The organism is Pseudomonas sp. NBRC 111139 (genome assembly GCF_001753955.1).
GTDB lineage: Bacteria > Pseudomonadota > Gammaproteobacteria > Pseudomonadales > Pseudomonadaceae > Aquipseudomonas > Aquipseudomonas alloputida.
This window is the reverse complement of the sequence record NZ_BCBP01000051.1, coordinates 1-56,541: the sequence shown is the minus strand read 5'-3', so window position 1 is coordinate 56,541 and position 56,541 is coordinate 1. Positions and strand designations below refer to the sequence as shown.

At 61.8% G+C, this 56,541-nt stretch carries 50 protein-coding genes (1 of these 50 only partly in view); 23 read left to right on the top strand and 27 right to left on the bottom strand.

Annotation, left to right across the window (positions count from 1 at the left end):
- The 4 genes from BJQ17_RS20480 to rpsU all read right to left on the bottom strand — a co-directional run.
- Positions 1-2,957, bottom strand: partial view of a bifunctional diguanylate cyclase/phosphodiesterase gene (locus BJQ17_RS20480; RefSeq protein ID WP_054888487.1) — the 5' portion only. The gene continues 787 nt to the left of window position 1, outside the view; 2,957 of the gene's 3,744 nt are visible here — the first part of the coding sequence; the start codon lies at positions 2,955-2,957; the stop codon falls past the left edge of the window.
- 127 nt (positions 2,958-3,084) lie between these two features.
- Positions 3,085-4,935: an RNA polymerase sigma factor RpoD gene (rpoD, locus tag BJQ17_RS20475; protein ID WP_003255578.1), complete on the bottom strand. Its 1,851-nt coding sequence runs from the start codon at positions 4,933-4,935 to the stop codon at positions 3,085-3,087.
- Between the two features lie 67 nt (positions 4,936-5,002).
- On the bottom strand, positions 5,003-6,985 hold the full coding sequence (gene dnaG, locus BJQ17_RS20470; protein ID WP_003255577.1) for a DNA primase: 1,983 nt from the start codon (positions 6,983-6,985) through the stop codon (positions 5,003-5,005).
- A 304-nt stretch (positions 6,986-7,289) separates the two neighbouring features.
- Positions 7,290-7,505, bottom strand: coding sequence for a 30S ribosomal protein S21 (gene rpsU, locus BJQ17_RS20465; protein WP_003255575.1), 216 nt, complete (start codon positions 7,503-7,505; stop codon positions 7,290-7,292).
- 204 nt (positions 7,506-7,709) lie between these two features.
- Here rpsU and tsaD point away from each other — a divergent pair, with 204 nt between their 5' ends.
- On the top strand, positions 7,710-8,735 hold the full coding sequence (gene tsaD / locus BJQ17_RS20460; protein WP_011953302.1) for a tRNA (adenosine(37)-N6)-threonylcarbamoyltransferase complex transferase subunit TsaD: 1,026 nt from the start codon (positions 7,710-7,712) through the stop codon (positions 8,733-8,735).
- 17 nt (positions 8,736-8,752) lie between these two features.
- Here tsaD and plsY read toward each other — a convergent pair whose 3' ends face one another.
- Positions 8,753-9,322, bottom strand: a complete 570-nt coding sequence (plsY, locus tag BJQ17_RS20455) for a glycerol-3-phosphate 1-O-acyltransferase PlsY (RefSeq protein ID WP_004576187.1) — start codon at positions 9,320-9,322, stop codon at positions 8,753-8,755.
- Between the two features lie 74 nt (positions 9,323-9,396).
- Between plsY and folB the strand changes: the two genes are divergently transcribed.
- On the top strand, positions 9,397-9,753 hold the full coding sequence (gene folB / locus BJQ17_RS20450) for a dihydroneopterin aldolase (protein ID WP_003255570.1): 357 nt from the start codon (positions 9,397-9,399) through the stop codon (positions 9,751-9,753).
- Entirely contained in the window at positions 9,744-10,253 is a 510-nt protein-coding gene (folK, locus tag BJQ17_RS20445; protein ID WP_003255569.1) for a 2-amino-4-hydroxy-6-hydroxymethyldihydropteridine diphosphokinase, read from the top strand. The genes folB and folK overlap by 10 nt, the downstream gene beginning before the upstream one ends.
- A 186-nt stretch (positions 10,254-10,439) precedes the next feature.
- Here the strand turns inward: folK and BJQ17_RS20440 are convergent, their stop codons facing one another.
- From BJQ17_RS20440 to BJQ17_RS20390, 11 genes are all read right to left on the bottom strand, one after another.
- Positions 10,440-11,546 carry a multifunctional CCA addition/repair protein gene (locus tag BJQ17_RS20440; RefSeq protein ID WP_070096563.1) on the bottom strand — a complete coding sequence of 369 codons (1,107 nt, stop codon included), beginning with the start codon at positions 11,544-11,546 and terminating at the stop codon, positions 10,440-10,442.
- A 55-nt stretch (positions 11,547-11,601) separates the two neighbouring features.
- Positions 11,602-13,170: a SpoVR family protein gene (locus tag BJQ17_RS20435; RefSeq protein ID WP_070096562.1), complete on the bottom strand. Its 1,569-nt coding sequence runs from the start codon at positions 13,168-13,170 to the stop codon at positions 11,602-11,604.
- Positions 13,167-14,438 (bottom strand): YeaH/YhbH family protein, encoded by a 1,272-nt coding sequence (locus BJQ17_RS20430; RefSeq protein WP_003255564.1) that lies wholly within the window; start codon positions 14,436-14,438, stop codon positions 13,167-13,169. The genes BJQ17_RS20435 and BJQ17_RS20430 overlap by 4 nt, the downstream gene beginning before the upstream one ends.
- Before the next feature lie 155 nt (positions 14,439-14,593).
- On the bottom strand, positions 14,594-16,516 hold the full coding sequence (locus BJQ17_RS20425) for a PrkA family serine protein kinase (RefSeq protein ID WP_003255563.1): 1,923 nt from the start codon (positions 16,514-16,516) through the stop codon (positions 14,594-14,596).
- Between the two features lie 284 nt (positions 16,517-16,800).
- The gene (gene glpE, locus BJQ17_RS20420; RefSeq protein ID WP_003255562.1) at positions 16,801-17,133 is read right to left on the bottom strand and encodes a thiosulfate sulfurtransferase GlpE; all 333 of its coding nucleotides are present in this window, start codon (positions 17,131-17,133) and stop codon (positions 16,801-16,803) included.
- Between the two features lie 14 nt (positions 17,134-17,147).
- A complete protein-coding gene (locus tag BJQ17_RS20415) occupies positions 17,148-18,014 on the bottom strand; it encodes a symmetrical bis(5'-nucleosyl)-tetraphosphatase (protein WP_004576191.1) in 867 nt (288 codons plus the stop codon).
- Entirely contained in the window at positions 18,014-18,394 is a 381-nt protein-coding gene (gene apaG, locus BJQ17_RS20410) for a Co2+/Mg2+ efflux protein ApaG (RefSeq protein ID WP_003255559.1), read from the bottom strand. The genes BJQ17_RS20415 and apaG overlap by 1 nt, the downstream gene beginning before the upstream one ends.
- Before the next feature lie 197 nt (positions 18,395-18,591).
- Positions 18,592-19,395: a 16S rRNA (adenine(1518)-N(6)/adenine(1519)-N(6))-dimethyltransferase RsmA gene (gene rsmA / locus BJQ17_RS20405; RefSeq protein WP_003255558.1), complete on the bottom strand. Its 804-nt coding sequence runs from the start codon at positions 19,393-19,395 to the stop codon at positions 18,592-18,594.
- On the bottom strand, positions 19,392-20,381 hold the full coding sequence (pdxA, locus tag BJQ17_RS20400) for a 4-hydroxythreonine-4-phosphate dehydrogenase PdxA (protein ID WP_003255557.1): 990 nt from the start codon (positions 20,379-20,381) through the stop codon (positions 19,392-19,394). Before pdxA ends, rsmA begins: the two co-directional genes overlap by 4 nt.
- The gene (gene surA, locus BJQ17_RS20395) at positions 20,378-21,703 is read right to left on the bottom strand and encodes a peptidylprolyl isomerase SurA (protein ID WP_019750284.1); all 1,326 of its coding nucleotides are present in this window, start codon (positions 21,701-21,703) and stop codon (positions 20,378-20,380) included. The genes pdxA and surA overlap by 4 nt, the downstream gene beginning before the upstream one ends.
- The gene (locus BJQ17_RS20390; RefSeq protein ID WP_054888492.1) at positions 21,678-24,485 is read right to left on the bottom strand and encodes an LPS-assembly protein LptD; all 2,808 of its coding nucleotides are present in this window, start codon (positions 24,483-24,485) and stop codon (positions 21,678-21,680) included. The genes surA and BJQ17_RS20390 overlap by 26 nt, the downstream gene beginning before the upstream one ends.
- A gap of 130 nt (positions 24,486-24,615) precedes the next feature.
- Between BJQ17_RS20390 and BJQ17_RS20385 the strand changes: the two genes are divergently transcribed.
- The 3 genes from BJQ17_RS20385 to BJQ17_RS20375 are packed head-to-tail and all read left to right on the top strand — an operon-like array spanning position 24,616 to position 27,072.
- Positions 24,616-25,635, top strand: coding sequence for an aminoglycoside phosphotransferase family protein (locus tag BJQ17_RS20385; RefSeq protein WP_011953308.1), 1,020 nt, complete (start codon positions 24,616-24,618; stop codon positions 25,633-25,635).
- Positions 25,632-26,303, top strand: a complete 672-nt coding sequence (gene murU / locus BJQ17_RS20380; RefSeq protein ID WP_003255553.1) for an N-acetylmuramate alpha-1-phosphate uridylyltransferase MurU — start codon at positions 25,632-25,634, stop codon at positions 26,301-26,303. The genes BJQ17_RS20385 and murU overlap by 4 nt, the downstream gene beginning before the upstream one ends.
- 1 nt (position 26,304) lies before the next feature.
- The gene (locus tag BJQ17_RS20375) at positions 26,305-27,072 is read left to right on the top strand and encodes a TerB family tellurite resistance protein (RefSeq protein ID WP_003255552.1); all 768 of its coding nucleotides are present in this window, start codon (positions 26,305-26,307) and stop codon (positions 27,070-27,072) included.
- Positions 27,073-27,099: 27 nt separating this feature from the next.
- On the opposite strand, the gene BJQ17_RS20370 is transcribed toward BJQ17_RS20375, so the two are convergent.
- Complete coding sequence (locus BJQ17_RS20370; RefSeq protein WP_070096561.1) at positions 27,100-28,098, bottom strand: alpha/beta hydrolase family protein; 999 nt, start codon at positions 28,096-28,098, stop codon at positions 27,100-27,102.
- A gap of 95 nt (positions 28,099-28,193) precedes the next feature.
- Here BJQ17_RS20370 and BJQ17_RS20365 point away from each other — a divergent pair, with 95 nt between their 5' ends.
- From BJQ17_RS20365 to trpE, 9 genes are all read left to right on the top strand, one after another.
- Positions 28,194-30,581: a PAS domain S-box protein gene (locus tag BJQ17_RS20365; protein WP_004576194.1), complete on the top strand. Its 2,388-nt coding sequence runs from the start codon at positions 28,194-28,196 to the stop codon at positions 30,579-30,581.
- Between the two features lie 7 nt (positions 30,582-30,588).
- Positions 30,589-31,221 carry a response regulator transcription factor gene (locus BJQ17_RS20360; protein WP_173401663.1) on the top strand — a complete coding sequence of 211 codons (633 nt, stop codon included), beginning with the start codon at positions 30,589-30,591 and terminating at the stop codon, positions 31,219-31,221.
- Between the two features lie 298 nt (positions 31,222-31,519).
- The gene (locus BJQ17_RS20355; RefSeq protein ID WP_003255547.1) at positions 31,520-32,644 is read left to right on the top strand and encodes an ABC transporter ATP-binding protein; all 1,125 of its coding nucleotides are present in this window, start codon (positions 31,520-31,522) and stop codon (positions 32,642-32,644) included.
- Between the two features lie 40 nt (positions 32,645-32,684).
- Positions 32,685-33,719, top strand: coding sequence for an ABC transporter substrate-binding protein (locus BJQ17_RS20350; RefSeq protein WP_070096560.1), 1,035 nt, complete (start codon positions 32,685-32,687; stop codon positions 33,717-33,719).
- Between the two features lie 60 nt (positions 33,720-33,779).
- A complete protein-coding gene (locus BJQ17_RS20345; protein WP_003255544.1) occupies positions 33,780-35,027 on the top strand; it encodes an ABC transporter permease in 1,248 nt (415 codons plus the stop codon).
- A gap of 10 nt (positions 35,028-35,037) precedes the next feature.
- A complete protein-coding gene (locus BJQ17_RS20340) occupies positions 35,038-35,865 on the top strand; it encodes an ABC transporter permease (protein WP_003255542.1) in 828 nt (275 codons plus the stop codon).
- Positions 35,866-36,014: 149 nt separating this feature from the next.
- A complete protein-coding gene (gene rpe, locus BJQ17_RS20335) occupies positions 36,015-36,689 on the top strand; it encodes a ribulose-phosphate 3-epimerase (RefSeq protein WP_003255539.1) in 675 nt (224 codons plus the stop codon).
- Entirely contained in the window at positions 36,686-37,504 is an 819-nt protein-coding gene (locus BJQ17_RS20330) for a phosphoglycolate phosphatase (protein ID WP_003255538.1), read from the top strand. The genes rpe and BJQ17_RS20330 overlap by 4 nt, the downstream gene beginning before the upstream one ends.
- Positions 37,505-37,573: 69 nt before the next feature.
- The gene (gene trpE, locus BJQ17_RS20325; RefSeq protein WP_003255536.1) at positions 37,574-39,055 is read left to right on the top strand and encodes an anthranilate synthase component I; all 1,482 of its coding nucleotides are present in this window, start codon (positions 37,574-37,576) and stop codon (positions 39,053-39,055) included.
- A 385-nt stretch (positions 39,056-39,440) separates the two neighbouring features.
- Here trpE and estP read toward each other — a convergent pair whose 3' ends face one another.
- A complete protein-coding gene (estP, locus tag BJQ17_RS20320; RefSeq protein ID WP_070096559.1) occupies positions 39,441-41,330 on the bottom strand; it encodes an esterase EstP in 1,890 nt (629 codons plus the stop codon).
- Between the two features lie 367 nt (positions 41,331-41,697).
- Here estP and BJQ17_RS20315 point away from each other — a divergent pair, with 367 nt between their 5' ends.
- From BJQ17_RS20315 to BJQ17_RS20300, 4 genes are all read left to right on the top strand, one after another.
- Positions 41,698-42,291, top strand: a complete 594-nt coding sequence (locus tag BJQ17_RS20315; RefSeq protein ID WP_003255531.1) for an aminodeoxychorismate/anthranilate synthase component II — start codon at positions 41,698-41,700, stop codon at positions 42,289-42,291.
- A 9-nt stretch (positions 42,292-42,300) separates the two neighbouring features.
- Positions 42,301-43,350, top strand: coding sequence for an anthranilate phosphoribosyltransferase (gene trpD, locus BJQ17_RS20310; RefSeq protein WP_003255529.1), 1,050 nt, complete (start codon positions 42,301-42,303; stop codon positions 43,348-43,350).
- Positions 43,347-44,180, top strand: coding sequence for an indole-3-glycerol phosphate synthase TrpC (trpC, locus tag BJQ17_RS20305; RefSeq protein WP_054888497.1), 834 nt, complete (start codon positions 43,347-43,349; stop codon positions 44,178-44,180). Before trpD ends, trpC begins: the two co-directional genes overlap by 4 nt.
- Before the next feature lie 147 nt (positions 44,181-44,327).
- Entirely contained in the window at positions 44,328-45,032 is a 705-nt protein-coding gene (locus BJQ17_RS20300; RefSeq protein WP_003255526.1) for a lipoate--protein ligase family protein, read from the top strand.
- On the opposite strand, the gene crp is transcribed toward BJQ17_RS20300, so the two are convergent.
- Positions 45,029-45,673 (bottom strand): cAMP-activated global transcriptional regulator CRP, encoded by a 645-nt coding sequence (gene crp, locus BJQ17_RS20295; protein WP_003255524.1) that lies wholly within the window; start codon positions 45,671-45,673, stop codon positions 45,029-45,031. The genes BJQ17_RS20300 and crp overlap by 4 nt on opposite strands.
- Before the next feature lie 191 nt (positions 45,674-45,864).
- On the opposite strand from crp, the gene BJQ17_RS20290 reads away from it, so the two are divergent.
- Positions 45,865-46,287 (top strand): OsmC family protein, encoded by a 423-nt coding sequence (locus BJQ17_RS20290; protein WP_004376171.1) that lies wholly within the window; start codon positions 45,865-45,867, stop codon positions 46,285-46,287.
- A 76-nt stretch (positions 46,288-46,363) separates the two neighbouring features.
- Here the strand turns inward: BJQ17_RS20290 and BJQ17_RS20285 are convergent, their stop codons facing one another.
- The 6 genes from BJQ17_RS20285 to hemJ all read right to left on the bottom strand — a co-directional run bounded on the left by BJQ17_RS20285 (position 46,364) and on the right by hemJ (position 50,790).
- The gene (locus BJQ17_RS20285) at positions 46,364-47,404 is read right to left on the bottom strand and encodes a DUF2157 domain-containing protein (RefSeq protein ID WP_070096558.1); all 1,041 of its coding nucleotides are present in this window, start codon (positions 47,402-47,404) and stop codon (positions 46,364-46,366) included.
- A gap of 10 nt (positions 47,405-47,414) precedes the next feature.
- A complete protein-coding gene (coq7, locus tag BJQ17_RS20280) occupies positions 47,415-48,062 on the bottom strand; it encodes a 2-polyprenyl-3-methyl-6-methoxy-1,4-benzoquinone monooxygenase (protein WP_003255520.1) in 648 nt (215 codons plus the stop codon).
- A 65-nt stretch (positions 48,063-48,127) separates the two neighbouring features.
- Positions 48,128-48,466 carry a histidine triad nucleotide-binding protein gene (locus tag BJQ17_RS20275; protein WP_003255518.1) on the bottom strand — a complete coding sequence of 113 codons (339 nt, stop codon included), beginning with the start codon at positions 48,464-48,466 and terminating at the stop codon, positions 48,128-48,130.
- Positions 48,467-48,529: 63 nt separating this feature from the next.
- Positions 48,530-49,312 carry an SDR family oxidoreductase gene (locus BJQ17_RS20270; RefSeq protein ID WP_003255516.1) on the bottom strand — a complete coding sequence of 261 codons (783 nt, stop codon included), beginning with the start codon at positions 49,310-49,312 and terminating at the stop codon, positions 48,530-48,532.
- Positions 49,313-49,379: 67 nt separating this feature from the next.
- The gene (locus tag BJQ17_RS20265; protein ID WP_070096557.1) at positions 49,380-50,336 is read right to left on the bottom strand and encodes a nitronate monooxygenase family protein; all 957 of its coding nucleotides are present in this window, start codon (positions 50,334-50,336) and stop codon (positions 49,380-49,382) included.
- Positions 50,337-50,364: 28 nt separating this feature from the next.
- Positions 50,365-50,790, bottom strand: a complete 426-nt coding sequence (gene hemJ, locus BJQ17_RS20260; RefSeq protein ID WP_003255513.1) for a protoporphyrinogen oxidase HemJ — start codon at positions 50,788-50,790, stop codon at positions 50,365-50,367.
- 142 nt (positions 50,791-50,932) lie between these two features.
- Between hemJ and argC the strand changes: the two genes are divergently transcribed.
- Positions 50,933-51,967 (top strand): N-acetyl-gamma-glutamyl-phosphate reductase, encoded by a 1,035-nt coding sequence (gene argC, locus BJQ17_RS20255; protein WP_003255512.1) that lies wholly within the window; start codon positions 50,933-50,935, stop codon positions 51,965-51,967.
- Between the two features lie 147 nt (positions 51,968-52,114).
- Complete coding sequence (gene erpA / locus BJQ17_RS20250; protein WP_003255511.1) at positions 52,115-52,465, top strand: iron-sulfur cluster insertion protein ErpA; 351 nt, start codon at positions 52,115-52,117, stop codon at positions 52,463-52,465.
- A gap of 59 nt (positions 52,466-52,524) precedes the next feature.
- On the opposite strand, the gene BJQ17_RS20245 is transcribed toward erpA, so the two are convergent.
- Positions 52,525-53,616, bottom strand: coding sequence for an anhydro-N-acetylmuramic acid kinase (locus BJQ17_RS20245; RefSeq protein ID WP_070096556.1), 1,092 nt, complete (start codon positions 53,614-53,616; stop codon positions 52,525-52,527).
- A 3-nt stretch (positions 53,617-53,619) separates the two neighbouring features.
- A complete protein-coding gene (locus tag BJQ17_RS20240) occupies positions 53,620-55,041 on the bottom strand; it encodes a peptidoglycan DD-metalloendopeptidase family protein (RefSeq protein WP_003255509.1) in 1,422 nt (473 codons plus the stop codon).
- Between the two features lie 213 nt (positions 55,042-55,254).
- Here BJQ17_RS20240 and tyrS point away from each other — a divergent pair, with 213 nt between their 5' ends.
- Positions 55,255-56,454 carry a tyrosine--tRNA ligase gene (gene tyrS, locus BJQ17_RS20235; RefSeq protein WP_003255507.1) on the top strand — a complete coding sequence of 400 codons (1,200 nt, stop codon included), beginning with the start codon at positions 55,255-55,257 and terminating at the stop codon, positions 56,452-56,454.
- Positions 56,455-56,541: the final 87 nt, after the last annotated feature.

Sequence of the window (56,541 nt, the reverse complement as noted above, 5' to 3'; positions counted from 1 at the left end):
AGCTCATGCTCCAGGGCGATGCGCTCGCTGGCCTGGGCGGTGAGGTCGCGGGTGTAGGCTTCGACGCGGTTGCGGCCTTTGGCCTTGGAGCGGTACATGGCGGCGTCGGCGTTGCGGATCAGTGTGGAGACGTCAGTGCCATCCTGTGGGTAAAGACTGATGCCGATGCTGGCGCTGGTGAAAAACTCATGCTCGCCGGCCTGGAACGGGGCGTTGAAGCAGGCCAGTAGTTTGTTGGCGATAGTGCTGGCGTCACTGGGCCTGTGCAAGCCGGGCAGCAAAATGATGAATTCGTCGCCACCCAGGCGGGCTACGGTGTCAACATCGCGTACCTGCTCTTTCAGGCGCTGGGCGATGCCCTTGAGCAACAGGTCGCCGACCGGGTGGCCAAGGCTGTCGTTGATGTGCTTGAAGCGGTCGAGGTCCAGGAACAGCACTGCGCCTTGGCGGTTGGACACCTGCGCGCAGGTAAGTACGCCCTGCAGCCGGTTTTCGAACAAGGTGCGATTGGGCAGGCCGGTCAGCGGGTCGTGGTGGGCCTGATAGTCGAGTTTGGCCTGGGCGTGCTTGATGCTGGAGATGTCTGCAAAAACCGCCACGAAGTGGGTGATCTCGCGGTCGCTGTTGCGCACGGCGCTGATGGTCAGCCAGCTTGGGTAAAGTTCGCCGTTCTTGCGCTTGTTGTAGATTTCGCCCTGCCAGTGGCCCTCGGCGGTAAGCTGGTGCCACATGGCCAGATAGAAAGCGCTGTCGTGCTGGCCAGAGGCGAGCAGGCGCGGGGTCTGGCCGAGGGCCTCGATCTCGCTGTAGCCGGTGATCTCGCTGAAGGCGCGGTTGACGGCACTGATGCGCTGGTCAATGTCGGTAATCAGCACCCCTTCGGCAGTGTTCTCGAACACAGTGGCGGCCAGCTGCAGTTTTTCTTGCATCAGGTGACGCTCGGTGATGTCGCGGGCGATGGTCAGCATGCAGTCGACGCCGGTAATCGGCAGGGGCCGGGCGGACAGCTCGCACAGTCGGATCTGCCCGTCGCTGCGGCGGATATGACAGGTGAAGTCGCGCACGAAGCCGTCACGGTTGAGCTGGTCGACCAGGCGTTTGCGCTCGTTGAGGTCGACCCAGATACCCAGGTCCAGCGAGGTCTGGTCGATGGTTGGGTTGAGGTCGTAGCCGGTGAGGCGGCAGAAGCCTTCGTTCACCTCCAGCAGCAAACCGTCGCTCTGGCGCGACAGCAGCAGGCCGTCGGGCGAAGCGTGGAAGGCCTTTGCGAACTTTTCTTCAGAAGTTTGAAGCTGCTGCTGGGTCTCCTTGAGCTGGCTGATGTCGCGTACCGCCACTACCAGCGCGGGTGTGCCGTCCAGTTCGAAGGTTTCAGCCGAAGTCAGGCCGGTGAACAGTTGGCCGTTGCTGCGGCGGAAGCTCATTTCCAGGTTACGGATACCCCCTTGGTGCAACCTTTGAAGCAGGAGCGGGCCACTGCCCTCTACGCCCCACAGGTCAAGGTCGGTGGCAGTGCGGCCTATGACCTGGTCTGGGGGCAGTCCGATCTGCTCTTCGAAAGCCTCGTTCACCTCCAGCAGGCAGCCATCGCTGTGGCGAGCGATCAGCAAGATATCGGGGCACTGCTGGAATACCGAGGCGAACTTCTGTTCGGACAGACGCAGGGCATCCTCCGTGCGCTTGGTTTCGCTGATGTCGATCATCAGCCCGCGCATCACTGGCTGGTGGCCGTGCTCGATCATACTGACGATGTTGCGTATCCAGAGGGGCTGACCGTCAGCCCGGATCACCCGGTAGTCCAGGCTGTGGTCGCGCCCCGCTGCGGTCTCGCTGTCGCAGTAGGCCTGGGCCCAGAGCGCGTCCTCCGGGTGCAGGATACTGCGCCAGAAACCGGGCCTGAGCCAGTCACTCAATGGGTAGCCGAGCAGATCTTCGGCATGGGGTGAAACGTAGCTGTAGGTGAAGTCGTTGGCATCGGCTTCCCAGGCGATGGCTGACAGGCTCTCGACCAGGCCGCGGTAGTGGTACTCGCTGCTGCGCAGTTCTTGCTCAAGGGCGATGCGCCGGGAAATTTCCGAGCTGAGCCGGCGGTTGATGCGAATGACCACTGCCAGCACAGCCATCAGCAACAGCACCGTTGGCAGGCCATACACCAGCAGGTCGGACCAGAACATCCGCTGGTCGACCACATTACCCACCCAGTGCTGCTGGATCTGGCTGATTTCGCTGCTGCTCATGTCGGCCATCACTTTGTCGAGGATGCCGACCAGCACGCTCTTGTCGCGGGGAACGGCCATCGCCAACTGGTAGCGGTAGGGTGTTTCGCCGCTGACGTAGAGGCCGTCGAGCTTGAGTTGGCGCAGGCTCCAGATACTGGAAGCGAGGTCGCCGACCACGGCATCCACTTGGTCGGTGGCCAGGGCTTGCAGCGTGGAGCTGACGTTTGGCAGGGCAACCAGGTTGAGGTCCGGGTGGTGGGTACGCAGCAACTCGTGCGGGGCGTAGTTCTCGACCACGGCAATTTTCAGGCCGTACAGGTCAGCCAGCTTGCGCGGTTGTGCGCCGCCTTTGTGCGCGAGGATGACAATGGGGAAGTCGAGGTACGGGCGAGTGAAAGCCAGGAAGCCCTGGCGTTCGGGGGTGGACATGATGCCGGGCAGCAGGTCGATACGGCTTTCCCGCGCTTGCGCCAGCACCTCGGTCCAGCTGCTGGGTTCGACCGGTTTGAACGTCACGCCCAGGCGCTGCTGGATCATGGCGATGTAGTCGGCGGCCAATCCCTGGTACCGGCCCTCCTGGTCGCGAAACTCGAACGGTGGCCAAGAGGCGTCTACACCCAGTTTCAGCTGCGGGTGGGCAGCCAGCCAGGCGTTCTCCTCATCTGTCAGGGTCAGGGCGCCGGCCGTTGTGTTCCACAAAATCAGGATCAGCAACAGAATGGCCGGCTTCAAGGACATGGCAGCCTCGCACTCAGGTGGTCTGCAGTCGAGTGTAGACGGGCATTGCTGCAGGTGTGCAACGGAAGGCGGGCTTTATGTCTCGGGCCACTAAAGAAAAACCCCGGCCTGGGCCGGGGTTTTGTCATCACTCGTCGAGGAAGGAGCGCAGGTGCTCGCTGCGAGTCGGGTGGCGCAGCTTGCGCAACGCCTTCGCTTCGATCTGACGGATCCGCTCACGCGTTACGTCAAACTGCTTGCCCACCTCTTCGAGGGTGTGGTCGGTGTTCATGTCGATACCGAAACGCATGCGCAGCACCTTGGCTTCACGTGCGGTCAGGCCCGAGAGCACGTCACGGGTGGCTTCCTTGAGGCTTTCGACCGTGGCTACGTCGATCGGGGACTGCATGGTCGAGTCCTCGATGAAGTCGCCCAGGTGCGAATCTTCGTCGTCACCGATCGGGGTTTCCATGGAGATCGGCTCTTTGGCGATCTTCAGTACCTTGCGGATTTTGTCCTCAGGCATTTCCATGCGCTCGCCCAGCTCTTCCGGAGTCGGTTCGCGACCCATTTCCTGCAGCATTTGGCGGGAAATACGGTTGAGCTTGTTGATCGTCTCGATCATGTGCACCGGAATCCGGATGGTGCGTGCCTGGTCGGCGATCGAACGGGTGATCGCCTGACGGATCCACCAGGTGGCATAGGTCGAGAACTTGTAGCCGCGACGGTATTCGAACTTGTCCACCGCTTTCATCAGACCGATGTTGCCTTCCTGGATCAGGTCGAGGAACTGCAGGCCACGGTTGGTGTACTTCTTGGCGATGGAAATCACCAGACGCAGGTTCGCCTCGACCATTTCTTTCTTGGCGCGGCGGGCCTTGGCTTCACCGATCGACATGCGACGGTTGATTTCCTTGATCTCGGCAACGGTCAGGCCGGTTTCGGTCTCAAGGTCGATCAGCTTCTGTTGGCAAGCGACGATGGCAGCGTTCTTTTCACCCAGGGCGGCAGCCCACTTGGTGTTGCGCTTGGCCAGGTCACCGCTCCAGGTCTGGTCGGTTTCGTTGCTTGGGAACATGCGCAGGAAGTCGGCTCGCGGCATGCGGGCGTCACGTACGCAGAGCTGCATGATGGCGCGTTCTTGCTGCCGCAGACGGTTCAGGGCATCACGTACACGCTCGACCAGTACCTCGAACTGCTTCGGTACCAGCTTGATCGGCATGAACAGGTCAGCCAGGGCCTGCAGGGCCTCGATGCTTTCCTTGTGGTTACGACCATTTTTCTTCAGGACCTTGGAGGTCGCCTGAAGCTGATCGGATACCGCACCGAAGCGTTGGGCTGCGACTACCGGGTCCGGGCCGCTCTCGGCCTCTTCCTCGTCGTCACCGCTTTCGGATTCTTCTTCGTCGTCGTCGGACTCTTCCTTCGCCGCAGCGGCCTTGGCGCCTGGGATCGGCACTTCTTCGGTTGGCGCGGCAATGTTGTCGTCAGGGTCGATGTAACCGCTGAGAACGTCCGACAGGCGGCCACCCTCGGTGGTGACGCGATCATATTCGCCGAGAATGTAGTCGACAGTGCCCGGGAAGTGGGCGATGGCGCCCATGACTTCACGAATGCCTTCCTCGATACGCTTGGCGATTTCGATCTCGCCTTCGCGGGTCAGCAGCTCGACAGTACCCATTTCGCGCATGTACATGCGCACCGGGTCGGTCGTGCGGCCGATATCGGTTTCAACTGCCGCCAATGCAGCAGCGGCTTCTTCGGCCGCGGCTTCATCGGTGTCGGCTTCCGCCAACAGAAGGGCATCCGCATCCGGAGCACTCTCGAATACGTTGATCCCCATGTCGTTGATCATGCGGATGATGTCTTCCACCTGTTCCGGATCTGAAATATCCTCAGGCAGGTGGTCGTTGACCTCCGCGTAAGTCAGGTAGCCCTGCTCACGACCGCGGGTGATCAACTCTTTGATACGAGACTGCTGTTGCGCTTTTCCGGACATAACACCCTATCCACTGAAGGTCTTGGCGGGCAAAAAACAAGCCGAGGATTATACCCGAGCATGGGCCTCACGCGCCAGATGAGGTCGGCGTTTGTGCGGGAACATTTCGGCTCAGCAGGGCAAGGAGCTGGGTTTTTTCCTCGCTGGTCAATTCGCTTTGACGTGATTTCCTGAGCAGTTGTTCCAGGCTGCGCTCGCGTTGGCGGGCGGACAAGCTAGTTATAGTGTCGAAAAACTGTTGTTCAAGGTTGTCGGCCACGATAAGCCATTCCTTTTCCGCCAGGGCCCGCAGCAGGCGGCCCTGTTCGGTGCCATGCCAACGTGCGATCAACTGCATTGAGCTTAGCCCAGGATTTTTCTGCGCGGCTTCGATCAACGCCACCAGCAGCTGGCTGTACAGGTGTTCTTCGTCGGCGAAGTGGCTGGCATCTTCCACCTTGCCTGCCAGCAGTGGGTGGTGCAGCAGGGTGCGCAGGGCGGCCAGGGTGGGCGGCTCGACCGGTGCTGGCACGCGGGGAGGTGCTTCGTCGCGTTGCTGCCAGGGCTTGCCGCCCTTGCGGTTCTTGTCCCAGGGTTTGTCACTCCACGGCTTCTTGCTACCACCCTTGTTGGGTTTCCATGCCTGCTCCTGATGAACGGGGGCATAGTCGTGCTGCGGCATGTCGCCGTAGTCGGGGGTGTAGCTGGCCATGGCGTCGTAGTCGTAGCCAGGGTCGTAGTCCGGCATGCTGCTGGTCGCCGGCGCTTGTTGCGCCAGCTGCTCGACCTGCTGCGGGTCGAGGCCGGTGATTTCCTTCAGGCGGTTGCGCATCAGCTGACGCAGGTTGGCGCCGGGGATCTTTTCGATCAACGGTGCGGCCAAGGTCGCCATATGCGCCTTGCCTTCCAGTGAGCGCGGGTCGGCTTCGACGCCAAGTTGCTCGAAGAAGTAGTCGGCCAGCGGTTGGGCGTGCTGGTTGATACGGGCCATGAAGGCGTCGGTACCTTCGGCACGCACCAGGCTGTCCGGGTCTTCGCCTTCGGGCAGGAACAGGAAGCGCGCGCGACGGCCGTCCTGCAGGTTCGACAATGTCGATTCCAGTGCGCGCCAGGCCGCCTTGCGCCCAGCCTGGTCACCGTCAAAACAGAACAGCACGCTGGGCACCACGCGGAACAGGCGCTTGAGGTGCTCTTCGCTGGTGGCGGTGCCAAGGGTGGCCACGGCATTGCGCAGGCCTTGCTGGGCCAGGGCGATGACGTCCATGTAGCCCTCGACGACGATGATCTCGTCGAGGTTGCGGTTGTGCTTGCGCGCCTCGTACAGCCCGTACAGCTCCTGCCCCTTGTGGAAAACCGGGGTTTCCGGGGAGTTCAGGTACTTGGGCTTGTCGTCGCCGAGCACCCGGCCACCGAAGGCGATGATGCGCCCGCGGCTGTCACGTATCGGGAACATCACCCGGTCGCGGAAGCGGTCGTAGCGCTTGCCGCTCTCGGCGTTCTCGATCAGCAGGCCGGCATCGATCATCACCTTCTGCTGCAGGGTGTCGGCACCCAGGTGCTTGAGCAGGTTGTCCCAGCCGGGCGGGGCAAAGCCCAGGCCGAAGTCGCGGGCAATTTCCCCGGACAGGCCGCGGCCCTTGAGGTAGTCCACCGCTGCCTTGCGTGACGGGTGGCTGCGCAGGGCCTGGCGGTAAAACTCCGAGGCGGCGTCCAGTAGCGGGTACAGTGGCGAGTCAGTGGGCTGGCGCGGCTTCTGGTCGCGGCGGCCTTGCTCGCGGGGGACTTCCATGCCAGCGGCGCGTGCCAGTTCCTCGACGGCCTGGGGGAAGTCCAGGTTGTCGTGGTCCATGACAAAGCCCAAGGCGTTGCCACCGGCGCCACAGCCGAAGCAGTAGTAGAACTGCTTGTCGGGGCTGACCGTGAAGGACGGGGTTTTTTCTTTGTGGAACGGGCAGCAGGCCGAGTAGTTCTTGCCGGTTTTTTTCAGCTGGACGCGCGAACTCACCACGTCGACGATGTCGAGGCGGTTGATCAGGTCGTCAATGAAACTCTGGGGAATCAGCCCGGCCATGGCAGTCTCGTTATCTGGCAACTGGCAAGTCTAATCGCTCACGCGCCGAAGGGGGCGAGTGCTGCTTGAGGAAGTGCGAGGGAATGTGTGCTCGTCGCCAGCCCCTAAGGGCTCGTCAGTCGGACGTGCACGCCTGGTCATACAGCAAGGAGGACCAGCTCTGACGTTTCAGGCAGGTTGCCCATGATGCAGTTCGCATGAAGCTTGTGCAGGGCCTTGAGCTAGCTGCTCAAGTTTGAAACGACCACTGCCATCGCCCGGGGGTTAGCCGGGCAGGGCAGAAGCTTTGCGTTGAACGTCTGTATTAGTACAGACGAACGGCGCGGCGCTGTTCGCGCTGAACTTTCTTGGCGTGACGCTTAACAGCAGCAGCTGCTTTGCGCTTACGCTCTGCGGTCGGCTTCTCGTAAAACTCGCGGCTACGAACTTCAGCCAGTACACCGGCTTTTTCGCAGGAGCGCTTGAAACGACGCAGAGCTACGTCGAAGGGTTCGTTCTCTTTAACTTTGACGGCTGGCATCCAGGGCTACCTTAATTCATTACCGGGGTAGACGTGCTCCTGGCAAAACAAAGGTGTGCTGGAGAACGTCGGTTTTCAAGGGTTGCGGATGTTAACCCTTAGCAAGCCGGAATGCAAAGCCTCTGATCGAAAACCGCTGGTCGGCACCCGACACGGGGACTATCATGCGCGGCTTCGAATTCAGCCCCCACAAGGGACGAGCCCATGCTAGTACTGGGATTGGAAACATCCTGCGACGAAACCGGCGTCGCATTATACGACAGTGAACGCGGTTTGTTGGCCGACGCACTGTTCAGCCAGATCGACCTGCACCGCGTCTTCGGCGGCGTGGTGCCCGAGCTTGCCTCGCGTGATCACGTCAAGCGAATGCTGCCGCTCATCCGCCAGGTGCTGGACGAGGCAGGCTGCGTTGCCACCGAAATCGACGCCATCGCCTACACCGCGGGTCCCGGCCTGGTCGGTGCCCTGCTGGTGGGCGCTTCCTGCGCCCAGGCGCTGGCCTTTGCCTGGGACATCCCGGCGATCGGTGTGCACCACATGGAGGGTCACCTGCTGGCACCCATGCTGGAAGAAAACCCGCCAGCGTTTCCGTTCGTCGCTTTGTTGGTTTCCGGTGGCCATACCCAGCTGGTTCGGGTCGATGGCATCGGTCAGTACGAACTGTTGGGCGAGAGCCTGGACGATGCTGCCGGTGAAGCGTTCGACAAGACCGCCAAGCTGATCGGCCTCAATTACCCAGGCGGTCCGGAAATTGCGCGTCTGGCCGAACAAGGTGTGGCCGGGCGCTTCGTCTTCCCGCGGCCAATGACCGATCGGCCAGGCCTGGAATTCAGCTTCAGTGGCCTCAAGACCTTCGCCCTGAACACTTGGCAGCAATGCAAGAATGCTGGCGACGACAGTGAGCAAACCCGTTGCGACCTGTCCCTGGCATTCCAGCAGGCGGTGGTGGAGACTTTGACCATCAAGTGCAAGCGGGCGCTCAAGCAGACCGGCCTCAAGCGGCTGGTCATCGCGGGTGGCGTGAGTGCCAACAAGGCCCTGCGCGCGTCCCTGGAGGACATGCTCGGTAGCATCAAGGGCAACGTGTACTACGCGCGCCCGCAATTCTGTACCGACAATGGTGCGATGATCGCCTACGCCGGTTGCCAGCGCCTGCTGGCCGGGCAGCAGCAAGACCTGGCGATCAGCGTGCAGGCACGCTGGCCGATGGAACAGTTGCCGCCGCTGTAAGGCAGCGCGTCGAAGGTTCAGAAGTGCCGTTCGCGCCCTGCAAACAAGTCGCGCAGGTTGTTGCGGTGGCGCCACACGATCATCACAGTCAGTACGCTGATCGGCAGCAGGGCTTCGGGCTCGCGCCAGGCCAGCAATGGCAAGGTGAGTGGCGTGGCAATCAGTGCGGCCAGTGAGCTGGTACGCGTGAGGTAGAAGGTCAGCAGCCAGGCGCCGATGGCCAGCAGCGCGGCCGGGAAATACAGGCCCATGAGCATGCCGGCAGCCGTCGCCACGCCCTTGCCGCCCTTGAAACGGAAGTACAGGGGGAACAGATGGCCCAGCACCGCGCATATGCCCACCCAGGCCTGCGCGTGCAGGTCCAGCCCGGCAACGCGGGCGAGCAATACCGGCAAAAGGCCCTTGCACAGGTCGCCAAGCAGGGTCAGGATCGCCAGTTTACGGCCTGCCAGGCGTAGCATGTTGGTGGCGCCGGCATTGCCTGAGCCGCTGGAACGTGGGTCCGGGCTGCCCGAGAGGCGGCTGAGAACAATGGCGAAGGACAGCGAGCCGAGCAGGTAGGCGAGCAACGCCAGTAACCAAAACATGCTAACTATTCCGGGCGAGGACGCCTTGATTCTAACGGCGCCAGTCGCCCTTGTCGTGCTGTGGAGAGAAGTGCTTGGACAGAGTGTTCATCGAAGGCCTGGAAGTCGATACCGTTATCGGTGCCTATGACTGGGAGCGGGATATTCGCCAGTGCTTGCGCCTGGACCTGAGCTTTGCCTGGGACAACCGCCCGGCCGCCGCCGGAGACGACCTGAGCCTGGCGCTGGATTACGCCAGTGTGTCGGCGCGCATCCAGGCGTTTGCCGAACAGGCCCGTTTCGAGCTGGTTGAAACATTTGCCGAGCGCCTGGTGGCCACCCTGATGGACGAGTTCCACATCCCTTGGGTGCGCTTGAAGCTGACCAAGCCGGGCGCGGTGCCGGCGGCCCGTGGTGGTGTAGGCGTGGAGATCGAGCGCGGATGTCTTTGAGCACGGTTTACCTGGGCTTGGGCAGCAATATCGACCGTGAGGCGCATTTGTGCGCCGGGCTCGATGCGTTGGCTGGCATCCTGACCGACATGCGCTGTTCGCCGGCATTCGAAAGCCAGGCGGTGGGCATCAAGAGCGGGCCGTTCATCAACTTCGTGGTGACCGGGCAAACCGCGTTGCCGTTGATCGAGCTGGACCGCCGGCTGAAGTTCATCGAGGCCGACAATGGCCGCTATGCCCCGGACCGCAAAGGGTTGCCGCTGGATATCGACGTGCTGATGTATGACGATTTGCACGGTACCTTCGATGGGCTGGTATTGCCCCGGGCCGAGATCCTGAAGAACGCTTTTGTGCTGTGGCCGCTGTCGTTGCTGGCACCCGACCTGGTGCATCCAGGGGTGGGCAAGCGCATGGCGCAGCTGTGGCAGGAAGCGCAGATCGATCAGGTACTGGCCCCGGTCGCCTTTGAGTGGCGCGGGTTGCAGTTGACGCCCGCTTAAGCCTGTATCGGCCTCTTCGCGGGTTTACCCGCGAATACGGTGGCGGCTGCGACGGTGAACCGCGGGTGGAAATTGGCCAGCAGGTCCGGCCCTTTCGCGGGTAAACCCGCTCCTACAACGGGCTGTGCCCAACCCTCGATGTGTGCCCCTGTAGGAGCGGGTTTACCCGCGAAGAGGCCGGTAGGTCTAACCGCGCTGGTAAGCTTCGAGCGCTTTCAGCCGTTCACCTTTGAGTGCTTCGCCCAGTGCCTGCCCCGTGAGCCCGGCTTGCACCAACGGCTTCACATCCACCGCTCGCGCCGCCGCTGCTGCGCGTCGCAGGTAATCGGCCTGTGGGTAACCCTGCTCGCCATCGCCCCGCGCTGCCATCTCGCAAACGACCAAAAAATCCTCAAATCGCTGCGGCCGTCGGTAAACATCGAACTTCTGCAACAGCTCCAGCAGTGCCGTGGCAGGCAGTTCGAGCGCCTGATTACCCTGCGCCAGGCATTCCCCGGTCAGCATGGCCAGTTCCTGGCACTCACGCGGTGCCTTCAGGCGCTGGTTGACGGCTTTGATTGATGTCGGTGACAACCCCCGCAACAGGCAGGCCCAGCGCACGTGCAGCGGTTGTTCGTGCACCGCTGCCTGCTCCAGCGCCGCCAATGTCCGGGAGCTGTCATCGAGCTCTGGCAGCAGCTCCTGCAGGGCCCCGCACGCGCTCAGCACCTTGAAGAACACCTGCGGTTGCACTTCCATCAGCGCGCGCTCGATTTCCTTCCAGCTGCGCTCGGCAGTGAGTGCCTGCAGTTCGCCCGAGGCACTGATCTGGCGCATCAGCGCCAAGGTTTCATCGGCAACCCGGAACCCCAGTGGTGCGTAACGGGCAGCAAAGCGTGCAACACGCAGCACGCGCAAAGGATCTTCGGCGAATGCCGGGGAAACATGGCGTAGCAGGCGTTGATCCAGATCGTTCCTGCCTTGGTAGGGGTCGTAGACCGTGCCCGCCTCATCCTCGGCCATCGCATTGATGGTGAGGTCGCGACGGATCAGGTCCTCTTCCAGGGTTACGTCGGGGCTGGCGTGAAAAGTGAACCCGCCGTAGCCTCGCCCACTCTTGCGCTCGGTGCGCGCCAGGGCGTATTCCTCACCGGTTTTCGGGTGCAGGAACACCGGAAAATCGGCACCCACCGGCCGATAGCCCTTGGCGAGCATTTCTTCGACGGTGGCGCCCACCACCAGCCAGTCGATATCGCTGACAGGGCGGCCGAGCAGGCGGTCGCGCACGGCGCCGCCAACTTTGTAGATGTGCATGTGCAGCTCTCCATAACTGCCGACAGGATAACCCGTCGGCGGTCATGGGGTTGCATCAGAGGTGGTGGATAACAGCCAGGTCCATGCGGCCGTAGTCGGCGCTTTCGCTATGCTCGCCGCGCGGCGGCATGTGGTGAGTACTCATCACTTGCTCGCCTTGCACGGTCTCCAGGTGGATATCGAAGCCCCACAGGCGATGCAGGTGCTTGAGCACTTCGTCGGTCGAGTCGCCCAGCGGTTTGCGGTTGTGTTGCTGGTGTCGCAGGGTCAGTGAGCGGTCTCCGCGGCGGTCGACGCTCCAGATCTGTACGTTTGGTTCGCGGTTGCCCAGGTTGTACTGCGCTGCCAGCTGCTCCCGAATCACCCGGTAGCCGGCCTCATCATGGATGGCGGGCACCAGCAGGTCGTCGCGCTGGTCGTCATCGAGGATGCTGAACAACTTGAGGTCGCGCATCACCTTGGGCGACAGATACTGCAGGATGAAGCTCTCGTCCTTGAAGCTGCTCATGGCGAACTTGATGGTAGAAAGCCAGTCACTGCCGGCAATGTCGGGGAACCAGTGGCGATCTTCTTCGGTGGGGTTTTCGCACATGCGGCGGATGTCGGTGTACATCGCAAAGCCCAGCGCGTAGGGGTTGATGCCGCTGTAGTACGGGCTGTCGAAGCCGGGCTGGAACACCACGCTGGTGTGCGACTGCAAGAACTCCATCATGAAGCCTTCGGTAATCAGCCCCTCGTCGTACAGGTCGTTCATCAGGGTGTAGTGCCAGAAGGTTGCCCAGCCTTCGTTCATCACCTGGGTCTGGCGCTGCGGGTAGAAGTACTGGGCGATCTTGCGCACGATGCGCACTACTTCACGCTGCCAGGGTTCAAGCAGCGGGGCGTTCTTCTCGATGAAATACAGGATGTTTTCCTGCGGTTCGGCGGGGAAGCGCCCCTCATCGCGGTCGTTACCCTTTTCGGCGTTTTTCGGAATTGTCCGCCAAAGGTCGTTGATCTGACGCTGAAGGTGCTCTTCGCGCTCCTGTTGCCGGCGCCGCTCTTCTTCGGCAGAAATAGGGTAAGGCCGCTTGTAGCGGTCGACACCGTAGTTCATCAGGGCATGGCAGGAGTCGATCAAGTCCTCCACAGCATCGATACCGTGGCGCTCTTCGCACTGGGCAATGTACTGCTTGGCGAACACCAGATAGTCGATGATCGAACTGGCGTCAGTCCAGGTACGGAATAGGTAATTGCCTTTGAAAAAACTGTTATGGCCGTAGCACGCGTGCGCAACCACCAGTGCCTGCATGCACATGGTGTTTTCTTCCATCAGGTAGGCGATACAAGGGTCGGAGTTGATCACGATCTCGTAGGCCAGGCCCATCTGGCCGCGGCTGTAGGACTTTTCCGTACTGAGGAACTGCTTGCCGTAGGACCAGTGGTGGTAGCCCAGCGGCATGCCGACCGAGGCGTAGGCGTCCATCATCTGTTCGGCAGTGATGACCTCGATCTGGTTGGGGTAGGTGTCCAGGGCGTAACGCTCGGCCAAGCGGCTGATTTCCCGGTCGTAGGTCTGGATCAGCTCGAACGTCCACTCGGACCCAGTGGAAATGGGTTGGCGTCTCTGTGCTCTGGCGGTCATGTGGCTAACCTGCGCTGGAAGAGTTCACGGAAGACCGGGTAGATATCGCCGGCCGATACCAACTGCTGCTGGGCGAACGTGTCGGGGAAAGCATCTCCGATACGCTCGTATTCATACCACAGCGCCTGGTGTTCACGGGGGGTGATCTCAACGTAAGTGTAGTACTGCACATGCGGCATGATCTGTTTGGAGAGGATGTCGCGGCAGATGGGCGAGTCGTCGTTCCAGTTGTCGCCATCAGAAGCCTGCGCGGCATAGATGTTCCAGTCGCTGGCCGGGTAGCGCTCGGCCATGATCTCCTGCATCAGCTTGAGGGCACTGGAGACGATGGTGCCGCCGGTTTCCCGCGAGTAGAAGAACTCTTCTTCATCGACTTCCCGGGCACTGGTGTGGTGGCGAATGAACACGACTTCGATGCGCTCGTAGTTACGCTTGAGGAACAGGTACAGCAGGATGAAGAAGCGCTTTGCGATGTCCTTGGTGGCCTGGGTCATCGAGCCGGATACGTCCATCAGGCAGAACATCACTGCCTTCGAGCTGGGGTTGGGTTGCTTGACCAGCAGGTTGTACTTGAGGTCGAAGGTGTCGAGGAAGGGCAGGCGGTTGATACGTGCCTTCAGGCGCTCGATTTCCTGTTCGACTTCCTGGATATCGGTGAAATTGTCTGGCTCTTCGACCCGCAGGCGATCGAGTTCCTTTTGTGCTTCGCGCAGCAGGGCGCGGCTGCTGCCGGTCAGGGCGATACGCCGGGCATGGGCCGAGCGCAGGGTGCGCACGATGTTGATGCGTGACGGGTTGCCTTCGTTGGCGATGCCGGCGCGAACAGTCTTGAAGGTATCGGCGCCAGTCAGGTGACGTTTGACCAGGTTGGGTAGCTCAAGGTCTTCGAACATGAATTCGAGAAATTCTTCCTGGGTGATCTGGAAGACGAACTCGTCCATGCCCTCGCCGGAATTGCCGGCCTTGCCGCGACCGCCACCGCCTCCACCGCCTTGCGGCCGTGGAATGTGTTCACCGGCAGTGAACTCTTTGTTGCCAGGATGCACGATCGTCTGTTTGCCCCCGCGACCATGATGCAAGACGGGTTCGTCGATGTCGCGCCCGGGAATACTGATCTGCTCGCCGTGTTCCATATCCATGATGGAACGGCGGCTCACCGCCTCTTCGACGGCCTTCTTGATATGTTCGCGGTACCGCCGCAGGAAGCGCTGGCGGTTGACCGTGCTCTTGTTCTTGCCGTTCAGGCGTCGGTCTATAACGTAGCTCATGGTCCCTCCGGTGACTGGATGCAGCTGCAACCCACAAGCTGCAAGCCACAAGCTTCAAGCTGCAAGAAAGAACAGCCACCGCCGCTGCAAGCTGTGACGCGGGCAGCAATGCCAACGCCAGGCAGCTTGCAGCTTGCGGCTCGTAGCTTGCCGCTTTATTGCGATTTCCTGACCCGCAGGTACCATTCCGACAGCAGGCGCACCTGTTTGTCGGTATAGCCACGCTCCACCATCCGGGTGACGAAGTCGTTGTGTTTCTTCTGGTCCTCTTTGCTGGCCTTGGCGTTGAAGCTGATGACCGGCAGCAGGTCTTCGGTGTTGGAGAACATTTTCTTCTCGATCACGACCCGCAGCTTTTCATAACTCAGCCAGCTTGGATTCTTGCCATTGTTGTTAGCGCGTGCGCGCAGTACGAAGTTGACGATCTCGTTGCGGAAGTCTTTCGGGTTGCTGATGCCAGCCGGTTTCTCGATCTTTTCCAGTTCCTCGTTGAGCGCAATGCGGTTGAGAATTTCGCCGGTTTCCGGGTCGCGGTATTCCTGATCCTGGATCCAGAAGTCTGCATACAACACGTAGCGGTCGAAGATGTTCTGGCCGTATTCGCTGTAGGACTCCAGGTAGGCGGTCTGGATTTCCTTGCCGATAAACTCGATGTAGCGCGGTGCCAGGTATTCCTTCAGGTAGCGCAGATAGCGTTCGCGCACTTCAGCCGGGAATTGCTCCTGTTCGATCTGCTGTTCGAGGACATACAGCAGGTGCACCGGGTTGGCGGCAATTTCGTGTGGGTCGAAGTTGAACACCTTGGACAGGATCTTGAAGGCGAAGCGCGTCGACAGGCCGTTCATGCCTTCGTCGACACCCGCAGAGTCCCTGTACTCCTGGATCGACTTGGCCTTTGGATCGGTGTCCTTGAGGTTTTCCCCGTCGTAAACGCGCATCTTGGAATAGATATTGGAGTTCTCTGGCTCTTTCAGGCGCGAAAGCACCGTGAACTGAGCCAGCATCTTGAGCGTATCTGGCGCACAGTGGGCCTTGGACAGCGAGCTGTTGACCAGCAGTTTGTCGTAGATCTTGATTTCATCGCTGACCCGCAGGCAGTACGGCACCTTGACGATATAGATCCTGTCGATGAACGCTTCGTTGTTCTTGTTGTTACGGAAGGTGTGCCACTCCGATTCGTTGGAGTGCGCCAGCAGAATCCCGGTATAGGGAATCGCCCCAAGGCCTTCAGTACTGTTGTAGTTGCCTTCCTGGGTGGCGGTGAGCAAGGGGTGCAGGACCTTGATCGGCGCCTTGAACATTTCGACGAATTCCATCAGGCCCTGGTTGGCCCGGCACAGCGCGCCCGAGTAGCTATAAGCATCGGCGTCGTTCTGTGGGTATTCCTCAAGTTTGCGGATATCGACCTTGCCGACCAGGGCCGAGATGTCCTGGTTGTTTTCATCGCCGGGTTCGGTCTTGGCAATGGCGATCTGGTTAAGAATCGACGGGTACAGCTTCACCACCTTGAACTTGGAGATGTCCCCGCCAAACTCCTGCAGGCGCTTGGTGGCCCAAGGCGACATGATGGTGTTGAGGTAGCGCCGTGGGATGCCGAACTCTTCCTCGAGAATGGCCCCATCTTCGGTGGCATTGAACAAGCCCAGAGGTGACTCGAATACCGGCGAGCCCTTGATCGCGTAGAACGGCACCTTTTCCATCAGCTGCTTGAGTTTTTCCGCCAGCGAGGACTTGCCGCCGCCTACCGGGCCCAGCAGATAAAGGATCTGTTTCTTCTCTTCCAGGCCTTGGGCGGCGTGGCGGAAGTACGACACGATCTGGTCGATGCACTCTTCCATGCCATGGAAGTCGGCAAAGGCCGGATAGCGGCGGATAACCTTGTTGGAGAAGATGCGCGACAGCCTGGAGTTGGTAGAGGTGTCGATCAGTTCTGGCTCACCGATGGCCAGCAACAGCCGTTCGGCCGCCGATGCGTAGGCACTGCGATCCTCTTTGCACAGCTCGAGGTACTCCTGCAGCGAGAGTTCTTCCTGGCGCGTAGACTCGAAACGTTGTTGGAAGTGGCTAAAAATACTCATGACGTCACCTCGCTCGATACGTGGAGACGACGCCGGATCAGTCAGCTGATGCTGGCATGCAACCGGGTTGGCCGATTGCTGTATACCCCCCAGAACACCCTGTAACGCTACCGATGACCCGCACGCCGGTGTACCGGCTCTCCCCTTTTTTGGATGGCCTGAGCTTAAGCGTAGTTGGTTATCTGCAAGGTCAAGGGGCGAGGAGGGCAGAAGTTACGAATGACCGTTCGTCAGATAAGCCGCAAGCCCGCACGGGGCGCGGGCTGCAGGAAAAATTAAAAAAATTATTCAGTGCTGCCTTGGGCGGTCTCGGCCGGGTAGGTCGCACGCCACAGTTCGAAGCCGCCGTCCACGCTGTACACGTCGGAGAAACCCTGGCCTACCAGGTAGGCGGCAGCGCTTTGGCTGGAATTGCCGTGATAGCAGACCACCAGGGTTGGCGCGTCGAGGTCGGCGTTGCGGATGAAATCGGCGACCGAGTGGTTATCCAGGTGCCGGGCGCCGGTGATGTGGCCGGCGGCGAAGGCCTGTGGGTCGCGAATGTCGACGACGACCGCACCTTCTTTCTTGCGAAGCTCCAAGGCCTGCTCAGGAGGGATGCGCTTGAATTCGCTCATGGGTACTACTTCCTTCAGGTGTGGTCGTTGAGTGTAGTGGGTTGTGCCGGCTGGCGCAGGGTGCCGTCGTCGGCGCAGTCGCAGCGGTGGTATTCGCCGCTGTCGACGTTGTACAGGGTCATGGCGCCGCCCCATACGCAGCCAGTGTCCAGGGCGATGACGTCGGGCTCGGTGACCTCACCCTGCAGAGCGGCCCAATGGCCAAAGATGATCTTCACATGGCGTGAGCGGCGGTCCTTGTGCGCGTACCAGGCTTTGTAGCCTTTGGGCGCGCTACCCAGGCCTTCCTTGCTCTTGAGGTCGAGTTTGCCATCGGCCGTGCAGAAGCGCATGCGGGTGAAGTAGTTGGTGATGACCCGCAGGCGTTCGACGCCGGCGAGGTTCTTGCTCCACTTGTTCGGCTCGTTGCCATACATGCCGTCGAGGTACAGCTGCAGGCGGGTGTCGTCACGCAGCACTTCCTCGACCTCGGCAGCGAGCTCCAGGGCTTTGCCAAGGGTCCATTGTGGCGGTATGCCGGCATGAACCAGGGCGATGCCGCGGGGCTCGTCGTAATGCAGCAGCTTTTGCTGGCGCAGCCAGTCGAACAGCTGGTCAGCGTCCGGCGCTTCGATGATCTCGCGCAGTGTGTCGCTTTTCTTGAGGCGCTCGACGTTGTGCCAGGCGGCCAGCAGGTGCAGGTCATGGTTGCCCAGCACGCAGACCAGTGAATGACGGATCGAGTACAGGAAGCGCAGGGTTTCCAGTGACTCGGGGCCGCGGTTGACCAGGTCGCCGACCAGCCACAGGCGGTCGACGGCGGGGTTGAAACTGACGCGATCGAGCAGGCATTTGAGTGGCTGCAGGCAGCCCTGCAGGTCACCGACGGCGTAGGTGGCCATCAGTGCAGCGCTCCGGGCACTGCCAGCCGAAAGGGGGCAATCTCGGCGTCGAAGCGCTTACCGTCTTCGGCGAACATCTGGTAGCTGCCCTGCATGGTGCCAACGCGGGTGCTGATGACGGCACCACTGCTGTAAGTGTGGCTCTGGCCTGGGTCGATGTTGGGTTGCTGGCCGACCACACCGGCGCCGCGGACTTCCTCTACCTCGCCGTCACCGTTGGTGATCAGCCAGTGGCGCGACAGCAACTTGGCGCTGAGCGAGCCGTTGTTCTGCACGGTAATGGTGTAGGCGAAAGCGAAGCGACTGTTTTCGGGGTCGGATTGTTCTTTCAGGTAGCGGGTCACGACGCTGACGTCGATTTGATAGCGGGGGTCGGACATGCAAGGGCCTTGGGCGAACTGACGCAATAATGCAGTCTAGGCCATTGGGAGGGGGGAGGGCCAGCGGTGATCGGGCTTGGGGGGTGTGTTGTCTGTGCCGGCCTCTTCGCGGGTAAACCCGCTCCTACAAGGGGTCGCACAGGATTTGAGGGTTGTGCGATCCCTTGTGGCCCGCGAAGCGGCCGGTACGGGCTAAATCAGGCTTGTTGCTGATCCGCCAGCTGGTCAGCCAGGCGCACGAAGGCTGCCAGGTCGAGCTGTTCAGGGCGCAGGCTGCCATCAACGCCGGCAGCCTCGATGGCGGCGCTGTCCAGCAGGCCTTTCATGGTGTTGCGCAGCGTCTTGCGGCGCTGGTTGAACGCTTCGCGAACGACACGCTCCAGCAGCAGGTGGTCCTTGGCCGGGAACGGCAGCACTTCGTGCGGCACCAGGCGGACGATTGCCGAATCCACTTTCGGGGGTGGGTTGAAGGCACCAGGGCCGACATTGAACAGGTGCTCCACGCGGCAGTGGTACTGCACCATGATCGACAAGCGCCCCCAGTCACCGCCGCCAGGACCGGCGGCCATGCGCTCGACCACTTCCTTCTGCAGCATGAAATGCATGTCGCGGATCAGCCCGGCGTGGCTGAGCAGGTGGAAGATCAGCGGGGTGGAGATGTTGTAGGGCAGGTTGCCAACCACCTTGAGGCTGCGCGGCGGCACGCCCAGCTGGTTGAAGTCGAACTTCAGGGCGTCACCCTGGTGCAGGCGGAAGTTGCTGCGATCAGCGAACTTGTGCTGCAGGATCGGCACCAGGTCTTTGTCCAGCTCCACCACGTCCAGCTGTGCGCCACTGCCCAGCAGGCCTTCGGTCAGGGCGCCTTGGCCCGGGCCGATTTCCAGCAGGTGTTCGCCGGCCTTGGCGTTGATGGCACGCAGGATGCGGTCGATGATACCGGCGTCGTGCAGGAAGTTCTGGCCGAAGCGCTTGCGCGCCCGGTGTTGGTATTGCTCGTTCATGGTCGGTTCTCGGCCATCTGGTAGGCGGTTTCCAGTGCGACGCGCAGGCTGCCGGTGTCGACTTTGCCAGTGCCGGCCAGGTCGAGGGCGGTGCCGTGGTCAACCGACGTGCGGATGATTGGCAGGCCCAAGGTCACGTTCACTGCTGCGCCGAAGCCTTTGTACTTGAGTACGGGAAGGCCCTGGTCGTGGTACATCGCCAGCACCGCATCGCAGTGCTCCAGATATTTGGGGGTAAACAGGGTATCGGCCGGCAGCGGCCCGCGCAGGTCCATGCCTTCGGTGCGCAGGCGGGCCAGGGTCGGCTCGATGATGTCGATTTCTTCGCGGCCCAGGTGGCCGCCCTCGCCCGCGTGCGGGTTGAGGCCACACACCAGGATACGCGGGTTGGCAATGCCGAACTTGTCGCGCATGTCGGCATGCAGGATACGGGTTACACGTTCGACGCGCTCTGCAGTGATAGCGTCGGCAACATCACGCAGTGGCAGGTGCGTGGTCACCAGGGCCACGCGCAGGCCGCGGGTGGCCAGCATCATTACCACTTGTGCGGTGCGGGTCAGTTCGGCAAGGAATTCGGTATGCCCGGAAAAGGCGATACCGCTTTCGTTGATCACTCCCTTGTGAACCGGGGCCGTGATCATCCCGGCGAAGTGCCCGTCCAGGCAGCCTTGCCCCGCGCGGGTCAGGGTTTCCAGCACGAACGCTGCGTTGGCCTTGTCCAGCTGGCCTGGCACCACCGGAGCCGCCAAGGGGGTATCCCAGACGTACAGGCTACCTGCGGGTGCCGGGAGGTCAGGCCATTGGCCCGGGGCTACCGGCAGCAGGCTGACGGCCAGCCCCAGCTGCGTGGCCCGCTCGGCGAGCAGGTCACGGCTGGTGATGGCGATCAGGGGGTGGGGCTGGGCGTCTGCGGCGAGCAGCAGGCACAGGTCGGGGCCTATGCCGGCCGGCTCGCCGGGGGTGACGGCGAAGCGCAGGGGCTTCACTGGGCGGCCTGGTCAGCGCCAGGCAGCTTGATTTCAACGTAGGCTTCGTCGCGGATCTGGCGCAGCCAGGTTTGCAGCTCTTCGTCGTACTTGCGGTTGCGCAGTACGCTCAGGGCCTGCTGTTCGCGAGCCTGCTCGGTGCTGTCGGTGGCGCGGCGGCCCAGCACTTCCAGAACGTGCCAGCCGTACTGGGTCTTGAACGGTTTGGTCACCACGCCTTGCTGGGCATTGGCCATCTGTTCACGGAACTCCGGTACCAGGCTGTTCGGATCGACCCAGTTGAGGTCGCCGCCGTTGAGTGCCGAACCCGGGTCTTCCGAGAAGCTCTTGGCCAGTTCGCCGAAGTCTTCGCCGTTCTTGATCCGATCGTACAGGCGCTCGGCCAGCTGCTGGGTGGCCGCCTCGCTGCGGATCTCGCTTGGCTTGATCAGGATGTGGCGTACATGCACTTCGTCACGCAGTACGTTCTCGCTGCCGCCGCGCTTCTCCTCAAGCTTGAGGATGATGAAGCCGTTGGGGATGCGAATAGGCTGGGTAATTTCGCCCACTGGCATGCTGCTGAGCATCTTGGCGAAGTCAGGTGGCAGCTGACCGGCTTTACGCCAGCCCATCTCGCCGCCTTCCAGGGCGTTTTCGCTGGCCGAGTTGGCAATCGCCATCTGGCCGAAGTCAGCACCCTGGCGCAGTTGCTGGTAAACGTCACCGACCTTGCGCGCAGCCTTCTGGATATCGTCCGAGTTGGCGGCTTCCGGGGTCGGGATGAGGATGTTGGCCAGGCGGTACTCTTCCGACATCTGCATCTTGCCCAGGTCCGAGGCCAGGAAGTTCTTCACTTCCTGCTCGGACACCTGGATGCGTTCGGCAACGCGGCGTTGGCGCACGCGGCTGATGATCATCTCGCGCTTGACCTGCTCGCGAGCGTCGTCGAACGACAGGCCGTCATGGGCCAGCGCCGCGCGGAACTGGTCCAGCGACATGCCATTGCGCTGGGCAATGGTGCCAATGGCCTGGTTCAGCTCTTCGTCGGTGATGCGGATGCCAGAGCGCTCGCCGATCTGCAGCTGCAGGTTCTCGACGATCAGGCGTTCCAGGACCTGCTGTTCCAGGGCGCTGGTCGGCGGCACGCCGCCGCCGCGCTTGGCGATGGTTTGCTGGACCTCATGGACACGCTGGTCCAGCTGGCTTTGCATGACCACGTCGTTGTCGACGATAGCCACCACGCGATCAAGAGGTTGCACCGCGGCATGCACCGCGCCACTCAGTAAAGCGACGCCCAGCAACACTGGGCGCAGACGATCAATAAGCTTGGTCTTCACGTTCACGGTAACCTTGAATGCCTTGGTCGAGGAAAGACTCGACCTTGTTGCCAACTACGCCGCCGAGGCCTTTCAGGACGATCTGAAGGAAGACACCGTGGTCGCCTTTTTCGTTCTGTGGAAGGGCCTGGCTGAAATCGTCGTAGTCGATCCAGTAACGGTTGATCAGGCGCAGCTTCCAGCAGCAGTTGTCGTATTCGAAACCACCCATGGCTTCCAGGGTACGGTTGCGGTTGTAGTCATGCTGCCAGCGAGCGATTACGTTCCACTGCGGCACGATCGGCCAGATGACCGAGAAGTCGTGCTGCTGGATCTTGTAGTAATCCTTGATGTAGTTCGGATCGCCCGGGGTGCCATAGTCACCGCCGCCCACTTTCCAGGTACCCGTGGTCGAGTCGTAGGCAATGGTGTCGTTACGGTAGCGATAACCGAGGTTGACGATCTTGTTCGGGTTGTCTTCAGGCTGGTAGTGGAACATCGCGCTGCCCGAGCGGGTGCTGCGGCTGTCCGGGTCCCAGTTGAAGTCCGAATTGAGGCGCCAGTCGCGGTTGAAGTAGTAGTTGTACACCAGGGCGTATGGCGATACATCGGACTGCGCGTCCTTGCGGGTGCGGTAGTCGATGCCTGGCAGCTGGACCTTGCGGTCTTTGAAGTAGTAGGCCTGGCCGATGCTGAAGTTCTGGCGCTCGAAGCCGTTGTCTTCGATCCAGCGTGTGGTCACGCCCAGCGACAGTTTGTTTTCGTCGCCGATACGGTCAGTGCCGCTGAAGCGGTTGTCGCGGAACAGCGAATCGTAGCTGAACAGGGTTTCGCCGGTATCGAACAGCGGGATGTCCTTCTGGTCCTTGTACGGAACATAGAGGTAGAACATGCGCGGTTCGAGGGTTTGACGGTAATTGTTGCCAAACAGCGAGGTGTTGCGGTCGAAGTACAGGCCGCTGTCGACGCTGAAGATTGGCACGTCGCGGCTAACAGAGCTGTCGTAGCTTCCGTACGCGCCTGGATCGGCGGCTTGCAAGGCGATTGCATCGGCTTTGCCTTTGCTGTCCAGATCAAGATCGTACTGGGTGTAGGCGTATTTCAGTTTGGGTGTGAGGAACCCATAGCTGGCTGTCATTGGATAGCTGACTGACGGCGCGACATTCAGGCGCGTGCCGTTGGCCCGCTCGATACCTCGAATATTTTCGTCAAGCCGACGACCATCGGGCCCCGCTGTGAGGTCCAGGTTGCCGTCCTTATCGAACACAGTGTCGTTCTTCAAGTCACGTTCGAAGCGCGCGGCCTCGGTTTCGTAAGCGAAGTTCAACCCCCCTGGCTGAGAAGGCAGTACGCCATTGAGGGTAATCTGCGGCAGTCGATCATAAGGCGTGATCTGCGAAATGGTCGCCGCCTCATAGGCATGTACGTTCAGCCGCGCGGTGTAGCTATCGCCCCGGTAGGTCAATGCACCCTGCTGATTCAGGAAGTCGCGGCTTTCCACGCCAATCTGGTCAGATTCCAGGTCCTGGAAGTAGAACGGGTCGCTGATGTCGGTGTAGTCCACCTCGGTCATCAGGCGTTCGTCCAGGCCACCCTTGTGCTGCCAGTTGACCATCCAGCGCTGATCTTTGTAATCCGTCTGATCTTTGCGGTCGTCGTTCTTGTCGTTCAGGTAGGCGCCGCCGAACTGGCCTTCGCTGGAAGGTGTCAGGTAGCGGAACTCGCCTTCCATCAGCAGGCCGCGCTTGGCCATGTAACGCGGGTACAACGTGGCGTCGTAGTTAGGCGCCAGGTTGAAGTAGTACGGCGTGACCAGCATGAAGCCGGTGTCGCTGCTGGTGCTGAACGAGGGTGGCAGGAAGCCGGACTGGCGACGGTCGTCAATCGGGAAGTAGATGTACGGTGTATAGAACACCGGGAAATCCTTGACCCGTAGCGTAACGTTGGTCGCAGTACCGAAACCGGTGGCCGGGTTCAGGGTGATGTTGTTGCCCTTCAGCTGCCAGGCGTTGCTGCCCGGTTCGCAGGTGGTGTACGTACCGTCTTTGAGGCGAATGATGGCGTTTTCGCCACGCTTGGCGTACAGGGCACTGCCGCGGATGTGCGACTTGTGCATCACGTATTCGGCGTTGTCGACCTGGGCTTCGCCAGTGTCGAGCTGGATCTGGGCCTCGTCACCGACCACCAGCGAACCGTTGTCACGGATCTTGACGTTGCCCTTGAGCTCGCCACGGTTTTCGGCCTGGTAGAGGTTGGCCTCGTCGGCTTCGGCCTGCATGCTGCCTTGGCGCATTACCACGTCACCGGCGAGGGTAGCGACCTGCTGCTCCTGCTGGTACTTGGATACCTTGGCATTGATGTAGGTTGGCGACTCGTCCTTCGGCGTGGTGTCGGCCATGCCCGGGCGGGTTGGCTCGATATACGCGCCACCGCAGTACGGGCCGGTTTCAGCCAGCTGCGCGGCGGTGAGCTTTTCACGCGGAACCCAGTCCAGGTGGCTGTAGTCTTCGCTGCGCGACTTCAGACCACGGCCCTTGGCCTCGGTAACCAGCACGGGCCGGTCCGCAGTTTCGGCTTCGCCCGCCGCTTCGGTACCGGAGCTGACGGCTGCACCTTCGTGCACCGGGCGCGGTGGCAAGTTGTTGACTGGGGTTTTGGGCTTGCAGTCCCAACCACCGGCGGCGGACACTTGGCAGTCGAACTGTTCGGCTGCCACTACGTATGAGGTGGCCAGAGGTTGCAGGGCCAGCAGACCGCCGGTTACCAGCAACGGAAACTTTCTACGAAACGCGGGGGATTTCAATGCCATCTTATTAGTCCGGGCTTCCTGCGTGCCATCTGCCCGCGTGTGGGGCCGCACGCCTCTCGATGGTCTGAAAAAGATGCTGGATAATAAAGCATGACCCGCTTGACGGCTAGGGCCGTCGGAGACCCTTGCAATGCCTGAACACGATGTACGCCTGCAACAACTGACGGTCTGGCTCGATGAACAGCTCAATGATCTTTTCCGTGACAACGCCTGGGGCGAGGTGCCTGCAGGCAGCTTGACCGCTGCCAGCAGCGACGCCAGCTTCCGCCGCTATTTCCGCTGGCAGGGCGCTGGCCACAGTTTCGTGATCATGGATGCGCCCCCCCCGCAGGAGAACTGCCGACCGTTCGTCGCCATCGACCACCTGCTGGCCAGCGCTGACGTCCATGTGCCGCTGATCCACGCCCAGGACCTGGAACGCGGCTTTTTGTTGCTTGGGGATCTGGGCACTCAGACATACCTTGACATCATCAATGCCGACAACGCCGATGGCCTGTTCGCCGACGCCATCGATGCCCTTCTGAAGTTCCAGCGTTTGCCGATGGACGCGCCGCTGCCCAGCTACGACGACGCCCTGCTGCGCCGTGAAGTGGAACTGTTCCCCGAATGGTACGTGGGGCGTGAGCTGGGCCTGACCTTCACCGATGCACAGAAGGCCACCTGGCAGCGCGTCAGCCAGTTGCTGATCGACAGCGCCCTGGCGCAACCCAAGGTGCTGGTACACCGTGACTACATGCCGCGCAACCTGATGCAGAGCACCCCCAACCCTGGTGTGCTGGACTTTCAGGATGCGGTATACGGCCCGGTCACCTACGACATTACCTGCCTGTTCAAGGACGCCTTTGTCAGCTGGCCGCAGGCGCGGGTCGAAGGCTGGCTGAGCGACTACTGGCAGCGGGCACAGGCGGCTGGCATCCCGGTGCACGCCGAGTTCGAAGCCTTCCACCGCGCCAGTGACCTGATGGGCGTGCAGCGGCACCTGAAGGTGATCGGCATCTTCGCCCGTATCTGCCACCGCGACGGTAAGCCGCGTTACCTGGGCGACGTGCCGCGTTTCTTCGCCTATATAAATGAAGTGATCGGTCGCCGGCCCGAATTGGCGGAGCTGGGTGAGCTGATTGCCGAGTTGCAGGCCGGAGCGCGTGCATGAAGGCCATGATCCTGGCTGCGGGGAAGGGCGAGCGCATGCGCCCGCTGACCCTGCACACCCCAAAACCGTTGGTCCCGGTCGCCGGCCAGCCGCTGATCGAGTACCACCTGCGCGCCCTGGCGGCAGCGGGCGTGACCGAAGTGGTGATCAACCATGCCTGGCTTGGCCAGCAGATCGAGGACCATCTGGGCGACGGTAGCCGCTTCGGCCTGAGCATCCGCTATTCACCTGAAGGTGAACCGCTGGAAACCGGCGGCGGCATCTTCAAGGCCCTGCCTTTGTTGGGTGAGGCGCCGTTCCTGCTGGTGAATGGCGATGTGTGGACCGACTACGACTTCGCGCGTCTGCAGGCTCCCCTGCAAGGCCTGGCTCACCTGGTGCTGGTCGACAACCCTGGCCATCACGGCCGCGGTGACTTCCGCCTGATGGGCGAGCAGGTCGTTGACGGCGATGACGCGCCAGGCACGCTGACCTTCAGCGGCATTTCGGTGCTGCACCCGGCGCTGTTCGAAGGTTGCCAGGCGGGAGCCTTCAAGCTGGCACCGTTGCTGCGCCAGGCGATGGCGGCCGGCAAGGTATCTGGCGAACACTACCGTGGGCACTGGGTGGATGTTGGCACGCTTGAACGCCTGGCCGAGGCTGAGTCTCTGATTGGCGAGCGCGCCTGACATGTGGTGGCCAGGCACGGTGATTGGTGTGAGTGCCGGTTTTGCCGTTGCGAGCATACCGGGTGCCTTGCTCGGTGCGTTGCTTGGGCAGGCCATTGACCGCCGGCTGCGCTTGCAAGGCTGGGAAGACATGCGCGAACGCCTGGGTGGGCGCCCCGCATTACGCGATGACGAGTTGTTGTTCGTGATGCTCGGGCGCCTGGCCAAGTGCGATGGCCGGGTAGCCGAGCAGCATATCCAGCAGGCGCGTCAGGAGATGGTGCGCCTGGACCTGGCCGAGGCAGCCAGGCTGCGCGCCATCAATGCGTTCAACCGTGGCAAGGCGGGCAAGGACCGGCTTGGCGGGCACCTGCGGCGCATCAGTCAGCAGCCCCACGCGGCGGAAGGTACCTTGCGGGCCTGTTGGCGCATGGTCTGGGCTGACGGCAAGATGGGCAACAAGGAGCGTGAGCTGCTGCTCGACTGGGGGCAGAAGCTGGGCATGAGCCGACGCCAGGTGCAGGCTATGTCGCTGGAGTACGAGCCGCGCAAGGCCACGGGCGCAGAAAGCGTGCCCATGACCTACGCGGCAGCGTTGCGCTTGCTGGCGGTGGACGCAGACACCGACACCGATAAGGTCAAGCAGGCGTATCGTCGGCTTGTCAGTCGGCATCACCCGGACAAGCTGGCGGGTACTGGTGCCAGCGAGGCGCAGGTGCGTGAAGCGACCGCACGCACCCGTGAGTTGCACCAGGCCTATGCCATGATCCGCAAGCGGCGCGGCCTTTGACGCCCCGCCACAAGGATCAAGCCGAACTCAGCCCTGAGGGCTCATCCACCCCCGCACCCGGCGGAACAATTGCTCTTGTTCCGCCGCTTTGTTTCCTGGCATGGCAATCAATGACAATTGTCGGTACTGGCTATCCTTCTGCCGCTTGCTGGCCTGCAGCCGTTGCTGGGCTGCGTTGCGGTCAGCGCTGCGGGTGGCGTAGTAGATATCGGCCGTGGGTACCTTCAAGGTTGGGGCCAGGCTTTCCAGGTCCTGCTCCACCCGTGCAGGGGTCTGTGCAGCGACCATCACCAGTTTTTGTACCTGCGGTGGCTGCTTCTCGCTCAGGTAGCGCGCCGCCCAATATGCACCGCTACCATGGCCGATCAGTACGATGCTGCGGGCATTGTGTTGTTGGGCGAACGCCACGGCGGCATCCAGGCGGGCGAAGATGCGTTCGGCATCTGCCGGGTCGGCCTGCTCGCTGGCTTGTTCGGCATCGGTGCTTTCTGCTGTGTCGGCATCGGCCGCGGTGGCTTGGGCCACGTTGGCGTTGGCGTCGGCCGGTACGTCCTTGACCGGTGCGCTTTCGCCGTTGTCTGGCGCAGGTGCTGCCGGTGGTGTGGCTTCGACCCGTGCTTGCGGGCTGTCTGCGAGCAGGTCGGGCAGGCTTACGCTGAGGCTGTGCCAGCCGATATCAGGGAATTTTTGCCGCAGTGGGCCGACTGCATTTGGCCAGTCGGCCGTTTCGCCTGCACCGGGGACAATGATCACCGCCCCTTGCGGATCGTTGTCGTTGGCCGGCTTCCACAGGGCCAGGAAGCTGTCGGCACCGGCCTGCAGGGTCTGCTGCTCAGCCTTGGGCAGCAGCCGCTCCAGCGCCAGTGCATCCTCCTGGCTGCGTTCCAGCAAGGGTGGGCGTGGGGCCTCGGCAGCCGGTGCCATGGTATTTGCAGGTGGTTTTTCGGCATCGGCGGCCAGGGCGCCGAGTGGAAGGACCGAGGCCAGGCAGCACATTGCCAGCGTCGTGCGATAAAGTGTGGACATGAGTCAACCCAAGGCCAGAATGAAACCGGCAGCCTAATAGTATTTGCCCGTGACGGCCATGCTGCATGGCCGTCTTTGCCAAGTCGAGCGTATAGATGAAGCGAGTGCGTCGCCTGTTGGTTATCGGCTGCTTGTGGCTGCCCTTGATTGCCTGGGCCAAGCCCGAGGCGCTGCCCTCTGTGGTGCTGGAGCCTGACCAGCAGCAGTGGCTGGACACCCACCGCAGCCTGCGTGTCGGCCTGGTGTTGCAGGCGCCCTACGCCCAGTTCGACCGGCGTCTGCAGCAACTGTATGGGGCCAATGTGGAGCTGGTGAACAGCTTGGCGCAGGCGCTGCGGCTGGACCTCACCTGGCGTAACTTCAGTGACCAGGCCAGTTTGGAACATGCCCTGCAAAGCGGCGAAATCGACTTCGCCCCTGGCCTTACCCAGACGCCAGCCAGCCTGCGCCTGTGGCTATTTAGCGACCCGTACATGCGCGTGCCACAGCTGGTGGTGGGGCCGCGCACCGGGGCCATGGCCGTGGAGCTGGAAAAGCTTGAAGCCGAGCAACGCGTCGCGGTGCGCATGCCCAGCCCGCTGGCGGATTACCTGCGCGGCAACTACGGCAACCTCAACCTGCAGGGGGTGCCCGACGATCGTGAGGCCTTGCAACTGGTGGTAGGTGGCCAGGCCAGTTTCGCCGTGCTGGATGAAGCGCAGCTCAGCCGCCTGTCGCGCGAGAGCGAGTTCGGTGAGCTGGCGGTGGTCGGCGATATTGGCCTGCCGCAGCTGTTGCGTATCGGTTCGCGGCGCGACTGGCCGCTGCTGGCCGATGTACTTGAACGTGGCTTGCAGGCAGTGCCGGCCAAGGAGCTGGAACAACTGCATCAGCGCTGGTTGCAGCCGAAGTACCCGCGCCTGAGCGAGTCGCCGGGCTTCTGGCAGAACATGGCCTTGCTGTTCGGTCTGTTGCTGTTGTGTGCCTTGGCCACGCTGGTGTGGCAACGCCGTCAGCAGCGCCAGCTGGAGCGCAGCCTGTTGGCCGCGCGGGAGAGCCTTGTTGAACGCCAGGTGCGCGAAGAGGCGTTGCGCCTGAGCCAGTTCGCCATCGATCAGAGCACCGTGGGTATCCTCTGGGTCAACTGGGACAGCCATGTGCGTTACGCCAACCATGCCGCCGAGCGCATGTTGGGCTACAGCGAAGGGGCGTTGCTGGAGCGGCCGCTGAGCGACTTCGAGCCGAGCCTGAACATGGACCGTTGGCTGGAGCTGTGGAAAGGGGCGCGGACAGGGGCGGGGGGTGTCGGTCAGTTTGAGACGCAATGCCGGCGGGCTGATCAAAGCTTGCTACCCGTGGAGCTGTCACTGAGCTTTCTGCGCTTTCGTGATTCCGAATATCTGGTGGTCTACCTCGCCGATGTCACTGAGCGCCACCGTGCCTTGGCGGCCCTTCGCGAAAGTGAGGCGCGGCTCAAGGGCATTGCTGGCAACGTACCAGGGTTGGTGTTTCGCCTGGAACGTGACCCAGCCGAGGGCGATCTGGAGTTCCCCTATATCAGTGAGGGTAGCGAGGCATTGGTGGGTTATGCACCTAGCGAGATCCAGCACCCGCAGATGGGCCTGCGCAACCTGGTGCACCCCGAGGACCGTGCTGATTATCACAGGGTGCAGGACCTGGCCCTGGCCAGCGACCAGGACTGGTCCTGGCAGGGGCGCATCCTCACCCGGCAGGGCGAACAGCGCTGGGCCGATATCAAGGCCAGCGCCCGGCATCTGGGCAACGGCCAGGTGGTGTGGGACGGTGTAGTCTGGGACATCACACAGGGCAAGCGGGCCGAGCTGGCGCTGGCAAAGTCCCAGGAGCAGCTGCGCGAACTCTCGGCCCACCTGGAGAGCGTGCGTGAAGAAGAAAAAGCCCGTATCGCCCGGGAAGTGCATGATGAGCTGGGGCAGATGCTGACTGTGCTCAAGCTGGAAGTGTCGATGTGCGAGCTGGCCTATGCCGAGCTGGACCCTGGCCTGAATGATCGCCTGGCGAGCATGAAACGCCTGATTGCCCAGTTGTTCCAGTTGGTCCGCGATGTCGCCACTGCCTTGCGTCCGCCGATCCTCGATGCCGGCATTGCCTCGGCCATCGAATGGCAGGCGCGGCGTTTCGAGGCTCGCACGCAAATCCCCTGTCTGGTGCAAGTGCCCGATAATCTGCCAGCATTGAGTGATGCCAAGGCCACCGGGCTGTTTCGTATCCTCCAGGAGGCGCTGACCAATGTGATGCGTCACGCCCAGGCGCACAGCGTAGAGATTGAGCTGGTACGTGAGGGCGGACAGTTGCGCATGACGGTCAGTGATGATGGCCAAGGCTTTTGCCGCGAGCAGACCCGGCCTACCTCGTTTGGCCTGGTGGGTGTGCGCGAGCGGGTGCTGATGCTGGGGGGGAGCATGACGCTGGAAAGCGAGCCGGGCGAAGGCACCAGCCTGAGCGTGGCCATTCCGTTGGAGTAGGAGAGCAATCGTGATTCGAGTACTGGTGGCCGAAGACCACACCATTGTCCGTGAAGGCATCAAGCAGTTGATTGGCCTGGCCAAGGACATGCAAGTGGCGGGGGAGGCCGGTAATGGCGAGCAGTTGCTCGAAACCCTGCGCCACACACCGTGCGAGGTGGTACTGCTGGATATCTCGATGCCGGGTGTGAACGGCCTGGAGGCGATCCCGCGTATCCGTGCGCTGCACGATGCTCCAGCGATCCTGATGTTGTCGATGCACGATGAGGCACAGATGGCGGCGCGGGCGCTGAAGGCCGGTGCGGCGGGCTATGCCACCAAAGACAGTGATCCGGCGTTGTTGTTGACAGCGATTCGTCGGGTGGCCGGTGGCGGGCGTTATATTGACCCGTCGCTGGCCGACCGCATGGTGTTCGAAGTAGGCCTCACCGAATCCCGGCCGTTGCACACATTGCTCTCGGAGCGGGAGTTTTCGGTGTTCGAGCGCCTGGCCCAAGGCGCCAACGTCAACGACATCGCCCAGCAGTTGGCGCTGTCGAGCAAGACCATCAGCACCCACAAGGCACGCCTGATGCAGAAGTTGAAAGTGAACTCGCTGGCGGAGCTGGTGAAGTACGCCATGGAGCACAAGCTGGTCTGATTGCGACATGCCGTTTTGATGACTACGCCGCTCTTTATTGTAGGGTCGGGTTTACCCGCGAGGAAGTCTGGCCTGCCATCTGCGGTGCCTGAACCGGCCTATTCGAGGGTGAACCCGCTCCTGCAAGGGGGCGATGCAGCGCTGAGGTGAGTGTTCAAAACCCGCCATCCTTGTAGGGCGATCCCTACAACAAATCTTCCATCCGGATGATGGCATTCTCTCAGTACCCCCGATTTTCGGGCGCTTGCGTCTCTTCTACTCTTTTGCCTACGCAGTCATCCAACAAGAAGGTGCAGGCATGAGCGAGGCGAAGTCGAACGCTGCAACCGGCGAAACGCTGGTCAGCTTCCGTGGTGTGCAGAAGAGCTACGACGGCGAGTCGCTGATCGTCAAAGACCTCAACCTGGATATCCGCAAGGGCGAGTTCCTCACCCTGCTTGGCCCGTCCGGCTCGGGCAAGACCACCAGCCTGATGATGCTGGCGGGCTTCGAAACGCCCACCGCCGGTGAAATCCAGCTTGGCGGCCGCTCGATCAACAACGTGCCGCCGCACAAGCGTGATATCGGCATGGTGTTCCAGAACTACGCGCTGTTTCCGCACATGACCGTGGCCGAGAACCTGGCCTTTCCGCTGACCGTGCGCAACCTGAGCAAGACCGACATCAGCGAGCGGGTCAAACGAGTGCTGAACATGGTCCAGCTCGACGCTTTCGCCAAACGCTACCCCGGCCAGCTGTCTGGCGGCCAGCAGCAGCGTGTGGCGCTGGCCCGGGCATTGGTGTTCGAGCCGCAACTGGTGCTGATGGATGAGCCTCTTGGCGCGCTGGACAAGCAGCTACGCGAACACATGCAGATGGAGATCAAGCACATTCACCAGCGCCTGGGTGTAACCGTGGTGTACGTGACCCACGACCAGGGCGAAGCGCTGACCATGTCCGACCGCGTGGCGGTGTTCCACCAGGGCGAAATCCAGCAGATCGCCGACCCGCGCACGCTGTACGAAGAGCCCTGCAACACCTTCGTCGCCAACTTCATCGGCGAGAACAACCGCATCAGCGGCACCCTGCTGGCCAGTGATGGCAAACGTTGCCAGGTGCAGTTGCCTCGCGGCGAGCGGGTCGAGGCGCTGGCGGTGAATGTCGGCCAGGCCGGCGAGCCGGTGACCCTGTCGATACGCCCGGAGCGCGTGCGCCTGAACGGCCACAGTGAAAGCTGCGTGAACCGGTTCTCTGGCCGGGTGGCCGAATTCATTTACCTGGGCGACCACGTGCGGGTGCGTCTGGAGGTTTGCGGCAAAGGCGACTTCTTCGTGAAGCAGCCGATTGCCGAGCTCGACCCGGCGTTGGCCGTGGGCGATGTGGTACCGCTGGGCTGGGAGGTGGAGCACGCCCGCGCGCTCGATCCGATTGCCGAAGCCCATTGATGGATTGCTTCACCAACCCTGTACTGTGGAGAGAATAATAATGCGCAAGCAGTTGAAACTGACCGCCCTGGCTTTGGGGCTGTTCACCGCTGGCCAGGCCATGGCCGCAGACCTCACCGTGATCTCGTTCGGGGGCGCCAACAAGGCTGCCCAGGTCAAAGCGTTCTACGAACCCTGGGAAAAAGCGGGTAATGGCAAGATTGTCGCGGGTGAGTACAACGGCGAAATGGCCAAGGTCAAGGCGATGGTCGACACCAAGAGTGTGTCGTGGAACCTGGTAGAGGTTGAGTCGCCAGAGCTGGCGCGCGGCTGCGACGAGGGCATGTTCGAAGAGCTCGATCCAGCCCTGTTCGGCGATGAGGCCGACTACGTGCCTGGTGCCATTCAGCCTTGCGGCGTGGGCTTCTTCGTCTGGTCCACGGTCATGGCCTACAACGCTGACAAACTGAAGACCGCACCCACCAGCTGGGCGGATTTCTGGGACACCAAGAAATTCCCTGGCAAGCGCGGCCTGCGCAAGGGCGCCAAGTACACCCTGGAGTTCGCCCTGATGGCCGACGGTGTGGCACCGAAGGACGTGTATCAGGTACTGGGCACCAAAGAGGGTGTGGACCGCGCCTTCAAGAAACTCGATGAACTCAAGCCCAGTATCCAGTGGTGGGAAGCGGGTGCACAGCCGCCACAGTTCCTGGCCTCTGGCGACGTGGTCATGAGTTCTGCCTACAACGGGCGTATTGCCGCTGTGCAGAAAGAGAGCAACCTCAAAGTGGTGTGGAACGGCGGCATCTACGACTTTGATGCATGGGCGATCCCTAAGGGTGCCAAGAACGTCGAAGAGGCGAAGAAGTTCATCGCCTACAGCGTCAAGCCCGAGCAGCAGAAGATCTACTCCGAAAACATCGCCTATGGCCCGGCCAACTCCAAGGCCGTGAGCCTGCTGTCGGACGACGTGAAGAAAGACATGCCGACCACGCCTGAGAACATTGCCAACCAGGTGCAGATCGACGTGGCGTTCTGGGCCGACAACAGCGAGCAGCTGGAGCAACGCTTCAACGCCTGGGCGGCGAAGAAGTAAACGTCCAGTGTGTGGGGCCGCAACGCGGCCCCCAATTCAGCCTGTATTGCGGAGTTCGCCATGGCCATTGCAGTGCCCCTCAACGAAGGCGCAGGTTCAAGTCTCAAGCAGCGCCTCAAACACGCCGAGCGGGTCAACCGCTGGAAGGCGCAGGCGTTGATCGCGCCGCTGGCGCTGTTTCTTCTGCTGGTGTTCCTGGTGCCGATTGCGGCGCTGCTGTACAAGAGCGTCGGCAACCCTGAAGTGGTCGGCGGCCTGCCGCGCACGGTGGAAGTCATCAGCCAGTGGGATGGCAAAAGCCTGCCAGGCGAGGACGTCTACAAGGCGCTGAGCCAGGATTTGGCCGAGTCGCGCAAGAACCAGACCCTTGGTGACCTTTCCAAACGCTTGAACATGGAACTGGCCGGTTACCGCAGCTTGTTGACCAAGACTGCCCGTGCACTGCCCTTTAAGGCTGAGCCTGCCTCTTATAAGGATGCGTTGCAGGCTGTCGACGAGCGTTGGGGTGACCCGGCTTATTGGCAGGCGATCCGCCGCAATACCAGTTCGGTGACTTCTTTCTACCTGTTGGCCTCGGTGGACCATCGCATCGATGACCTTGGTGAGCTGGCCAAGGCCACCCCGGACCAGGCCATTTACCTGGACATTTTTATCCGTACCCTGTGGATGGGGGTGGTGATTACCACTATCTGCCTGGTACTGGCCTACCCACTGGCCTACTTGTTGGCCAACCTGCCGACCCGGCAGAGCAACCTGCTGATGATTCTGGTGCTGTTGCCTTTCTGGACATCGATCCTGGTGCGGGTGGCGGCCTGGATCGTGCTGCTGCAGTCGGGCGGGCTGATCAACAGCGCGCTGATGGCCATGGGCATCATCGACCAGCCGCTGGAGCTGGTGTTCAACCGCACAGGTGTCTACATCTCGATGGTGCACATCCTGCTGCCGTTCATGATCCTGCCGCTGTACAGCGTGATGAAGGGTATTTCCCCGAGCTACATGCGTGCGGCGATCTCGCTGGGCTGCCACCCGTTCGCCAGTTTCTGGCGGGTGTACTTCCCGCAGACTTACGCCGGTGTTGGCGCCGGTTGCCTGCTGGTGTTCATCCTTGCCATCGGTTACTACATCACCCCGGCGCTGCTAGGTAGCCCCAACGATCAGATGGTCAGCTACTTCGTCGCCTTCTACACCAACACCAGCATCAACTGGGGCATGGCCACCGCACTGGGCGGGCTGTTGCTGCTGGCGACCGTGCTGTTGTACCTGATCTATAGCTGGCTGGTCGGCGCCAGCCGTCTGCGCCTGAGCTGAGGAGCCTGTCATGCTGAGCCCATACATGTCGCCCGTGGAGCGGGTCTGGTTCTACAGCCTGCGTATTCTCTGCGGCTTGATCCTGCTGTTCCTGATCTTGCCAGTGCTGGTGATCGTGCCGCTGTCGTTCAACAGTGGCAGCTTCCTGGTGTACCCGCTGCAGGGCTTCTCGCTGCAGTGGTATCAGGACTTCTTCGGCTCGGCCGAATGGATGCGGGCGTTGAAAAACAGCATCATCGTTGCCCCAGCGGCCACGGTGCTGGCCATGGTGTTCGGCACGTTGGCGGCCATCGGCCTGACCCGTGGCGATTTCCCCGGCAAGTCGCTGGTGATGGCGCTGGTGATCTCGCCCATGGTGGTGCCGGTAGTGATCATCGGGGTGGCCAGTTACCTGTTCTTCGCCCCTCTGGGCATGGGCAACAGTTTCACCTCGCTGATTCTGGTGCATGCGGTACTGGGTGTGCCGTTCGTCATCATTACCGTGTCGGCGACGCTACAGGGGTTCAACTACAATCTGGTGCGTGCGGCGGCCAGCCTGGGAGCCTCGCCTCTGCTGGCTTTCCGTCGGGTGACCCTGCCGCTGATCGCGCCCGGTGTCATCTCGGGCGCCCTGTTTGCCTTTGCCACCTCGTTTGACGAGGTGGTGGTGACGCTGTTCCTCGCCGGGCCGGAACAGGCAACTCTGCCGCGGCAGATGTTCAGTGGTATTCGCGAGAACCTGAGCCCGACCATTGCCGCGGCGGCGACCTTGCTGATTGCGTTCTCGGTGTTGTTGCTGCTGACCCTGGAATGGTTGCGTGGGCGTAGTGAGAAGCTGAGGACTCAACAGCCAGCTTGATGATGGGTTGCCTGTGCCGGCCTCTTCGCGGCTAAAGTCGCGGAGGCCGGCACAGGTTGCGCTGGTCGACACCAATTGATACCAATCAGCCTTCATCGCTTTCCCTGAGTTACAATGCGCGCCACCGTGACTCTGCCAACAGGTGCGCCATGCAGCCCTACGCTATTGCCCCCTCCATTCTCTCTGCCGATTTTGCCCGCCTGGGTGAGGACGTCGACAAGGTATTGGCTGCGGGTGCAGACATCGTCCACTTCGATGTCATGGACAATCACTATGTCCCCAACCTGACCATCGGTCCGATGGTTTGCACCGCTCTGCGCAAGTACGGCGTTACTGCGCCGATCGACGTGCACCTGATGGTCAGCCCGGTTGACCGCATCATTGGCGACTTTATCGAAGCGGGTGCCACCTACATCACCTTCCACCCTGAAGCCACGCAGCACATCGACCGTTCGCTTCAGCTGATCAAGGATGGTGGTTGCAAGGCCGGCCTGGTGTTCAACCCGGCCACCAGCCTGGACGCCCTGAAGTATGTGATGGACAAGATCGACATGGTGCTGCTGATGAGCGTCAACCCAGGCTTCGGCGGGCAGAAGTTCATCCCCGGCACCCTCGACAAGCTGCGCGAAGCGCGTGCGCTGATCGACGCCAGTGGCCGTGATATCCGTCTGGAGATCGATGGTGGCGTGAACGTCAACAACATCCGCGAGATCGCTGCCGCTGGCGCCGATACCTTCGTGGCCGGCTCGGCGATCTTCAACGCCCCGGACTACCAGGAAGTGATCGCCAAGATGCGCGCCGAACTGGCCCTGGCCCGCCCATGAGTGGCTTCGAGCAGCTGTTCCCGGGGGAGCTGCCAAGGCTGGTAATGTTCGATCTGGACGGTACCCTGATCGATTCCGTGCCTGACCTGGCCGCCGCCGTGGACCGCATGCTGCTCGAACTGGGGCGCCCGCCTGCTGGCCTTGAGGCAGTGCGCCACTGGGTTGGCAATGGCGCCCAGGTGCTGGTGCGCCGCGCGTTGGCGGGCGGCATCGACCATGCCGACGTGGACGATGCGCTGGCAGAACAGGCGCTGGCGCTGTTCATGGACGCTTATGCCGAAAGCCATGAACTTACCGTGGTCTATCCTGGCGTGCGCGACACCCTGCGCTGGCTGCGCAAGCAGGGCGTGGAGATGGCGCTGATCACCAACAAGCCTGAGCGCTTTGTTGGCCCGCTGCTGGACCAGATGAAGATCGGTAATTTCTTCCGCTGGATCATTGGTGGCGACACCCTGCCGCAGAAAAAGCCCGACCCGGCGGCGTTGCTGTTCGTCATGCAGATGGCCGGTGTCACCCCGCAGCAGTCCCTGTTTGTCGGTGATTCGCGCAGTGACGTGCAGGCGGCCAAGGCGGCTGGCGTGCAATGCGTGGGCCTGACCTACGGCTATAACCATGGCCGGCCGATCGACGACGAATCCCCCAGCCTGGTAATCGACGACCTGCGCGCATTGCTGCCCGGTTGCGCAGACCCGGCCACTGGGATAACGTTGGCGGACCTTCAAGCCTCACAAGACAGAGAGTCCACCGTGGCGGTTACTGGCAAATTCTGGATGAAAGTCATCAAGGCCTTGGCCCGTTGGCGTTGGCGCGCCTGACTTCAGCCTGCCGGCGTGTGCCGGCCCGTCCGTTTGCCTGACCTATTGCTGCTTGCCACGAGACCACTCATGAACCGCGAAGAATTCCTGCGCCTGGCTGCTGCCGGCTACAACCGTATTCCCTTGGCCTGTGAAACCTTGGCCGACTTCGACACGCCGCTGTCGATCTACCTGAAACTGGCTGACCAGCCCAACTCGTACCTGCTCGAATCGGTGCAGGGCGGCGAGAAGTGGGGCCGTTACTCGATGATCGGCTTGCCATCGCGCACCGTGATGCGTGTGCATGGCTACCATGTCAGCATCCTGCACGATGGCGTCGAGGTGGAAAGCTGTGAGGTCGAAGACCCGCTGGCATTCGTTGAAACCTTCAAGGACCGCTACAAAGTTGCCGATATCCCAGGCCTGCCGCGTTTCAATGGCGGCCTGGTTGGCTACTTTGGCTACGACTGCGTTCGTTATGTAGAAAAGCGTCTGGGCGCCAGCCCCAACCCGGACCCGCTGGGCGTACCGGATATCCTGCTGATGGTGTCCGATGCGGTGGTGGTATTCGACAACCTGGCGGGCAAGATGCACGCTATCGTGTTGGTCGACCCCGCTGAAGATCAGGCCTTCGAACAGGGCCAGGCACGTCTGCAAGGTTTGCTGGAAACCTTGCGCCAGCCAATCACCCCACGCCGCGGCCTGGACCTGAGCGGCCCGCCGGCGGCCGAGCCGGCGTTCCGCTCCAGCTACACCCGCGAGGATTACGAAAACGCCGTCGGTCGTATCAAGGAATACATCCTGGCCGGGGACTGTATGCAGGTGGTGCCGTCGCAGCGCATGTCGATCGACTTCAAGGCTGCGCCTATCGACCTGTATCGCGCGCTACGCTGCTTCAACCCGACGCCATACATGTACTTCTTCAACTTCGGTGACTTCCATGTGGTCGGCAGCTCGCCCGAAGTGCTGGTACGTGTCGAGGACAACCTGGTCACCGTGCGCCCGATTGCCGGTACCCGCCCGCGTGGTGCGACCGAAGAGGCCGATCGTGCGCTGGAAGACGACCTGCTGTCGGACGACAAGGAAATTGCCGAGCACCTGATGCTGATCGATCTGGGCCGCAACGATGTCGGCCGTGTGTCTTCGACCGGCAGTGTGCGCCTGACCGAGAAGATGGTGATCGAGCGTTACTCCAACGTGATGCACATTGTTTCCAACGTTACCGGCCAGCTGCGTGAAGGCCTGACGGCGATGGATGCACTGCGGGCGATTCTGCCGGCTGGCACCTTGTCGGGTGCGCCCAAGATCCGCGCGATGGAGATTATCGACGAGCTGGAACCGGTCAAGCGTGGGGTTTACGGCGGTGCTGTCGGCTATTTTGCCTGGAACGGCAACATGGATACCGCAATTGCCATTCGTACTGCGGTGATCAAGGATGGCGAGCTGCATGTGCAGGCCGGTGGCGGCATCGTTGCCGACTCGGTGCCGGCGCTGGAATGGGAAGAAACCATCAACAAGCGCCGGGCGATGTTCCGTGCAGTGGCGTTGGCAGAGCAGACTTCCGCCAGATAAATTGATTGGGGCTGCTGCGCAGCCCATTCGCGGGTAAACCACGCTCCTACAAGGTTGTGTAGGAGCGGGTTCACCCGCGAAAGGGCCGGGCCTGCTGGCCAATTTCTACCTGCCGTTCACCGTTGCCGCCGCCACCGTATTCGCGGGTAAACCCGCTCCTACAAGGGATGCGCAAGCCTCAGGTATACGGGGCCGTCGTGGGAGCGGGTTCACCCGCGAATGGGTCGGGCCTGCTGGCCAATCTCCACCCGCGGATCACCGTTGCCGCCGCCACCGTATTCGCGGGTAAACCCGCTCCTACAAGGGTTGCGCAAGCCTCAGGTATACGGGGCCGTCGTAGGAGCGGGTTTACCCGCGAATGGGCCGCAAAGCGGCCCCCAGCAATTCAGAAGTCCACGCTAACCCCCACGCTAACGCCCTGCTGCGTCAACTCATCACTCTTGCGCCAATTGTAGTTCCCGCGCAAATGCACCCCTGCCACCAGTTCATGGCTCACACCCAGGCTCGCCCGGGTCAGGTCGCTGTGCGGTGTATACCCGGTCAGGGTGAAATCATTCGCCGGCAAGCTGGTCAGGTGCATCGTCACATCCTGCTCGTCGTCCTCAAACTCATGCTCCTGCGCCACCTCGGCAAAAAGCCGGGTATTTGGCTGTACCTGCACACTGCCCAACAACCCCACGCCCAGGCGACGTGACGTGCGCTCCTGGTCATCGAAGCCAAGCGCCGTCGAGCGCCCGCTCTTCTCTTCGTAGCCATCCACCTTCACCCGCGCATAGTCGGCACTGATGAAAGGTGCCAACTGCCAGTTGCTGGTGTCGGCCGCCAGGTTGTAGCCCAGCCGCCCGGACATTGCCCAGGCCTCGCCGTCGGTGTCGCCTTTTTCACTGCGGTCATTCACGCCCAGGGCGAAGGTACGCTTGAGGTCGCTGTAGTCCAGGTGCCCGGCGGTCAGCGCCGCGTCGGCCCACCAGCGGTCCTGACGGTATTGGGCAAAGGCGCTGGCCATATAGCTGTTCAGCTTGTAGTCAGAATCCTGTTCGCCAGCTTCCAGCTTCTGCCGGTACGCACCGCCGGCCAGGCCCAGGCGCCAGGCGTCGTTCAGGCGATAGCTGCCGCCCACGGTCAGGTTGTAGCCGCGGCCGTCACCGCTGGCCGCGCTGCGCTGGCCGTCGAAGTCCAGGTCCTGAGCGCCACTGGCGACAAAGGCTTGCCATTGGCCAACGGCTTGCCAAGGCGTCTGCCACTGATTGCGCAACTCATCCTGATGAGCCCGCAGGCTGGCGTGGGCCATTTCCGGTAGCAGGGTCAGTTCCCAGGGGGCTGCGAGGATCGAGTAGGCGTAATCGGCAATCAGCTGCTGACCCGCGATGGTCGGGTGGACCGAGTCGTTGAACAGCAGTTTGGTCGGGTCTGGCGTTGTGCCGTTGATACCGTACACCGGGTTTTCCACGCAGCTATCGCCGCTGTAGCAGGTACCGACCAGGTTCTGGTCGCTGGCCAGGCCGAACTGACTGGGGCTGGACAGCGCCTCGCTCAACAGCACAGGGATGTTCAGTGGAATGATCTGGGCATCGATCTGCCCTAGCTGGCTGATCAGTGACTGGTTGAACGCAGCGGAGAGCAGTGACAGTGGGTTTTGCTGTGGCGTGCCGCTGAAATTGGGCGTTTGGCCGAGGTCAGGTAGCAGCCAGACCATGATGTAGCGCGCGCCTCCTTGCTGAAGGGCTTGGGCGCTGGCAGCCAGGCGGGCGCCGGCGGCTACGGCGTCGGCCGGGCTATTCACCAGGCCCTGCAGGAAGTCGTTACCGCCACCTGTCAGGTAATACAAGGCATTTGGGTCGGCGCGCAGGCCGTTGGCCAGGTAGCCGGGGCGCTCGCGCAGCACCAACCCGGCATTGGGGTTTCCTGGTGGGATGACGGTCTCGGACGTTGTCGTGATCGAGTCCAGGATCTGTTGGGTGGTGTACCCGCCAACTGCCCAGTTATTACCATCGGGCTGGATGCCTACGGATGTCGACGGGTTCAGGTCGCCAGGCGCGACGCCCAGGCGGCCACCGAGGATCATCGGTGACACCGGAGCGAAGTTGCCGTCGGCATCGCGGTTGGTGAAACGCGCGCCTGGGGTACCGCCGCTCAGGTCGGGAAACTGCCCGGCATCGGCGAGGCTGTCGCCAAACACGATGAGGGTTGAATAGGGCGAAGGGCCGGCCAACGCCTGGCTACAGGCCAAGGCCAGTGAAGCGAGGGTAAAGCGCAATAACGGGGCTTTTCGCATCAGGGAACATCCTTTTCTTTGTTTTTATCAGGACAACCCCATCGACCTTAGCAAATCGTAGTGCTTCGCTCCCAAGTCCATTCGTTTCCCCGTGTTTACAGGCATATTGCGCCCGTCGCCCCGGTAGGCTACTGTGCCGGGACGTATGAGCGAGACCTATCCTGTGTTGATCGTCAGCAAACTCTTGATGCGCGTAATCAAGGCCCACGCCCGTTGGCGTTGGCGCGCCTGACTTTATCTCCTGCCGGCCCGCCCGGCCCGCCCCCGTTTGCCTTCTCGTTTACCGCCTGTTGTGGCAAAGCCGCGCCTGTGGCTGGTGCAGGAAGGTTCGAATCATGAAGTCAGTAGATTCAAGAGGTTTAACACCATGTTACTGATGATCGACAATTACGACTCATTCACTTACAACGTCGTTCAGTACCTTGGCGAGCTGGGTGCCGAGGTCAAGGTCATTCGCAATGACGAAATGACCATCGCTCAGATCGAGGCCCTCAACCCTGAGCGCATCGTCGTATCTCCGGGCCCGTGCACCCCAAGCGAGGCGGGCGTGTCCATAGAGGCCATCCTGCATTTCGCCGGGAAGTTGCCAATCCTCGGTGTATGCCTGGGCCACCAGTCAATCGGGCAGGCCTTTGGCGGCGACGTTGTACGTGCACGCCAGGTCATGCACGGCAAGACCAGCCCGGTATATCACCGCGACCTGGGCGTGTTCGCCAGCCTTAACAACCCGCTGACCGTGACCCGTTACCACTCGCTGGTGGTAAAGCGTGAAACCTTGCCCGACTGCCTGGAAGTGACCGCCTGGACCTCCCATGCCGACGGTTCGGTCGATGAGATCATGGGCCTGCGCCACAAGACGCTGAATATCGAAGGGGTGCAATTCCACCCTGAGTCGATCCTGACCGAGCAGGGCCACGAACTGTTCGCCAACTTCCTCAAGCAGACCGGCGGCCGCCGTTAAGGATCGAACATGGATATCAAGAGTGCGTTGAGCCGTATCGTCGGCCAGTTGGACCTTACTACCGAAGAAATGCGCGAGGTCATGCGCCAGATCATGACCGGTCAGTGCAGCGAGGCGCAGATAGGCGCTTTCCTGATGGGCATGCGCATGAAAAGCGAAAGCATCGACGAAATCGTCGGTGCGGTGTCGGTGATGCGTGAGCTGGCCGAAAAGGTCGAGCTGCAAAGCCTCGATGGTGTCGTCGATATTGTCGGGACCGGCGGTGATGGCGCCAACATCTTCAACGTGTCCACCGCTTCGTCTTTCGTCCTGGCGGCGGCGGGTTGCCCCGTGGCCAAGCATGGTAACCGCGCAGTATCGGGCAAGAGCGGCAGTGCCGACCTGCTGGAAGCTGCCGGCATCTACCTGAACCTGACGCCGACTCAAGTGGCACGCTGCATCGACAGCCTGGGCATCGGCTTCATGTTCGCGCAAAGTCACCACTCGGCCATGAAACATGCCGCTGGCCCACGTCGAGAACTGGGGTTGCGCACCCTGTTCAATATGCTCGGCCCGCTTACGAATCCGGCCGGAGTGAAGCACCAGGTGGTCGGTGTGTTCGCACAAACCCTTTGCCGCCCGCTGGCTGAGGTGCTGCAGCGCCTGGGGAGCAAGCATGTGCTGGTCGTGCACTCGAAGGATGGTCTGGACGAGTTCAGCCTGGCTGCACCCACCTTCGTTGCCGAACTGAAAAACGGCGAAATCACTGAATATTGGGTAGAGCCGGAAGACCTCGGCATGAAGAGCCAGAGCCTTCATGGCCTGGCTGTCGAGAGCCCTCAGGCTTCGCTGGAGTTGATCCGCGATGCGCTGGGCCGGCGCAAGACCGAGGACGGTCAGAAGGCCGCCGAGATGATCGTGCTTAATGCCGGCGCGGCGCTGTATGCCGCTGACCATGCCATGAGCCTGAAAGCCGGTGTAGAACTGGCCCATGATGTACTGCACACCGGCTTGGCCTGGGAAAAGCTGCAGGAATTGGGGGCCTTTACTGCAGTATTCAAGGTGGAGAACGAAGCATGAGTGTGCCGACGGTGCTGGAAAGGATCATTGCCCGCAAGTTTCAGGAAGTGGCCGAGCGCAGTGCGCGCGTCAGCCTCGCCGAACTGGAGGGCCTGGCCAAGGCCGCTGACGCCCCGCGAGGCTTCGCCAACGCGCTGATCGAGCAGGCCAAGCGCAAGCAGCCAGCGGTGATTGCCGAAATCAAGAAAGCGTCGCCAAGCAAGGGCGTGATCCGCGAGCACTTCGTGCCAGCGGAAATCGCGGTCAGCTACGAGAAGGGCGGGGCCACCTGCCTGTCGGTGTTGACCGATGTCGATTATTTCCAGGGTGCCGATGAGTACTTGCAGCAGGCCCGCGCGGCGGTTTCGCTGCCGGTGATTCGCAAGGACTTCATGGTCGACCCTTACCAGATCGTCGAAGCCCGGGCCCTGGGCGCAGATTGCGTACTGCTGATCGTGTCGGCGCTGGATGACGTGAAGATGGCTGAACTGGCGGCCACCGCCAAGAACGTCGGCCTCGACGTGCTGGTAGAAGTGCACGATGGCGATGAACTGGAGCGCGCGCTGAAAACCCTGGATACACCGCTGGTTGGGGTGAACAACCGCAACCTGCACACCTTCGAAGTCAGCCTGGAAACCACCCTTGACCTGCTGCCGCGCATTCCGCGTGACCGTCTGGCGATTACCGAAAGCGGTATTCTCAACCGGGCCGATGTGGAGCTGATGGCAATCAACGAGGTTTACTCGTTCCTGGTGGGAGAGGCGTTCATGCGCGCCGAGCAGCCTGGCCTGGAATTACAGCGGCTGTTCTTCCCCGAGCAGGTGAAGAAGACTGTTCAGCAACTGGACTGATCAAATGAAGCCGGCGTTTTTGCCGGCTTTTTTGTACCTGTAATGGCCGTGTCGCGGGCAAGCCCGCCCCCACACAGGTACGCGCCCTGTTGTAGGAGCGGGTTTACCCGCGAAGAGGCCCTTGAAATCAACATCATAGGTGGATCAATGACCGATCAACCCCTGGCCCTGAGCGTCGAACAAGGCCTGCACGCCGAGCAGGAACTGCTGGCCGCCGTCTGCCGCGGCGAACGCGAGAATGGTGTGCTGTTCTGGCGCCCCACCGACCACGCGCTGGTCATGCCTCGACGCATGAGCCGGCTGGGCAACTTCGAGGTCGCCTGCGCGGAATTGGCTATTGCTGGCTGGCCGGTGCTGCTGCGAGAAACTGGCGGTGAGCCGGTGCCTCAGTCGCATTCGACGGTGAACGTTGCACTGGTCTACGCCGCGCCGCGCAGTGAAGGCGACCACGGCCGTATCGAAAATGCCTACGAGCGCCTGTGTCTGCCGCTGTGCGATGTGCTGCGCGAGTGGGGCGGGGTGGCGTCAGTCGGGGAAATCGACGGGGCCTTCTGCGATGGCCGCTACAACGTCAACCTCAATGGCCGCAAATTGGTGGGTACCGCCCAGCGCTGGCGTCAGGGCCTGGGTGGCAAGCGCCCTGTGGTGCTGGTGCACGGTGCGCTGCTGCTGGACAACGAGCGTGAGTCGATGGTGGCGGCGGTCAACCGCTTCAACGAGTGCTGTGAGCTGGAGCAACGCTGTCGCGCCGATGCGCACATCGCCTTGCACGAAGTGGCGCCGGCAGCGCCCTGGTTCGAGCGCCTTTCGCAGGCCTACGCCAAGGTGCTGGCCGAGTTGCCCAAGGACTAGCGGGTACCGTGGACCACCATGGTCTTGCCCTTGACCTGCACCAGGCTGCGTTCCTCGAGGTCTTTGAGAACGCGGCCGACCATTTCCCGAGAGCAACCGACGATTCGGCCGATTTCCTGACGGGTAATCTTGATTTGCATGCCATCGGGGTGGGTCATGGCGTCGGGCTGCTTGCACAGTTCCAGCAGGCAACGGGCAACTCGCCCGGTCACGTCGAAAAATGCCAAATCGCCAACCTTGCGCGTAGTGTTGCGCAGGCGCTGGGCCATTTGACTGCCCAGGGCGTAGAGGATTTCAGGGTCCTGGCGCGCCAGTTCGCGAAACTTTTCGTAGCTGATTTCGGCCACTTCGCATTCGGTCTTGGCGCGTACCCAGGCACTGCGCTGCTGCTCGCCATCAACGGGCTCGAACAGGCCTAGCTCGCCAAAGAAATCGCCATTGTTGAGGTAGGCGATGATCATTTCATGGCCGTCGTCGTCCTCGATGAGGATGGTGACCGAACCCTTGATGATAAAAGACAGTGTCTCGGCCCGGTCGCCGGCGCAGATGATGTTGCTTTTGGCGGTGTAGCGGCGGCGCTGGCAGTGTACCAGCAGCTTGTCGATGTTCTTTATCTTGGCGGGTAGGGCGGAGGCAACCATCACGAAATCCTGTTCGATACGACGCATAGGCTTTTTATAGAGGTTGGCTGACGGAGAGCGCCAGTCATTTGGCGCCAGCTTATCAGACACTACGAGATGTTTCGGTACTAAACCGACACATCTCGTGCTTTTCCCACAGCCGCACAAGGTCTAAGCTGACACCCTTTTCCGAAAATCAGGAGTCCGGGTAGATGAAGGCACGTATCCAGTGGGCCGGTGAGGCAATGTTCCTCGGCGAATCGGGGAGCGGCCATGTCGTCGTAATGGACGGCCCGCCCGAGGCCGGCGGCCGCAACCTGGGCGTGCGACCGATGGAAATGCTGTTGCTGGGCCTGGGTGGCTGCAGCAGCTTTGACGTGGTGAGCATTCTGAAGAAGTCGCGCCAGGCAGTGGAAAGCTGTGAGGCATTTCTGGAGGCAGAGCGCGCCAGCGAAGACCCGAAGGTGTTCACCAAGATTCACATGAACTTCGTGGTGAAGGGGCGGGGGCTGAAAGAAGCGCAGGTCAAGCGGGCAGTGGAACTGTCGGCGGAAAAGTATTGCTCGGCTTCGATCATGCTCGAGCGTGCCGGGGTTGAGATTACCCATGGGTATGAAATCGTAGAGCTGGGTTAAGGCTGAGATTCCGGGGCCGCTTTGCAGCCCTTGTGGAAGCGGGTGAGCCCGCTCCCACCTGCGGCCCGGGCGAGCTTCAGTCGCGCAGGGCCGGAAGGGCCATCCGCAACCATTGCGGAAGACTGCTTCTTAGCGCCTGGCTCAACCGCTCCCGGCGCTTTTGGTAAACCAGGCCAAGCCAGATAACCCCCAGCCCGATCATGGTCAGCACCAACGAGAACAGCAACGACTGGGCAAACACCTCGTACGACAGATATCCCAGATAAGCCGCCACCCCCAGCGCACCAAACACCATGAACACCGGCCGACGCAGCAGCACCGCCATGCCCATCAGCGCAATGTTGATCAGGCAGTACATGGCCTTGCCCAACTCACTGCCGCTGTCCAGTAGCGTCAACCCGCCCCAGAACGCTGCCAGCCCGGCGAGGTAACCCCAACGGGCGTAGTCCTCACGTGTGCGGCCGTCTATCACGAGGAAAACCACCAGCAAGCCCAGCCCAAACCACAGGGAGACGTGGCGACGCTGCTCCCAACTGAACGGTGAGCCGAAGAACCACTCGCTAAGGTCCATCGACATGAACCACAAGGCCACGGCCATTGGCATGACGACGAACGGGTAGGGGATCAGTCGCAGCATTAGCAGCCCGGCAAGCACCGTGGCTGCTTCCATCGCCAGCCAGCCGCCTTGCACGTAGGTGTAGTACTGGTGGTAGTCAGCCTGCGCATCGTCCAGTGGCCACCAGCCGAGCATGCGTTCGATAGCGAATACCGCCAGCGGCACGATGCTGACGGCTACTGCTGCCAGCACGCCAGCAGCGACGGGCTGGGCGCGGCGTTGCAGATTGAGGGCGAACAAGGTGATCAGCAGGATATAGAGGCTGGCGATGATCAACAGCGCGCCGTCACCGAGGCTCATCCAGGCCTCGGTGAGCAACCAGCCCATTGCCGCCATGATCAGCATGGCGCCAAAGTAGAAGGCAACATGGGCCAGCTGAAAGCTGCCACGTGGTGCGGGTTGCTGGCGCAGGAATGCCAACAGGCTTTGGTCCTGGCCTGGTTGGAGAATGCCTGCTTGCACGGCGCGCGCCAGGTCCTTGGCGTCGAATCGATCCGTCATGGTGATGCCTTCAGATGCGGTATGTGCTCTTGGTCATGACCTTGGCCAGCAAGCTCATGCCAAAGCGGACGGGGGCCGGGAAGCGATAACCACCGGCTTCCAGCGCAGACTCGGCGTGCTGCTCTTCGTCTATGCGCATCTGCTCGAGAATGGCCCGGGATTTTTCATCTTCGTGCGGGAGTTGCTCCAGGTGCTCGTCGAGGTGTTTGCACACCTGATGTTCGGTAGCGGCGACGAAGCCCAGGCTGACCTTGTCGCTGACCAGCCCGGCCAGTGCGCCAATGCCGAACGACATGCCGTAGAACAGAGGGTTGAGCACGCTCGGGTGGCTGTTCAGCTGGCGAATGCGCTGCTCGCACCAGGCCAGGTGGTCGATTTCTTCCTCAGCGGCATGCTCCATGGCCTTGCGCACTTCGGGCAGCTTGGCGGTCAGGGCCTGGCCTTGGTACAACGCCTGGGCGCAGACTTCACCGGTATGGTTGATGCGCATCAGCCCGGCAATATGGCGGGCCTGTTGCTCGTCCAGGTCAACGTCTGGCTGGACGATGGCCGGCGATGGCCGGGCAGGTTGGCCGCTGAAAGGCAGCAAGGTGCGCATGGCGGTATCGGCCTGCAGCAACAAGCGGTCGAGCGGCGAGTAGTGACGTTCGGTAGCCATCGGGCACCTCCGCAAGAATGTGCCCGACAGTTTACCGCAATAGCGGCGGGGTCGCTTGCCGTGGGTCAGCCCGGTGGCCAGTTCATCTGGCGCTGGCCAAGCACGTGCATATGGATGTGGTAGACAGTCTGGCCGCCTTTGGGGTTGCAGTTCATGACCACGCGGAAACCTTCCTCGCAGCCTTGTTCGACAGCCAGGCGCTGGGCGGTGAACAGGATGTGGCCAGCCAGGGCCTTGTCTTCTTCGGTCAGGTCATTGAGGGTGCGAATGTGCTTTTTCGGGATGACCAGAAAATGTACCGGTGCCGCGGGTGCAATGTCCTTGAAGGCCAGGATCTGGTCGTCTTCATAGATGATATCTGCCGGGATTTCCCGGTTGATGATTTTGAGGAATAGATCGTCCACAGCACTTGCTCCATGGTGAGGGTCGGGCCGAGTGTACTCAGCCGGGCGCCGCTCGCCCAGTGGCTATTCCATGCCTAAGGGGCAATAGCGGCGGTGGATGGCCCCGGCCAGCTTGCGCACCAGCCAGCGCGGCAACAGCCGCGGTGCGAACGCCAGCCAGCGGTTGCGCCGGCCAGGCATGATCAGTGCGCGGTTCTTGTCCAGTGCCCGCACGGTGTACAGCGCCACTTCCTCGGGGCTGAGACAGCGCGGCTTGCCATCGAGCCGCGCAATGCGCCGGCGTGCGGAACGTACCGGGCCAGGGCACAGTACAGAGACCTTGATGCCGGTGCGCTTGAGTTCTTCGCGCAGGGCCTGGGAAAAACTCAGTACGTAGGCCTTGCTGGCGGCATAGGCGGCCATCCATGGGCCAGGCGCCACCCCGGCCAGGCCGGCGACGTTGAGAATCTGCCCGCCACCCTGCACAGCCATCAGGTTACCGATGGCGTGACACAGGCGGCTCAGGGCCAGCACGTTGACTTCCAGCAGATCCTGTTCGTCGGCCCACTCATGGGCCAGGAACGGCCCATAGGTGCGCAAGCCCGCGCAGTTGACCAGCAAATCGATACGCCGCTCACCTTCTTCCAGCTCGAGCACGAAGCCTGAAAGGCGCAACGGCTGACTGAGGTCGCAGGCGCGGAACAGCACCTCGACACCGAAACGCTGGGTCAGCTCGATGGCGACAGGCTCCAGCGTTTCTCGTTGGCGTGCCACCAGGATCAGATTGCGCCCGCGCCGTGCCAGCGCTTCCGCCAAGGCCAGGCCCAGGCCGCTGGAAGCACCAGTGATCATGGCGTAACGGGTCATGCAAGGCTCCTGGGGGCGGAAGAGGGCGCCTAGTGTACAACTTGCCCGTGCAAGGTGTTGCCTTTTGCTACAAGGCGCGGGCGCGCAAAACCTGGCAGCGTTCCAGGGCTTGTCGGTACTCGCCATGCAGGCGCTCGATCAATGCGCTGGCGCTGGGCAGGTCATGGATTGCACCGACGCCCTGGCCCGCTGACCATACGGTCTTCCAGGCCTTGGCTTCGTCATCGATCGGCTTGAGCTTGCCTTGCACCTGCCCGCCTTTGAGGGCGTTCATGTCGTAGCCGGCCTGCTCCAGGCTCTGGCGCAGGAAGCTGGCGGGGATGCCGGACACCACGGGTGTGTGGATGATGTCGGCGGCATGGGCGTTCAGCAGCATCTGTTTGTAGGCGCCCTGAGCCTGGCTTTCTGTGGTGGCGATGAAGCGCGTACCCATGTACGCCAGGTCCGCCCCCAGCAGTTGTGCGGCCAGGATTTCGTGGCCGTGGTTAATGCAACCAGCCAGCAGCAGGGTCTTGTCGAAGAACTGGCGAATTTCTGCGGCCAGGGCGAACGGGCTCCAGGTGCCGGCATGGCCGCCTGCGCCTGCGGCGACGGCGATAAGGCCATCGACACCCGCTTCGGCGGCTTTTTCGGCATGCCGGCGGGTGGTGACATCGTGGAGCACCAGGCCGCCGTAGCCGTGTACGGCATCGACCACTTCCTTTACTGCCCCCAGGCTGGTGATAACGATTGGTACACGGTGTTCGACGCACAAGGCCAAGTCGGCCTGCAGGCGCGGGTTGGTCGGGTGGACGATCAGGTTGACTGCGTAGGGCGCTGGCGCCTGCAGTTGAGCCAGGCCTGCCTCGATCTCTTCCAGCCAAGCCTTGAAGCCAGCGCTGTCGCGTTGGTTCAGGGCCGGGAAACTGCCAACCACGCCGCTGGCGCAGCAGGCCAGCACCAATTGGGGGTTGGAGATGAGGAACATCGGTGCGGCAACCACGGGCAGCCGCAGGCGTTGTTCGAGCGAGGCAGGTAGCGACATGGCAAGGCTCCTTGAGCGGGTGGCTATGTCAGAACGGTTTCACCACCACCAGAATGACGATACCCAGCAGGATCAGCACGGGCACTTCGTTGAACCAGCGATAGTAGACGTGGCTGCGGGTGTTGGTGCCATTGGCGAAGCGTTTGCGCTGGGCACCGCACACGTGATGGTAGCCGGTCAGCAGGATCACCAGGGTGAGCTTGGCATGCAGCCACCCTTGGCTCAGCCAGCCGGGGGTGAGGTACAGCATCCAGGCGCCAAAAACGTAGGTGGCGATCATCGCCGGATTCATGATGCCGCGGTACAGCTTGCGCTCCATGGTCGCAAAGCGTTCCTGGCTGATGCTGTCCTGGCTCTGGGCGTGGTAGACGAACAGCCTGGGCAGGTAGAACAGGCCGGCGAACCAGCAGACCACGCTGACGATATGCAGCGCTTTGATCCATAGGTAAAGCATGGAGGGAGTTCCTTCAGGTAATCACGGTCGTCAGATAGTAGTGGTCAAGCGCCCGAAGGGTCACCCGAAGAGTTGTTACAGGCGCCCTGCGCCCCTATTATCGTGCGCTTTCCAGACGGCTCGTTGATAAGGGGCAAGCGTTATGATCAAGGTCGGTATCGTCGGCGGCACGGGTTACACCGGCGTCGAACTGTTGCGTCTGCTGGCACAGCATCCACAGGCCGAAGTGGCGGTCATTACTTCGCGCTCCGAGGCGGGCGTGGCGGTGGCGGACATGTACCCGAACCTGCGCGGCCACTATGACGGGCTGGCGTTCAGCGTGCCGGACAGCAAGGCTCTGGGGGCCTGCGACGTGGTGTTCTTCGCCACCCCGCATGGTGTTGCCCACGCCCTGGCCGGTGAGCTGCTGGCGGCCGGCACCAAGGTGATCGACCTGTCTGCCGACTTCCGCCTGCAGGATGCCGCCGAGTGGGGCAAATGGTATGGCCAGCCGCATGGCGCGCCAGAGCTGCTCAAGGACGCGGTATACGGCTTGCCAGAAGTGAACCGCGAGAAGATCCGCCAGGCCCGCCTGATCGCTGTGCCGGGTTGCTACCCGACTGCCACCCAGCTGGGCTTCCTGCCGCTGCTGGAAGCGGGCCTGGCCGACGCGTCGCGCCTGATCGCCGACTGCAAGTCGGGTGTCAGCGGTGCTGGCCGTGGCGCCGCGGTCGGTTCGCTGTTCTGCGAAGCCGGCGAGAGCATGAAGGCCTATGCAGTCAAGGGGCATCGTCACTTGCCAGAAATCAGCCAGGGCTTGCGCCTGGCCGCAGGCAAGGATATCGGCCTGACGTTCGTGCCGCACCTGACGCCGATGATCCGTGGTATCCACGCCACCCTGTACGCAAACGTGGTCGATACCTCGGTCGACCTGCAGGCGCTGTTCGAGAAACGCTATGCCGATGAACCGTTCGTCGACGTGATGCCAGCAGGCAGCCATCCGGAAACCCGTAGCGTGCGTGGTGCCAACGTCTGCCGCATTGCCGTTCATCGCCCGCAGGGTGGTGACCTGGTGGTGGTGCTGTCGGTGATCGACAACCTGGTCAAGGGCGCCTCCGGCCAGGCGGTGCAGAACCTCAACATCCTGTTCGGGCTGGATGAACGCATGGGCCTGTCCCATGCCGGCTTGCTGCCGTAAGGCCACCAGCATTGGAAAAGGCCCGCGTCGTGCGGGCCTTTTTGCAGGTCGCGACTAAAGCCGCACAATTCTTGACCGATTTTCTCGGGAAAGCGGATAATGCGCGTCATCGAGTTTTATGGCGGCTACCGCGCCGGGAGAATCAACATGAGCGTCGAAACCTTCACCCCTACCGGTCTGGAATTTACCCACGGGGCAGCCCAGAAGGTGAAGAACCTGGTCAATGAGGAAGGCAATGAGCGTCTGAAGCTGCGAGTGTTCGTTACCGGTGGCGGTTGCTCCGGCTTCCAGTACGGCTTCACCTTCGATGAAGACGTGGCCGAAGATGACACCATTGTCGAGCGCGAGGGCGTTTCCCTGGTGGTCGATCCGATGAGCTTCCAGTACCTGGCGGGTGCCGAAGTGGACTACCAGGAAGGCCTGGAAGGCTCGCGCTTCGTGATCAAGAACCCGAATGCCGCGACCACCTGCGGTTGCGGGTCGTCGTTCTCGATCTAAGGGCTGGGCATACGAAAACGCCGCGCAATTGCGCGGCGTTTTGCTTTCTGGCGTAGCGGCTATGCCGGGTAGATTGCGCCCAGTACGCGCAGGCCCTTGGCGGCAGTGACGCTGGGGCGGTTGGCGGCGATACCCTCCAGGCAGCAGTGAGCCAGCCAGGCGAAGGCCATGGCTTCGACCCAGTCCGGGTCTACGCCATAGGCGCCAGTGCTTGCGACACGGGCCGCCGGTAGCAGTTGGCCAAGACGGGCCATCAGCGCGCCGTTGCGGGCGCCCCCACCACAGACCAACAGCGCTTCGGTGCCTTGCTGGGCTTTGCCAAGCGAGTCGATGATGCTGCGTGCGGTCAGCTCCAGCAGTGTCGCCTGCACGTCCTGGGCCCGGTATGCCGGCAGGTTGGCCAGGTGGCGATCCAGCCAAGGCAGGTTGAACACCTCGCGGCCGGTACTCTTGGGGCCGCTGCCGGCAAAGAACGGGTCAGCCATCAGTGCGCTGAGCAACCCGTGCTGAACCACACCCGAGGCAGCCCAGGCGCCATCTGCATCGTAGGCGTGGCCGTGCTCGCGCTCGATCCAGGCATCCAGCAGCACGTTCCCCGGGCCGCAATCGAACCCATGAACTGGCTTGTCCTGCTCAATCAGGCTGAGGTTGCTGAAACCGCCTACGTTGAGGATTGCCAGGCGTCGGCCAAGCTGGCTGAACAGGGTTTCGTGGAAGGCCGGTACCAGTGGCGCGCCCTGGCCACCGGCAGCCACATCGCGACGGCGGAAGTCGGCGACCACGCTGATGCCGGTCAGCTCGGCGAGCAGTGCGGGGTTACCGATCTGCACAGTAAAGCCGCGGGACGGTTCATGGCGAATGGTCTGGCCGTGGCTGCCGATGGCGCGAATGGCTTCGGGCTTCAGTCCCTGGCGAGCCAGCAGTTGGTGGATACCTTCGCCGGCCAGGCTGGCCCAGCGGTTTTCCGCCAGTGCGGCACGGGCAATCTCGTCAGTGCCGCTGCTGCACAGGGCCAGCAGGTCCTTGCGCAGGTCCGGGGGCATGGGCAGGTAGTGGGTGGCGAGCAGTTCAAGCTGCTCGCCTTGTTCGATCAGGGCGATATCCAGGCCATCGAGGCTGGTACCGGACATCACCCCCAGGTAGAGCGCCATGGCTTAGCGCTTGTTCGCTGCGAGCAGGGTGGCCTTTTCCTGATCCATGCGGGCAATCAGCGGCTGGCTCTGCTGCAGGAAGCGCTGACGCTCGTTCTTGGCAATCGGGTCAGCCATTGGCACCTTCTGGCTCAGCGGGTCGACGTGCACGCCGTTGACCTGGAACTCGTAGTGCAGGTGTGGGCCGGTGGACAGGCCGGTAGTGCCGATGTAGCCAATGATCTGGCCCTGTTTGACCGTACTGCCGGTCTTGATGCCTTTGGCAAAGCCCTGCATGTGGCCATACAGCGTCTTGTAGCGGTTGCCATGCTGAATGATCACGGTATTGCCGTAGCCACCACGGCGCCCGGCCAGTTCGATGCGACCGTCACCGGCTGCCTTGATCGGCGTACCTCGTGGGGCCGCGTAGTCGACGCCTTTGTGGGCGCGGATCTTGTTCAGGATGGGGTGCTTGCGACCGGCGGAAAAGCGCGAGCTGATGCGGGCGAAGTCCACCGGGGTGCGGATGAATGCCTTGCGCAGGCTGTTGCCGTCGGCGGTGTAGTAGGTAGTGTTGCCCTGCTTGTTGGTGTAGCGCACGGCAGTGTAGGTTTTGCCGCGGTTGGTGAAGCGCGCAGAGAGGATGTTACCGGTGCCGACGACCTTGCCGTCCATCACCTTCTGTTCGTAGACCACGTCGAACTCGTCCCCTGGGCGAATATCCTGGGCGAAGTCGATGTCGTAACCCAGCACGCGGGCCATGTCCATGGTCATGCTGTGGGACAGGCCGGCGCGCTGGGCGGAAGCTGACAGCGAGCTCTTGATCACACCGTGGGCATAGGCGGTGCGTATCACCGGCTTGCTGATTTCACGGTTGAATGTGTAGCCCTTGGCGGTTTTGGTCAGGCGAATGGTTTCGAGGTTGCTGACTTTGCTGTGCAGACTGGCCAGCTGGCCATCCTTGTCGAGCTCGAACTGCAAGACCTGGCCGTGCTTGAGCTGGCTGAATTGCTTGGCCTGCTTGTTGCTGGCCAGCAAGTCATGCACAGCATTGGCGGGCAGGCCGACCTTGGCGAACAGGGTGGACAGGGTATCGCCGCGGGCCACGGTGACTTCGCGGTGGCCAGGCTCCTTGGCGGCCTCGGCAACCGGTTCGGCAGCCGGGGCCTGTTGATCGGCCTTCTGGGTTTCGGGGGTAGCCTCTTCGATCTGGGCGAAAGGCGAGCCTTGCTCACCTTCGCTTTGCACCAGGGGCGCAGCGCGGGATTCGTCTTTCAGCTGCTCGGCAGGGCTTTCGAGCTCGAGGTTGAGGGTAGTTTTCTTGGCTTCCACTTCGCTGGAAGGAAATACCAGCAAAGCCAGGCTGAGCAGGGCGGCGATGCCGCTGGCGGCCAACAGATGGCTCTTCGGATAAAGCGGGGGCGCTTTAGGCGGTTCGTTGGTCATGGGCAAGGTGACTTTGAAAAAGGTGAAATGGAAAAGATGAATGACATGATGAAGATGAAATAACTGTATAAAATATAACCAAATCCATTTTCACGCAAGGGCGCGTAGACGCCGCAAGCCTGTGTTCGGGTCACATTCCTTTGCGAAACTTGTATTTGACGGCCGATCTTGTATGGTTGGCTCCCCCTGAATCTGAGCCTTGCGGGTTTGTCTATGAAGTCGGTTGAAGAGCAGCTGGCGCTTATCAAGCGCGGTGCGGAAGAAGTACTGGTCGAGTCGGAACTGGTGGAGAAGCTCAAGCGCGGCCAACCTCTGCGCATCAAGGCCGGCTTCGACCCGACCGCTCCGGACCTGCACCTGGGTCACACGGTGCTGATCAACAAGCTGCGCCAGTTCCAGGATCTGGGCCACCAGGTCATCTTCCTGATCGGTGACTTCACCGGCATGATCGGTGACCCGAGTGGCAAGAGCGCCACGCGCCCGCCGCTGACCCGCGAACAGGTGCTGGAGAACGCCGAGACTTACAAGCAGCAGGTGTTCAAGATTCTTGACCCGGCCAAGACTGAAGTCGCGTTCAACTCCACGTGGATGGACAAGCTGACCCCTGCCGACTTCATTCGCCTGGCTTCGCAGTACACCGTCGCGCGCATGCTGGAGCGTGATGACTTCGACAAGCGTTACACCACCAATCAGCCGATTGCCATCCACGAGTTCCTCTACCCGCTGGTGCAAGGCTATGACTCGGTGGCGCTGAAGGCGGATGTTGAGCTGGGTGGTACCGACCAGAAGTTCAACCTGCTGATGGGGCGTGAACTGCAGCGGTCTTATGGGCAGGAAGCGCAGAACATCGTGACCATGCCACTGCTCGAAGGGCTCGACGGTGTGAAGAAGATGTCGAAGTCGCTGGGCAACTATGTCGGCATCCAGGAAGCGCCAGGGGTGATGTACAGCAAGCTGGTGTCGATCCCGGATACCCTGATGTGGCGTTACTTCGAGCTGCTGAGCTTCCGTTCGATGGAAGAAATCGAGCAGTTCCGGGCCGATGTTGCCAATGGCGCCAACCCACGTGACATCAAGATCAAGCTGGCGGAAGAAATTGTGGCGCGCTTCCACGGTGAGGAGGCTGCAGCCAATGCTCACCGTGCTGCCGGTAACCGTATGAAGGAAGGCGAGCTGCCGGAAGACTTGCCGGAGATCGAAGTGGCTGCGGCGGAAGACCTGCCAATTGCTGCGGTGTTGAATCGGGCTGGTCTGGTCAAGAACTCGGCTCAGGCGCGAGATTTGCTGAGTGGCGGCGCGGTGAAGGTTGATGGTGCAGTGGTCGACAAGGACTTCATATTTGTCCTTGGTGCTACGCATGTGTGCCAGGCGGGCAAGAAGTCGTTTGGCCGGGTCACCCTCAAGGCTGAGTAATTGCCTGGATGGTTTAGCTATATAGAAGCGGGGAGGCCGATAGGCCTCCCCGCTTCGTTTTCAGCAATATTAAGGTTTCTTGAAATA

What these genes read in the sequence shown, in the direction of transcription:
- rpoD (WP_003255578.1), bottom strand. Translation starts at nt 4,935, where the DNA reads ATGTCCGGAAAAGCGCAACAGCAGTCTCGTATCAAAGAGTTGATCACC.
- dnaG (WP_003255577.1), bottom strand. Translation starts at nt 6,985, where the DNA reads ATGGCCGGGCTGATTCCCCAGAGTTTCATTGACGACCTGATCAACCGC.
- rpsU (WP_003255575.1), bottom strand. Translation starts at nt 7,505, where the DNA reads ATGCCAGCCGTCAAAGTTAAAGAGAACGAACCCTTCGACGTAGCTCTG.
- tsaD (WP_011953302.1), top strand. Translation starts at nt 7,710, where the DNA reads ATGCTAGTACTGGGATTGGAAACATCCTGCGACGAAACCGGCGTCGCA.
- plsY (WP_004576187.1), bottom strand. Translation starts at nt 9,322, where the DNA reads ATGTTTTGGTTACTGGCGTTGCTCGCCTACCTGCTCGGCTCGCTGTCC.
- folK (WP_003255569.1), top strand. Translation starts at nt 9,744, where the DNA reads ATGTCTTTGAGCACGGTTTACCTGGGCTTGGGCAGCAATATCGACCGT.
- BJQ17_RS20440 (WP_070096563.1), bottom strand. Translation starts at nt 11,546, where the DNA reads ATGCACATCTACAAAGTTGGCGGCGCCGTGCGCGACCGCCTGCTCGGC.
- BJQ17_RS20435 (WP_070096562.1), bottom strand. Translation starts at nt 13,170, where the DNA reads ATGACCGCCAGAGCACAGAGACGCCAACCCATTTCCACTGGGTCCGAG.
- BJQ17_RS20430 (WP_003255564.1), bottom strand. Translation starts at nt 14,438, where the DNA reads ATGAGCTACGTTATAGACCGACGCCTGAACGGCAAGAACAAGAGCACG.
- BJQ17_RS20425 (WP_003255563.1), bottom strand. Translation starts at nt 16,516, where the DNA reads ATGAGTATTTTTAGCCACTTCCAACAACGTTTCGAGTCTACGCGCCAG.
- glpE (WP_003255562.1), bottom strand. Translation starts at nt 17,133, where the DNA reads ATGAGCGAATTCAAGCGCATCCCTCCTGAGCAGGCCTTGGAGCTTCGC.
- BJQ17_RS20415 (WP_004576191.1), bottom strand. Translation starts at nt 18,014, where the DNA reads ATGGCCACCTACGCCGTCGGTGACCTGCAGGGCTGCCTGCAGCCACTC.
- apaG (WP_003255559.1), bottom strand. Translation starts at nt 18,394, where the DNA reads ATGTCCGACCCCCGCTATCAAATCGACGTCAGCGTCGTGACCCGCTAC.
- rsmA (WP_003255558.1), bottom strand. Translation starts at nt 19,395, where the DNA reads ATGAACGAGCAATACCAACACCGGGCGCGCAAGCGCTTCGGCCAGAAC.
- BJQ17_RS20390 (WP_054888492.1), bottom strand. Translation starts at nt 24,485, where the DNA reads ATGGCATTGAAATCCCCCGCGTTTCGTAGAAAGTTTCCGTTGCTGGTA.
- BJQ17_RS20385 (WP_011953308.1), top strand. Translation starts at nt 24,616, where the DNA reads ATGCCTGAACACGATGTACGCCTGCAACAACTGACGGTCTGGCTCGAT.
- murU (WP_003255553.1), top strand. Translation starts at nt 25,632, where the DNA reads ATGAAGGCCATGATCCTGGCTGCGGGGAAGGGCGAGCGCATGCGCCCG.
- BJQ17_RS20375 (WP_003255552.1), top strand. Translation starts at nt 26,305, where the DNA reads ATGTGGTGGCCAGGCACGGTGATTGGTGTGAGTGCCGGTTTTGCCGTT.
- BJQ17_RS20370 (WP_070096561.1), bottom strand. Translation starts at nt 28,098, where the DNA reads ATGTCCACACTTTATCGCACGACGCTGGCAATGTGCTGCCTGGCCTCG.
- BJQ17_RS20365 (WP_004576194.1), top strand. Translation starts at nt 28,194, where the DNA reads ATGAAGCGAGTGCGTCGCCTGTTGGTTATCGGCTGCTTGTGGCTGCCC.
- BJQ17_RS20355 (WP_003255547.1), top strand. Translation starts at nt 31,520, where the DNA reads ATGAGCGAGGCGAAGTCGAACGCTGCAACCGGCGAAACGCTGGTCAGC.
- BJQ17_RS20350 (WP_070096560.1), top strand. Translation starts at nt 32,685, where the DNA reads ATGCGCAAGCAGTTGAAACTGACCGCCCTGGCTTTGGGGCTGTTCACC.
- BJQ17_RS20345 (WP_003255544.1), top strand. Translation starts at nt 33,780, where the DNA reads ATGGCCATTGCAGTGCCCCTCAACGAAGGCGCAGGTTCAAGTCTCAAG.
- BJQ17_RS20340 (WP_003255542.1), top strand. Translation starts at nt 35,038, where the DNA reads ATGCTGAGCCCATACATGTCGCCCGTGGAGCGGGTCTGGTTCTACAGC.
- rpe (WP_003255539.1), top strand. Translation starts at nt 36,015, where the DNA reads ATGCAGCCCTACGCTATTGCCCCCTCCATTCTCTCTGCCGATTTTGCC.
- BJQ17_RS20330 (WP_003255538.1), top strand. Translation starts at nt 36,686, where the DNA reads ATGAGTGGCTTCGAGCAGCTGTTCCCGGGGGAGCTGCCAAGGCTGGTA.
- trpE (WP_003255536.1), top strand. Translation starts at nt 37,574, where the DNA reads ATGAACCGCGAAGAATTCCTGCGCCTGGCTGCTGCCGGCTACAACCGT.
- estP (WP_070096559.1), bottom strand. Translation starts at nt 41,330, where the DNA reads ATGCGAAAAGCCCCGTTATTGCGCTTTACCCTCGCTTCACTGGCCTTG.
- BJQ17_RS20315 (WP_003255531.1), top strand. Translation starts at nt 41,698, where the DNA reads ATGTTACTGATGATCGACAATTACGACTCATTCACTTACAACGTCGTT.
- trpD (WP_003255529.1), top strand. Translation starts at nt 42,301, where the DNA reads ATGGATATCAAGAGTGCGTTGAGCCGTATCGTCGGCCAGTTGGACCTT.
- trpC (WP_054888497.1), top strand. Translation starts at nt 43,347, where the DNA reads ATGAGTGTGCCGACGGTGCTGGAAAGGATCATTGCCCGCAAGTTTCAG.
- BJQ17_RS20300 (WP_003255526.1), top strand. Translation starts at nt 44,328, where the DNA reads ATGACCGATCAACCCCTGGCCCTGAGCGTCGAACAAGGCCTGCACGCC.
- crp (WP_003255524.1), bottom strand. Translation starts at nt 45,673, where the DNA reads ATGGTTGCCTCCGCCCTACCCGCCAAGATAAAGAACATCGACAAGCTG.
- BJQ17_RS20290 (WP_004376171.1), top strand. Translation starts at nt 45,865, where the DNA reads ATGAAGGCACGTATCCAGTGGGCCGGTGAGGCAATGTTCCTCGGCGAA.
- BJQ17_RS20285 (WP_070096558.1), bottom strand. Translation starts at nt 47,404, where the DNA reads ATGACGGATCGATTCGACGCCAAGGACCTGGCGCGCGCCGTGCAAGCA.
- coq7 (WP_003255520.1), bottom strand. Translation starts at nt 48,062, where the DNA reads ATGGCTACCGAACGTCACTACTCGCCGCTCGACCGCTTGTTGCTGCAG.
- BJQ17_RS20270 (WP_003255516.1), bottom strand. Translation starts at nt 49,312, where the DNA reads ATGACCCGTTACGCCATGATCACTGGTGCTTCCAGCGGCCTGGGCCTG.
- BJQ17_RS20265 (WP_070096557.1), bottom strand. Translation starts at nt 50,336, where the DNA reads ATGTCGCTACCTGCCTCGCTCGAACAACGCCTGCGGCTGCCCGTGGTT.
- hemJ (WP_003255513.1), bottom strand. Translation starts at nt 50,790, where the DNA reads ATGCTTTACCTATGGATCAAAGCGCTGCATATCGTCAGCGTGGTCTGC.
- argC (WP_003255512.1), top strand. Translation starts at nt 50,933, where the DNA reads ATGATCAAGGTCGGTATCGTCGGCGGCACGGGTTACACCGGCGTCGAA.
- erpA (WP_003255511.1), top strand. Translation starts at nt 52,115, where the DNA reads ATGAGCGTCGAAACCTTCACCCCTACCGGTCTGGAATTTACCCACGGG.
- BJQ17_RS20245 (WP_070096556.1), bottom strand. Translation starts at nt 53,616, where the DNA reads ATGGCGCTCTACCTGGGGGTGATGTCCGGTACCAGCCTCGATGGCCTG.
- BJQ17_RS20240 (WP_003255509.1), bottom strand. Translation starts at nt 55,041, where the DNA reads ATGACCAACGAACCGCCTAAAGCGCCCCCGCTTTATCCGAAGAGCCAT.
- tyrS (WP_003255507.1), top strand. Translation starts at nt 55,255, where the DNA reads ATGAAGTCGGTTGAAGAGCAGCTGGCGCTTATCAAGCGCGGTGCGGAA.